Annotated in this window: 39 protein-coding genes and 4 pseudogenes; 17 read left to right on the top strand and 26 right to left on the bottom strand. The window is 62.0% G+C overall.

The features are described from left to right. Nucleotides 1–67 precede the first annotated feature (67 nt). The 4 genes from BZ163_RS11365 to BZ163_RS11350 form a co-directional block, all read right to left on the bottom strand. Nucleotides 68–865, bottom strand: a complete 798-nt coding sequence (locus tag BZ163_RS11365; protein ID WP_128870996.1) for an enoyl-CoA hydratase-related protein — start codon at nt 863–865, stop codon at nt 68–70. Next, nucleotides 862–2,019, bottom strand: a complete 1,158-nt coding sequence (gene atuD, locus BZ163_RS11360; protein ID WP_128870995.1) for a citronellyl-CoA dehydrogenase — start codon at nt 2,017–2,019, stop codon at nt 862–864. The genes BZ163_RS11365 and atuD overlap by 4 nt, the downstream gene beginning before the upstream one ends. A gap of 25 nt (nt 2,020–2,044) precedes the next feature. Further along, entirely contained in the window at nt 2,045–3,661 is a 1,617-nt protein-coding gene (gene atuC / locus BZ163_RS11355; RefSeq protein ID WP_128870994.1) for a geranyl-CoA carboxylase subunit beta, read from the bottom strand. Between the two features lie 83 nt (nt 3,662–3,744). Beyond that, nucleotides 3,745–5,547 (bottom strand): acyclic terpene utilization AtuA family protein, encoded by a 1,803-nt coding sequence (locus BZ163_RS11350; RefSeq protein WP_128870993.1) that lies wholly within the window; start codon nt 5,545–5,547, stop codon nt 3,745–3,747. Between the two features lie 271 nt (nt 5,548–5,818). Here BZ163_RS11350 and BZ163_RS11345 point away from each other — a divergent pair, with 271 nt between their 5' ends. The 3 genes from BZ163_RS11345 (at nt 5,819) to BZ163_RS11335 (ending at nt 8,446) form a co-directional block, all read left to right on the top strand. Next, complete coding sequence (locus tag BZ163_RS11345; protein WP_128870992.1) at nt 5,819–6,442, top strand: TetR/AcrR family transcriptional regulator; 624 nt, start codon at nt 5,819–5,821, stop codon at nt 6,440–6,442. Nucleotides 6,443–6,537: 95 nt separating this feature from the next. Beyond that, on the top strand, nt 6,538–7,332 hold the full coding sequence (locus tag BZ163_RS11340) for an ABC transporter substrate-binding protein (protein WP_178084679.1): 795 nt from the start codon (nt 6,538–6,540) through the stop codon (nt 7,330–7,332). A 100-nt stretch (nt 7,333–7,432) separates the two neighbouring features. Then, nucleotides 7,433–8,446 carry a GNAT family N-acetyltransferase gene (locus BZ163_RS11335; protein WP_128870990.1) on the top strand — a complete coding sequence of 338 codons (1,014 nt, stop codon included), beginning with the start codon at nt 7,433–7,435 and terminating at the stop codon, nt 8,444–8,446. Nucleotides 8,447–8,593: 147 nt separating this feature from the next. Here the strand turns inward: BZ163_RS11335 and BZ163_RS11330 are convergent, their stop codons facing one another. Beyond that, nucleotides 8,594–9,142, bottom strand: a complete 549-nt coding sequence (locus BZ163_RS11330; RefSeq protein ID WP_128870989.1) for an RNA polymerase factor sigma-70 — start codon at nt 9,140–9,142, stop codon at nt 8,594–8,596. Nucleotides 9,143–9,371: 229 nt separating this feature from the next. Here BZ163_RS11330 and BZ163_RS35550 point away from each other — a divergent pair. The 3 genes and pseudogenes from BZ163_RS35550 to BZ163_RS11320 form a co-directional block, all read left to right on the top strand. Further along, nucleotides 9,372–9,494 (top strand): annotated as a pseudogene (locus tag BZ163_RS35550) (outer membrane lipoprotein carrier protein LolA); the annotation flags it as partial. A gap of 26 nt (nt 9,495–9,520) precedes the next feature. Further along, on the top strand, nt 9,521–22,504 hold the full coding sequence (locus tag BZ163_RS11325; protein ID WP_128870988.1) for a non-ribosomal peptide synthetase: 12,984 nt from the start codon (nt 9,521–9,523) through the stop codon (nt 22,502–22,504). 220 nt (nt 22,505–22,724) lie between these two features. Next, a complete protein-coding gene (locus tag BZ163_RS11320; protein WP_128870987.1) occupies nt 22,725–23,549 on the top strand; it encodes an alpha/beta fold hydrolase in 825 nt (274 codons plus the stop codon). 113 nt (nt 23,550–23,662) lie between these two features. On the opposite strand, the pseudogene dsbG reads toward BZ163_RS11320, so the two are convergent. From dsbG to dsbD, 3 genes and pseudogenes are all read right to left on the bottom strand, one after another. Further along, nucleotides 23,663–24,432: pseudogene (dsbG, locus tag BZ163_RS11315) on the bottom strand (thiol:disulfide interchange protein DsbG). Next, a complete protein-coding gene (locus BZ163_RS11310) occupies nt 24,408–25,274 on the bottom strand; it encodes a TlpA disulfide reductase family protein (RefSeq protein ID WP_128870986.1) in 867 nt (288 codons plus the stop codon). Before BZ163_RS11310 ends, dsbG begins: the two are co-directional and overlap by 25 nt. Next, complete coding sequence (gene dsbD / locus BZ163_RS11305; RefSeq protein WP_128870985.1) at nt 25,274–27,010, bottom strand: protein-disulfide reductase DsbD; 1,737 nt, start codon at nt 27,008–27,010, stop codon at nt 25,274–25,276. The genes BZ163_RS11310 and dsbD overlap by 1 nt, the downstream gene beginning before the upstream one ends. 153 nt (nt 27,011–27,163) lie before the next feature. On the opposite strand from dsbD, the gene BZ163_RS11300 reads away from it, so the two are divergent. The 5 genes and pseudogenes from BZ163_RS11300 to BZ163_RS11280 all read left to right on the top strand — a co-directional run bounded on the left by BZ163_RS11300 (nt 27,164) and on the right by BZ163_RS11280 (nt 31,651). After that, entirely contained in the window at nt 27,164–27,844 is a 681-nt protein-coding gene (locus BZ163_RS11300; protein WP_128870984.1) for a response regulator, read from the top strand. After that, a complete protein-coding gene (locus BZ163_RS11295) occupies nt 27,841–29,166 on the top strand; it encodes an ATP-binding protein (RefSeq protein ID WP_128870983.1) in 1,326 nt (441 codons plus the stop codon). Before BZ163_RS11300 ends, BZ163_RS11295 begins: the two co-directional genes overlap by 4 nt. Before the next feature lie 202 nt (nt 29,167–29,368). Continuing rightward, nucleotides 29,369–29,853 (top strand): annotated as a pseudogene (locus tag BZ163_RS11290) (GNAT family N-acetyltransferase). 75 nt (nt 29,854–29,928) lie between these two features. Continuing rightward, nucleotides 29,929–31,341: an aspartate aminotransferase family protein gene (locus BZ163_RS11285; protein ID WP_128870982.1), complete on the top strand. Its 1,413-nt coding sequence runs from the start codon at nt 29,929–29,931 to the stop codon at nt 31,339–31,341. Nucleotides 31,342–31,423: 82 nt separating this feature from the next. Next, the gene (locus tag BZ163_RS11280) at nt 31,424–31,651 is read left to right on the top strand and encodes an MbtH family protein (RefSeq protein WP_128870981.1); all 228 of its coding nucleotides are present in this window, start codon (nt 31,424–31,426) and stop codon (nt 31,649–31,651) included. A gap of 200 nt (nt 31,652–31,851) precedes the next feature. Here the strand turns inward: BZ163_RS11280 and BZ163_RS11275 are convergent, their stop codons facing one another. The 11 genes from BZ163_RS11275 to soxR form a co-directional block, all read right to left on the bottom strand. Continuing rightward, nucleotides 31,852–32,754: a metal ABC transporter solute-binding protein, Zn/Mn family gene (locus BZ163_RS11275; protein ID WP_128870980.1), complete on the bottom strand. Its 903-nt coding sequence runs from the start codon at nt 32,752–32,754 to the stop codon at nt 31,852–31,854. Beyond that, nucleotides 32,755–33,654, bottom strand: a complete 900-nt coding sequence (locus tag BZ163_RS11270) for a metal ABC transporter permease (RefSeq protein ID WP_003226663.1) — start codon at nt 33,652–33,654, stop codon at nt 32,755–32,757. It abuts the gene before it with no gap. After that, nucleotides 33,654–34,517 (bottom strand): metal ABC transporter ATP-binding protein, encoded by an 864-nt coding sequence (locus BZ163_RS11265; RefSeq protein ID WP_128870979.1) that lies wholly within the window; start codon nt 34,515–34,517, stop codon nt 33,654–33,656. The genes BZ163_RS11270 and BZ163_RS11265 overlap by 1 nt, the downstream gene beginning before the upstream one ends. After that, entirely contained in the window at nt 34,514–35,440 is a 927-nt protein-coding gene (locus BZ163_RS11260) for a metal ABC transporter substrate-binding protein (RefSeq protein WP_128870978.1), read from the bottom strand. The genes BZ163_RS11265 and BZ163_RS11260 overlap by 4 nt, the downstream gene beginning before the upstream one ends. A 35-nt stretch (nt 35,441–35,475) precedes the next feature. Next, nucleotides 35,476–36,048, bottom strand: coding sequence for a DUF6162 family protein (locus BZ163_RS11255; RefSeq protein WP_128870977.1), 573 nt, complete (start codon nt 36,046–36,048; stop codon nt 35,476–35,478). Further along, nucleotides 36,045–36,374: a hypothetical protein gene (locus BZ163_RS11250; RefSeq protein WP_128870976.1), complete on the bottom strand. Its 330-nt coding sequence runs from the start codon at nt 36,372–36,374 to the stop codon at nt 36,045–36,047. The genes BZ163_RS11255 and BZ163_RS11250 overlap by 4 nt, the downstream gene beginning before the upstream one ends. Beyond that, the gene (locus BZ163_RS11245) at nt 36,371–36,913 is read right to left on the bottom strand and encodes a thiamine pyrophosphate-binding protein (protein WP_128870975.1); all 543 of its coding nucleotides are present in this window, start codon (nt 36,911–36,913) and stop codon (nt 36,371–36,373) included. The genes BZ163_RS11250 and BZ163_RS11245 overlap by 4 nt, the downstream gene beginning before the upstream one ends. Then, nucleotides 36,910–38,109 (bottom strand): PepSY domain-containing protein, encoded by a 1,200-nt coding sequence (locus tag BZ163_RS11240; protein WP_128870974.1) that lies wholly within the window; start codon nt 38,107–38,109, stop codon nt 36,910–36,912. The genes BZ163_RS11245 and BZ163_RS11240 overlap by 4 nt, the downstream gene beginning before the upstream one ends. Nucleotides 38,110–38,367: 258 nt before the next feature. Further along, a complete protein-coding gene (locus BZ163_RS11235) occupies nt 38,368–39,243 on the bottom strand; it encodes an alpha/beta fold hydrolase (RefSeq protein ID WP_128870973.1) in 876 nt (291 codons plus the stop codon). Nucleotides 39,244–39,498: 255 nt separating this feature from the next. Next, entirely contained in the window at nt 39,499–39,957 is a 459-nt protein-coding gene (locus tag BZ163_RS11230; RefSeq protein WP_128870972.1) for a VOC family protein, read from the bottom strand. A 181-nt stretch (nt 39,958–40,138) separates the two neighbouring features. Then, nucleotides 40,139–40,606, bottom strand: coding sequence for a redox-sensitive transcriptional activator SoxR (gene soxR, locus BZ163_RS11225; RefSeq protein WP_128870971.1), 468 nt, complete (start codon nt 40,604–40,606; stop codon nt 40,139–40,141). Between the two features lie 95 nt (nt 40,607–40,701). Here soxR and BZ163_RS11220 point away from each other — a divergent pair, with 95 nt between their 5' ends. From BZ163_RS11220 to BZ163_RS11200, 5 genes are all read left to right on the top strand, one after another. Further along, nucleotides 40,702–41,067: an antibiotic biosynthesis monooxygenase gene (locus tag BZ163_RS11220; RefSeq protein ID WP_128870970.1), complete on the top strand. Its 366-nt coding sequence runs from the start codon at nt 40,702–40,704 to the stop codon at nt 41,065–41,067. Between the two features lie 161 nt (nt 41,068–41,228). After that, a complete protein-coding gene (locus BZ163_RS11215) occupies nt 41,229–41,498 on the top strand; it encodes a hypothetical protein (RefSeq protein ID WP_128870969.1) in 270 nt (89 codons plus the stop codon). Nucleotides 41,499–41,596: 98 nt separating this feature from the next. Beyond that, nucleotides 41,597–42,211 carry a LysE family translocator gene (locus BZ163_RS11210; RefSeq protein ID WP_128870968.1) on the top strand — a complete coding sequence of 205 codons (615 nt, stop codon included), beginning with the start codon at nt 41,597–41,599 and terminating at the stop codon, nt 42,209–42,211. Between the two features lie 204 nt (nt 42,212–42,415). Further along, the gene (locus tag BZ163_RS11205) at nt 42,416–43,582 is read left to right on the top strand and encodes a cysteine desulfurase family protein (RefSeq protein WP_128870967.1); all 1,167 of its coding nucleotides are present in this window, start codon (nt 42,416–42,418) and stop codon (nt 43,580–43,582) included. Between the two features lie 57 nt (nt 43,583–43,639). Next, complete coding sequence (locus tag BZ163_RS11200) at nt 43,640–45,448, top strand: aminopeptidase P family protein (RefSeq protein ID WP_128870966.1); 1,809 nt, start codon at nt 43,640–43,642, stop codon at nt 45,446–45,448. On the opposite strand, the pseudogene BZ163_RS35545 reads toward BZ163_RS11200, so the two are convergent. The 5 genes and pseudogenes from BZ163_RS35545 to BZ163_RS11175 all read right to left on the bottom strand — a co-directional run. Continuing rightward, nucleotides 45,441–45,536 (bottom strand): annotated as a pseudogene (locus BZ163_RS35545) (LysR family transcriptional regulator); the annotation flags it as partial. The gene BZ163_RS11200 and the pseudogene BZ163_RS35545 sit on opposite strands and share 8 nt — an antisense overlap. Nucleotides 45,537–45,589: 53 nt before the next feature. Then, nucleotides 45,590–45,877 (bottom strand): hypothetical protein, encoded by a 288-nt coding sequence (locus BZ163_RS11195; protein ID WP_128870965.1) that lies wholly within the window; start codon nt 45,875–45,877, stop codon nt 45,590–45,592. Nucleotides 45,878–46,040: 163 nt separating this feature from the next. Further along, entirely contained in the window at nt 46,041–46,529 is a 489-nt protein-coding gene (locus tag BZ163_RS11185; protein WP_128870964.1) for a PAAR domain-containing protein, read from the bottom strand. Between the two features lie 248 nt (nt 46,530–46,777). After that, nucleotides 46,778–47,368 carry a 2-hydroxychromene-2-carboxylate isomerase gene (locus BZ163_RS11180; protein ID WP_128870963.1) on the bottom strand — a complete coding sequence of 197 codons (591 nt, stop codon included), beginning with the start codon at nt 47,366–47,368 and terminating at the stop codon, nt 46,778–46,780. Next, entirely contained in the window at nt 47,365–48,132 is a 768-nt protein-coding gene (locus BZ163_RS11175) for an SDR family NAD(P)-dependent oxidoreductase (RefSeq protein ID WP_256578985.1), read from the bottom strand. Before BZ163_RS11175 ends, BZ163_RS11180 begins: the two co-directional genes overlap by 4 nt. 92 nt (nt 48,133–48,224) lie before the next feature. On the opposite strand from BZ163_RS11175, the gene BZ163_RS11170 reads away from it, so the two are divergent. Further along, entirely contained in the window at nt 48,225–48,785 is a 561-nt protein-coding gene (locus tag BZ163_RS11170) for a TetR/AcrR family transcriptional regulator (protein WP_128870962.1), read from the top strand. Between the two features lie 9 nt (nt 48,786–48,794). On the opposite strand, the gene BZ163_RS11165 is transcribed toward BZ163_RS11170, so the two are convergent. Together BZ163_RS11165 and rhtA are read right to left on the bottom strand one after the other, a co-directional pair. Beyond that, nucleotides 48,795–49,076: a hypothetical protein gene (locus BZ163_RS11165; RefSeq protein WP_128870961.1), complete on the bottom strand. Its 282-nt coding sequence runs from the start codon at nt 49,074–49,076 to the stop codon at nt 48,795–48,797. A gap of 172 nt (nt 49,077–49,248) precedes the next feature. After that, the gene (gene rhtA, locus BZ163_RS11160) at nt 49,249–50,136 is read right to left on the bottom strand and encodes a threonine/homoserine exporter RhtA (protein ID WP_128870960.1); all 888 of its coding nucleotides are present in this window, start codon (nt 50,134–50,136) and stop codon (nt 49,249–49,251) included. Between the last annotated feature and the right edge of the window lie 281 nt (nt 50,137–50,417).

The following is a 50,417-nucleotide window of genomic DNA, read 5'->3' as shown; positions in this document are numbered from 1 at the left end:
GCCAGCTCCTACAGGGGGTTTGTGAGCGACACAGAACCGTGTAGGAGCTGGCTTGCCAGCGAAGCTCTTAAAGCGCCCACCCCGGCTTACGCTTCTGCACAAAAGCCATTGTCCCCTCGACCCCCTCAGCCCCGGTCACTGCCTCGCTGAACCACTCGGCCGCCTCATCGAGCAACGTATCCGCCGGCTGCCCCGCACTCGCCAGCAACAGCTGTTTAGTCCGCGCATTGGCCTCCGGTGCACAGCACAACACATGGGCCAACACCTCATCGAGACGCTCGGCCAGGGCTTGCGCGTCATGTTCGACAAAATGCACCAGGCCGATCCGCTTGGCCTGGGTGCCATCGAAACGCGCCGCCGTCAGGGCGAGTCGACGGGCCTGGGTCAGGCCGATGCGCTGGACCACGAAGGGCGCGATCTGCGCGGGCAGCACACCGAGACTGGTTTCCGGCAGACCGAATTGCGCCTGATGATCGGCCAGGGCGACGTCGCTGACGCAGGCCAGGCCCAAGCCACCGCCGAGTACGGCGCCTTGCAGCACGGTGATGACCACTTGCGGCGTGTGTTGCACCGCTTGCAGCAGCGTGCCGAACGCTCGGTTCAACTCGCGGCAGGCCGTCGAGTCTTGAGCGCGGGCGTTGGCCATGTCCTTGATGTCGCCACCGGCACAGAAATGCCCGACGGCGCCACCGATGACCAAGGCACGCACAGTTCGGTCATCATGTACCGCCGCCAGCACCGCGCTCAGTTCGGCGACCATCTGCAGGCTCATGGCGTTACGGCTGTCGGGGCGGTTGAGGGTGATGTGCAGGACGCCGTTGTGCAGTTCCAGCAGCAGGGTCTGGCAAACCGGCAAGGTGCTCATTGTTTTTTCCCCGGCAGGATGCCCATGAGTTTGCAGATGATCCCCAGCATGATCTCGTCGGCCCCGCCGCCGATCGACACCAGCCGCACATCGCGGTAGGCCCGGGCCACCGGGTTGTCCCACATGAAGCCCATGCCGCCCCAGTATTGCAGGCAACTGTCGCTGACTTCGCGGCCCAGGCGACCGGCCTTGAGTTTGGCCATCGACGCCAGGCGGGTGACGTCCTGGCCTTTGATGTATTGCTCGGTGGCCTGATAGACCAACGCGCGCAGGCATTCGATTTCGGTCTGCAGTTCGGCCAGGCGGAAGTGAATCACCTGGTTGTCGATCAGCGCATTGCCGAAGGTCTTGCGGTCCTTGCAGTACTCGATGGTGCTGTCGATGCAGTATTCCAGGCCCTTGATCATGTTGGCCGCGCCGAACAGGCGTTCCTCCTGGAACTGCAGCATCTGCATCATGAAGCCCGCGCCTTCGTGGCCGATGCGGTTGCGTTGCGGCACGCGCACGTTGTCGAAAAACACCTGGGCGGTTTCCGAACTGCGCATGCCGAGCTTGTCCAGATGCGAGCTCAGGCTGATGCCTGGCGTGTTCATCGGCACCATGATCAGCGACTTGTTGACGTGGGGTTTGTCGTCCGAGGTGTTGGCCAGCAGGCACATGAAATCGGCGCTCGGCGAGTTGGTGATCCACATCTTGCTGCCGTTGATCACGTAGTCGTCGCCGTCCTTGCGCGCGCTGGTTTTCAATCCCGCCACATCGGAACCGGCGGCGACTTCGGAAACGCCGATGCAGCCGACCTGCTCGCCGGTGATCGCCGGACGCAGGAACTCTTCGCGCAATTCATCGGAACCGAAGCGGGCGAGTGCCGGGGTGCACATGTCGGTCTGCACGCCGATGGACATTGGAATCCCGCCGCAATGAATGGTGCCGAACTCTTCGGCGGCGACGATCGAATAACTGTAGTCCAGGCCCATGCCGCCGAACTTCTCCGGCTTGGAAATCCCCAGTAAACCGAGGTCGCCGGCCTTGCGGAAAAGCTCATGGATCGGAAAGCGTCCGGCCTTTTCCCATTCATCAACGTGCGGGTTGATCTCGTGGTCGACGAATTGGCGGATGGTGCGGCGCAGTGCTTCGTGTTCCTGGGTGAAGATCATTTTTATTGTTCTCCTCTGATCGCCCTTAGAAGCGGGCTACACCAAAACTGTTGGCTTGCAGTGAGCGCACTTCGGCTTCATGACAAATATCCAGCAGGTACCCGAGCAAGGTCCGGGTATCCCGCGGGTCGATCAGCCCGTCGTCCCACAGACTGGCACTGCCATACAGCGCGGTCGACTGGTTGTCGAGCTTCTGCGCGGTGACCTGCTCCAGCTTATCGAGCATGGTCGGGTCGGGCACCTGCCCGTCCTTGAGCTGTTTGGCCTCGGTGACGATCCGCAGCACCTTGCCGGCCTGGGCGCCGCCCATCACCGCCGTGCGGCTGTTGGGCCAGGCGAAGATGAAGCGCGGGTCGAGGCCGCGGCCGCACATCGCGTAGTTGCCGGCGCCATAGGAGCCGCCGACAACGATGGTCAGTTTCGGCACCCGGGCATTGGCCACCGCCTGGATCATTTTGGCGCCGTGCTTGATCACGCCTTGCTGTTCCGCCTCGGTGCCGACCATGAACCCGGTGGTGTTGTGGAAAAACAGCAGCGGCGTCTGGCTCTGGTCGCAGAGCTGGATGAACTGCGCCGCCTTGCTCGCACCCTTGGGCGTGATCGGGCCGTTGTTGCCGATAAAGCCGCAGGCGCGACCCTGAATCTGCAGATGGCCGCAGACGGTTTGCTGATCGAACTCGCCCTTGAATTCGAGGAAGTTCGAACCGTCGGCCACTCGCGCGATGATTTCACGGACGTCGTAAGGTTTTTTCGGATCGTCGGGGATCAGCCCCAACAGTTCGTCGATGGGGTAGAGCGGTTCTTCCCACTGTCGCGCAGGGATTGCAGGCAACCGCGCATTCCACGGCAACAACCTGACAATCTCCCGCACCTGTCGCACGCCATCGGCATCGTTCTCGGCCAGGTATTCAGCAGTGCCAGCGATCTGCGCATGCATCTGGGCGCCACCCAGTTCTTCATCTGTGGCCACTTCGCCGGTGGCCGCCTTGAGCAGCGGCGGGCCGGCCAGAAACAGCTTGGCTTTACCGCGCACCACCACCACGTAGTCCGACAACCCCGGTTGATAAGCCCCGCCAGCGGTGGCCGAACCGTGGACCACGGTGATCTGCGGCAGCCCCATGGCCGACATCCGCGCCTGATTGGCAAAGCTGCGCGCGCCTTCGACGAAAATCTCCGCTGCGTAATTGAGGTTGGCGCCGCCGCTTTCGGCGAGCGTGATTACCGGCAGTTTGTTGTCCATGGCGATCTGTTGCAGGCGCAGGGATTTTTTCAGACCGCTGGGGGAAATGGTCCCGCCCTTGATCGCGCTGTTGTTTGCCACCACCAGCACCCGCACGCCGGACACGTACCCGATCCCGGCGATCAGGCCGCCGCCGGCCGAGCTGCCGTCCTTGTCGTCGTGCAACTTGTAACCGGCCAGGCTCGCCAGTTCGAGGAAGGGGGCGCCGGGGTCGAGCAGCAGGTTAAGGCGCTCGCGGGGCAGCAGTTGGCCGCGCTGGTCGAACCGGGCCTTGGCTTCGGCGGCCTTGTCCAACAGGTTCTGTTCGAGCTGGCGGACGTGCTCGATGCCCACCAGCATCGCCGCGCGATTGCGCGCGAACGGGTCGCTGAAGGGGTCCATTTGCGACTGGATCACCGGCATGGCTTATTCCTTGTCCTTGAACTCCTCGGGCCTGCAAACAGATCGGCGTTGCACATCGGATCGTAGGCCACGGCGCTTGTCCTCTAGTTGACCTGGTCGGCGATGCGCTGCGGCACCGGAATCTGGATTTCCAGCAGTTGTTGAGCAAAGGCCTTGCCTTGCGGATCGATGCGCAGGCTGGCCACACCGCCACCTCCCAGGGCGTTTTCCAACAGAAAATTCAGGCTGTGGCTGGCGGGCAGATACCAACGTTCGACTCGACCAAGAACCGGGTCGAGGACATGGCTCATCCAGTCGACGATCACCTCCGGGGTCAAGGCTTCGGCGATCCATGGCAAGTACTCGGGGTCGCGCGCCATGACCCCGATATTGCTGTGATTGCCCTTGTCGCCGGAGCGCGCCACCGCGAGCTTGATCAGGGCGACGCTGGCGTCGGCCAGGCCCGTGGGTTTGGGTGGGTCCAGGGGGATGGGCAAATCCGCGGTGTCGAGACGGTCGACGGCGGGCAGGGCACACGGATGGCGCTGGCCGGCGAGGTCGATCTGCAGGGTGCAGGCGCTTTTGTCGATGAGGAACGAGAACAGCCGGATCAGCGGATACACCGTCGGCCGCCCGCCGACGATCCCGGTCAGCCCCGGCGCCATGCCGGTAGCGGCCTGGGCGATTTCCCTGGAGAACAGGATCAGCGCCTGTTTGCTCGAATGGCGTACGGCGAGCTTGATCACCACTTCGCGGCTGTCCTGCCGCTGGCCATGGGGGCCATAGGTGGCCTCGCTACCCAGCAGTTCGATGTTCACTTCAGTGTAAGGCGCCCAGCCGCGCTGGCTGAACATCTGCGCGGTCTTGGCGATGATCGCCTGGCCGACCCGGCGTGCCTTGTCGACCGCATCGATCCCGGCGATCAGGCAACTGGCGGTGCAACGAAAGCCGTCCGGGTACGTGGCGCTGACCTTGTATTGATCGGTGGGCGGCAAGCCTTTGGCGCCGTGCACCTGAACCGCGTTCCTGCCTTGTTGCACCAGTTTTACCTGAGTGAAATCACAGACCACGTCGGGCAGCAGATAAGCCTGCGGGTCGCCGATTTCATACAACAGTTGTTCACCGACAGTCAGTGGCGTGACCAGGCCGCCGGAGCCTTCGGGTTTGCTGACGATGAACTGGCCGTCGGCGCTGACTTCCACGATGGGAAAGCCGATGTGTTCGTAGTCGGGAACGTCGCGCCAGTCAGTGAAGTTGCCACCGGTGCACTGCGCGCCGCATTCGATGATGTGGCCAGCCAACGCGGCCTGGGCGAGTTTGTCGTAGTCATGCCAGGACCAGCCGAATTCGTGCACCAGCGCGGCACTGACCACGGCGCTGTCGACCACGCGGCCGGTAATCACGATGTCCGCGCCCAGGCGCAGGGCCTCGACTATGCCCGGCGCGCCCAGGTAGGCGTTGGTCGAGACGCACATCGGCGGCAGCGGCGCGCCGCTGAACATTTCTTGCAGGCCAAGGCCGCTTAGTTGTTGGAATTGTGGTTGCAGGTCGTCACCCAGCAGCACGGCGATTTTCAGCGCCACCCCGGCCTGGTCGCAGGCAGCCTGCAGTGCAGCGGCACAAGCGTGTGGGTTGACCCCGCCGGCATTGCTGATCACGCGGATGTGCTGTTCGGCGAGCTGAGTGAGCAAGGGGCCGAGGACTTCGATGAAGTCGCTGGCGTAGCCGGCCCGGGGGTCTTTCATGCGTGCGCCGGCCATGATCGACAGGGTGATTTCGGCCAGGTAGTCGAACACCAGATAGTCCAGGCACCCGCCCGCCACCAGTTGCGCGGCGGCTGTCGAGGTGTCGCCCCAGAAGGCGCTGGCGCAACCGATGCGAATTGTCTTGGACCCCGTCAACGCCATAGCCACCTCCGCAGCAGAATATCGAGACTACCAAGCAAGCGCTTGGTTTGTAAACGACTAAACTATCTTCTTCCCGAGCGCTTGCTTGGTCGCCGCCTCCAGCTTAAATTGCCCGCGCAACCCCACGAAATTGTAGGAGCGAGCTTGCTCGCGAAGGACGTGAACGATAACGCTGGAAGCCTGATACCCCGCAGCGCTCTCAGGTTTTTCGCGAGCAAGCTCGCTCCTGCATGAGCGGCGTCTTGGATTGATCGACTGTAGGAGAGAATGGGTGGACGAGCAAAAAGCCCTGAGGGTGATGCGCGAATTGGTCGACAACGGCCAATTGACCGACCCGGACAGCGCCCGCGGCAAACTGCTGCAAGTGGCGGCCCACCTGTTTCGCAACAAAGGCTACGAGCGCACCACCGTGCGCGATCTGGCCAGTGCCGTCGGGATTCAGTCCGGCAGCATTTTTCATCACTTCAAAAGCAAGGACGAAATCCTGCGGGCGGTGATGGAGGAGACCATTCGCTATAACACGGCGTTGATGCGCGCAGCCCTGGCCGAGGCCGGCAGTGTGCGCGAACGGGTGTTGGCGCTGATTCGTTGCGAGTTGCAATCGATCATGGGCGGCAGCGGCGAGGCCATGGCGGTGCTGGTGTACGAATGGCGTTCGCTGTCCGAAGCAGGGCAGGCGCGGGTACTGGCCCTGCGCGACATCTACGAAGAGCTGTGGCTGCAGGTGCTGGGCGAGGCCAAGGATGCCGGGTTCATTCGCGGCGATGTGTTCATTACCCGACGGTTCCTGACCGGTGCACTGTCCTGGACCACCACCTGGTTTCGCGCCGGCGGCAGCCTGAGCCTCGATCAATTGGCCGATGAAGCGTTGATTCTGGTGCTGGCAGAGAATTAACAGGGGGTGTGCGAAACCCGTCTAGACTGGTGAAGTGGCTGAAACCACCTGGCTTGGATGCATTTAAGCGTTTTTTTTCGGGAGTGGGTTGTTTGATGTCTTCGCCAATTCGGACGGCCTCGGTGTTTTTACTGGTGGCGTTTTCGTCGATAGGGGCAATACCGGCCCAGGCTGCACAACTGGTGCGGATCAGTGCCGCGCATTTCCCGCCCTACACGGTTCGCCCGGAAACCGGTGCCGACACCGGCCTGTTGCCGCAATTGATCGAGGCGCTGAATGCCTTGCAGAGCGACTATCAATTTGTCCTGGTGCCGACTTCGATTCCCCGGCGCTTCGGTGACTTCAAGCAAGGCCGGGTGGACATGGCGATTTTCGAGAACCCGAACTGGGGCTGGAAGGACATCCCCCACACCACCGTCGACATGGGGCTGGAAGACGCCGAGATTTTTGTCGCGCAACGCGAGCCCGATCGTCAGCAAAGCTATTTTGCCAGCCTCACCGGCAAACGCCTGGCGCTGTTCAGCGGCTATCACTACGAGTTTTCCAATTTCAATGCCGACCCGAAGTTTCTCGCGCAGAACTACAACGCCACGCTGACCTATTCCCATGACAGCAACCTGTTGATGGTGCTGCGCGGGCGAGCGGACATTGCCCTGGTGACGCGCTCTTACCTGAGCGACTACTTGCTGCGCAACGAGCAGGTCGGCAATCAGCTGCTGGTGTCCGAGCGGGTCGATCAGATCTATCACCACTACGCCATCCTCCGCCCGACAGCGCCCATCAGTGGCGCTGCATTTGGCAAGTTGCTGCAAGACTTGCGCGAGAACGGCCAGATGCTGAAGATTTTTGATCCGTACAAGATTGCCGTGGTGCCGGTGCCCGGTCACTGAGATCGCGCCACAGGTCGCGTATTGACCGACTTCTGTTAAATTTCTCGGCTTGGCTCACGTCACTTCGTTGAACTGTCGACGATTAATGTGAGCCCGCCCCATGTCCAATCCGAATCACCTGACTGCCCTGGCGTTGCCCACAGGCAGCCGTCTTGTAGCTGATGAAACCGAAAGCCGGCTGAGCCTCGACCTGGATGGGCAGCCGCTGATCAAGTTGCGTCTGACCCGCGAACCTGAACTGCTGGTGCAGCTGGAGCAAGGTTTCGACCGTCCCGAAGGCGATGCACTGCGCACGGCCTGTTATTGGCTGTTTGCCCGCGACCCTGGCTGCCAGCGCCTGACCTGGCAGCTGGATGAGGTCCCGGTTGACGCCTTGCGCAACGGCTTGCTGGTCGCCACCGAAACCTCCGGCCAGTATCGCTGCGAGCGCACCCTGTTCTGGCAGTTGCCGCAGCCCTGGCTCGGTCAATCCCTGGCCAGCAGCTATCCGCAGCACATGGTCATCAGTGGCGGCAAACGTCATCCGTTGCGTGCGATGAAACCGCAGGGTGAAGTGTATCGACGTTTCGATGCCCGGTTGGGCGCGTGGATTTCCCTGCGCACGCTGGACATCGACCATGACCTTGCACGGTTCAATCGTTGGCAGAACAGTGCGCGGGTCGCGAGTTTCTGGCAGGAGCAGGGCAGTCTCGAACAGCATCGCGAGTACCTGGACAAGCTCGAGGCCGACCCCCACACCCTGACGCTGATCGGCTGTTTCGATGATCAGCCGTTTGCCTATTTCGAAGCCTATTGGGCCAAGGAAGATCGCATTGCGCCTTTCTATGAGGCGGACGATTACGACCGGGGTATTCACATGCTGGTCGGTGAAGAGCATCACCGCGGCCCGCACAAGGTAGCGAGCTGGTTATCGGCGCTGGTGCATTACCTGTTTCTCGATGATCCACGGACCCGGCGGGTGGTGGCCGAGCCTCGGGCCGACAACGGCAAGATGATCGGGTATATGCAGGGCCAGCGTTTCCATTGCGAGAAAGAGTTTGATTTTCCGCACAAGCGTGCGGCGTTGATGGTGTTGGGGCGGGAGCGGTTTTTTGAGCGGTGTGTGTTGGCTTGATGCGTAAGGCTCGAGATCTCTTCAGGTCTTCAGGCCGCCTTCGCGAGCAAGCTCGCTCCCACAGGTTTTGGGTGTTCTCTGATGTTATGCGCGACACAAACCTGTGTGCGAGCTTGCTCGCGATGGGGGCGAAGCAGGATTCGGATCCTAGCGGCGGGCAAAGGTATCCGCCCGACTCCCCGACACCTTCCGGCAGTGCACCAAAGCATCGCGAATCATGAAGTTCACCAGGGTCGGCGAGACCCCGAGTTCCTTGGCGATGTCCTTCTGCGGCACGCCATGCAGGCGGTACATCTCGAACGCGTAGCGGGTGCGGGTGGGCAACTCCGTCAGCGCGTCGGCAATGTGTTCCAGGGTCGAGAAATTGATGTGCGAGGTTTCCGGCGAGGCGCCTTGAATCACCACGTTCAGGCCTTCTTCTTCAGGGCCTGAATACTTCTGTTCCAGTGCCTGTTTACGGTAGTGATCGATCGCCAGGTTGCGCACGATCTGGAACAGGTAGCTGAGTTGAGCCTTGAACGAGGACGTGATTTGCGGCGCCGACTGCAGGCGGAAGAACGCATCCTGTACCACGTCTTCAGCCCGCGAGCGGCAGCCGGTAATACGGGCTGCAATCTTGACCAGAATCAGTCGATTGTCGACGAATGCCTGAAGTAGCGGTGAATCGCACCTGCTTGTGGACACTTGTTCCGTCATGGAAATCACCCTGCTGCAAATAGGTTAGTGGGACGGCTGGAAGACCGGTGCCGTCCTACACATCGAGCGACAAATTATGTTGAATGATAATGATTGTCAATTGAGAAAGAGAATTAATGCTCCCCAAAAGTGCAGAGTGAGAACTGCGACACGCTGACGCACTGCAGCGGGGTTGACGATCCGGCCCGCCGACTAATTATTTGCAGACGTCATCCGTTCCCATTGGTGAATAACACAGCGCAATCCTCATACCCCTGTAGGAGCGAGCTCGCTCGCGAAGGTCGTTAACGATGACGATGGGCACCTGACCCCCCGCGGCGTTCTCCGGTTTTTCGCGAGCAAGCTCGCTCCTGCAGCCGAATTCAGGCAGGAAACCCCATGACCGACGCGTTCGAACTCCCCAGCACACTGGTCCAAGCCCTTCAGCGCCGCGCGGCCCTGACGCCGGACCGGGTGGCCTTGCGTTTTCTCGCCGAAACCGAGGATCAGGCTGTGGTGCTCAGTTATCGCGAACTGGACCAGCGGGCACGCGTCATTGCCGGCGCGTTGCAGGCCGACGCCGATGTTGGCGATCGCGCAGTGCTGCTGTTCCCCAGTGGCCCGGATTACGTCGCGGCGTTCTTCGGTTGTCTGTATGCAGGTGTCATCGCGGTGCCGGCCTATCCACCGGAATCGACCCGTCGTCATCACCAGGAGCGCCTGCTGTCGATCATCAGCGATGCCGAACCGCGTCTGTTGCTGACCAGCGCCGGCCTGCGGGATTCGTTGTTGCACATCGAAGGCGCGCCGCCGTTGTTGTGCGTCGATACCCTCGACAGCGCCCTGGCCGAGCGTTGGGTCGAGCCGGACCTGCAAGACGCTCACATCGCCTTCCTGCAATACACCTCCGGCTCCACCGCCTTGCCTAAAGGTGTGCAGGTCAGCCACGCCAACCTGGTGGCGAACGAATTGCTGATTCGCCACGGCTTCGGCATCGACCTGAACCCTGACGATGTGATCGTCAGCTGGTTACCGCTGTACCACGACATGGGTCTGATCGGCGGTCTGCTGCAGCCGATTTTCAGCGGCGTGCCGTGCATCCTGATGTCGCCGGCCTACTTCCTCGGCCGGCCGTTGCGCTGGCTGGAAGCGATCAGCGAATACGGCGGCACCATCAGCGGCGGGCCGGATTTTGCCTATCGGTTGTGCAGCGAGCGGGTCAGCGAATCGGCCCTGGCGCGCCTCGACCTGAGCGGTTGGCGCGTGGCGTATTCCGGCTCCGAACCGATTCGCCTCGACACGCTGGAGCGCTTTGCCGAGAAGTTCGACGTTTGCGGGTTCACTCCAGACAGTTTCATGGCGTCCTATGGCCTGGCCGAAGCCACGCTGTTCGTTGCCGGCAGCCCTCGCAGTCAGGGTATCGGCAACCTGCGGGTAGACGATCGGGCCTTGGCGCAAAACCGAGTCGAGCCGGGCGAGGGCGGCGCAATCATGAGCTGCGGCCTCGGCCAACCGGATCACGCCATACTGATCGTCGATCCCTCGGCGCTCAACGAACTGGCTGACAATACCGTCGGCGAAGTCTGGGCCTGCGGTCCGAGCATCGCCCACGGCTACTGGCGCAACCCCGAGGCCAGCGCCAAGACTTTCGTGCCACACAACGGCCGTACCTGGCTGCGTACCGGCGACCTGGGCTTTATGCGTGACGGGGAACTGTTCATCACCGGGCGCCTGAAAGACCTGCTGATCGTGCGCGGGCACAACCTCTATCCGCAGGACATCGAACAGACTATCGAGCGCGAAGTGGAAGTGGTGCGCAAAGGTCGCGTCGCCGCGTTCGCCGTGAACATCGAAGGGCAGGAAGGCATCGGCATCGCGGCGGAAATCAGCCGCAGCGTGCAAAAAATCCTTGCGCCCGAGGCGTTGATCAAAGCCATTCGCCAAGCGGTGGCCGAGGCGTACCAGGAGGCGCCGGGTGTGGTGGTGCTGCTCAATCCGGGCGCGCTGCCCAAGACCTCCAGCGGCAAATTGCAACGCTCGGCGTGCCGCGATCGTCTGGCGGACGGCAGCCTCGACAGCTATGCGCTATTTCCGGCGGAGGCCAGCGAGCGTGACGCGCAAACCGAATCGGGCTCTGAGCTGCAAACCCTGATCGGCCAGATCTGGTGCGAGCAACTGCAGATCAAACAGGTCAACGCCGACGATCACTTTTTCCTGTTGGGCGGCAACTCCATCGCCGCCACGCAAGTGGTCGCGCGTCTGCGCGAAGAACTGGGCCTGGAACTGAACCTGCGCCTGTTGTTCGAAGCGCCAACCCTCGGGGCGTTTACCGCTGCAGTGGTGAAACAGCAACAGGACGCTGGCCCGGCCCAAGGCTCGATCACCCCTCTGTCGCGCAGCGAAGCCATGGTGCAATCCCTGGCGCAAAACCGTCTGTGGATCACCTGGCAACTGGACCCGCAGAGCAGCGCCTACAACATTCCCGGCGCCTTGCGCCTGCGCGGCGAGCTGGATCAAGAAGCGTTGCGCGCCAGTTTCCAGCACCTGATCGAGCGTCACGAATCCTTGCGCACACGCTTCTTCGAACGTGACGGCGTGGCACTGCAACAGGTCGATTCCGCCGCCGAATTCAATCTGCAATTGATCGACATCAGCGCCCTGCCAGCCGCCGAGCGTGAAGCCCGCGCGCTGCAAATCCGTGAGCACCAGGCCCGCACCCGGTTCGACCTGGAGAAGGGCCCGCTGCTGTGCGTGACGCTGGTGCGCCTCGATGATGAGGATCACCAGTTGCTGGTGACGCTGCACCACATCATCGCCGATGGCTGGTCGCTGAACGTGCTGATCGACGAGTTCTCGCGCCTGTACGCTGGCGCTTCCCAGGGACAACCAGCGACGCTTGCGGCATTGCCCACGCACTATGCCGACTACGGCAGCTGGCAGCGCCAATGGCTGGCGCAAGGGGAGGGCGAGCGGCAACTGGCCTACTGGAAAACACAGTTGGGTGGTGAGCAACCGACTCTGAGCCTGGCCACCGACCACCCGCGCTCGGCGCAGCACAGCCACAGTGCCGCCCGTCATTCCATCAAGCTTGGCGCAACGTTGAGCGATGCCATTCGCCAGACCGCCCAGGCTCACCAATCCACTTCATTCATGCTGTTGCTCGCGGCGTTCCAGAGCCTGCTGCACCGCTACAGTGGCCAGCGCGACATCCGCATCGGCGTGCCCAACGCCAACCGTCCGCGCCTGGAAACCCAAGGCTTGATCGGCTTCTTCATCAACACCCAGGTGCTGCGCGCCGAGGTCGATCCGCGACAGCCATTCGTTGCACTGCTGGCGCAGACCCGTCAGGCCGCGCTGGGCGCACAAGCGCATCAGGACCTGCCGTTCGAACAACTGCTCGAAGCCTTCCCGCAAGCTCGCGAACAAGGCTTGTTCCAGGTCATGTTCAACCACCAGCAACGCGACCTCGGCGCATTGAAACGCCTGCCCGGGCTGCTCGCCGAAGAGCTGCCATGGCACAGCCGCGAAGCCAAGTTCGATCTGCAACTGCACAGTGAAGAAGACCGCAACGGTCGCCTGAGCCTGTCCTTCGACTACGCCAGCGAACTGTTTGATGCCGCCACCATCGAGCGTCTGGCCGAGCATTTCAGCAACCTGCTGCGGGCCGTCTGCGCGCAACCGGACACCGCCATCGCCGACCTGCAACTGCTGGCGCCCAGTGAGCTCCACCAGCAAACGGCCTGGAGCGCGGCACCCTGTACGCCGGCCAGCCAATGGTTGCCGCAGCTGCTCCACGAACAGGCGCGCCTGACTCCCGAGCGCATCGCGTTGATGTGGGATGGCGGCCAACTGGACTTCGCCGAACTGCACGGCCAGGCCAATCGCCTGGCCCATTACCTGCGCGACAAAGGTGTCGGGCCGGATGTGTGCGTAGCGATTGCCGTCGAGCGTTCGCCGCAACTGCTGATCGGCCTGCTGGCGATTATCAAGGCCGGTGGCGCCTATGTGCCGCTGGACCCGGATTACCCGGCCGAACGCCTGGCCTACATGCTCAACGACAGCGGCGCCGAATTGCTGCTGACCCAGACCGGATTGCTCGAGCGTTTGCCGGCTGCCGACGGTGTCAGCGCAATTGCCATGGACGCTTTGCATCTGGATGGCTGGCCGAGCCACCCGCCGGGCCTGCATGTGCACGGCGACAACCTGGCGTACGTGATTTACACCTCAGGTTCTACCGGTCAACCCAAGGGCGTCGGCAACACTCACGCGGCCCTCGCCGAACGCCTGCAATGGATGCAGGACACCTATCGCCTGAACGACACCGACGTGCTGATGCAAAAAGCGCCGATCAGCTTCGACGTGTCGGTGTGGGAATGCTTCTGGCCGTTGATCACCGGTAGTCGCTTGCTGCTGGCCGGTCCCGGCGAACACCGTGATCCGCAGCGCATTGCGCAACTCGTTCAAACCTATGGCGTGACCACGCTGCACTTCGTGCCACCGTTGCTGGCGTTGTTCATCGACGAGCCGCTAAGTGCCGGATGCACCAGCCTGCGTCGGGTGTTTTCCGGTGGTGAAGCCTTGCCCGCAGAGCTGCGCAACCGGGTGCTGGCACACCTGCCGGCGGTGCAATTGCACAACCGCTATGGCCCGACGGAAACAGCGATCAACGTCACTCATTGGCCGTGCACAGCCGCCGATGGCGAACGCTCGCCGATCGGGCGCCCGCTGGGCAACGTGGTGTGCCGCGTGCTGGACGCTGATCTCAATCCGGTGCCGGCCGGTGTGCCGGGCGAACTGTGCATCAGCGGCATCGGTTTGGCCCGAGGCTATCTGGGCCGTCCGGGCCTGACCGCCGAACGCTTCGTGGTCGATCCGCTGGGCGAACCGGGTGCGCGTCTGTATCGCACCGGTGACCGTGCGCGCTGGACCTCCGATGGGGTGATCGACTACCTCGGTCGTCTCGACCAGCAGGTCAAACTGCGTGGCTTCCGGGTTGAACCGGAAGAAATCCAGGCGCGTTTGCTGGCACAGGACGGTGTCGCTCAGGCAGTCGTGGTGGTCCGCGAAACGGTGGCAGGCGCACAGTTGATCGGTTACTACACCACCACGGATTGCTCAGAAGACATTGATGCTCAAACCGCACGCCTGAAAACCGCGCTGGCCGCCGAGTTACCTGAGTACATGGTCCCGGCGCAGCTGATGCGCCTGGACGAAATGCCCCTGAGTCCAAGCGGCAAACTCGACCGTCGCGCCTTGCCGGAACCCCAGTGGCAAGCCAGCGAACACGTCGCCCCGGTCACCGCGCTGGAACAGCAAATCGCCGGCATCTGGCGCGAAGTCCTGGGCCTTGCGCAGATCGGTCTGCGCGACGATTTCTTCGCCCTCGGCGGCCACTCGCTGCTGGCCACGCAAATCATTTCCCGTACCCGTCAGGCCTGCGACGTCGAGTTGCCGCTGCGGGCGTTGTTCGAGCACAGTGAACTGGGGGCGTTTGCCGAACAGGTGCAGCTGATTCAAGCCAGCGGCAACACGAACAAGCAACCACCGATCGAGACAGTCGACCGCAGCCAACCGGTACCGTTGTCTTACTCCCAGCAGCGCATGTGGTTCCTCTGGCAGCTGGAACCGGACAGCCCGGCTTATAACGTCGGGGGCATGGCGCGGTTGCGCGGGGTACTCGACGTCGGACGTTTCGAGGCGGCATTGCAAGCGCTGATCATGCGCCACGAAACCCTGCGCACGACCTTCCCGAGCGTCGATGGCGTGGCCCGGCAACAGGTGCATGCCGACACCGGCCTGCGCATGGACTGCAAAGATTTCTCCGCGCTGGATGCCGACAGCCGTGAGCAACGGGTCCAGCAACTGGCCGACAGCGAAGCCCACACGCCATTCGATCTGGAAACCGGGCCGCTGCTGCGCGCCTGCCTGGTCAAGACCGCCGAGCAGGAACATTACCTGGTCCTGACCCTGCACCACATCGTCACCGAAGGCTGGGCGATGGACATCTTCGCCCGGGAGTTGAGCGCGCTGTACGAAGCCTTTGTCGAGGACCGCGAATCGCCGCTGGCACCGCTGCCGGTGCAGTACCTCGATTACAGCGTCTGGCAGCGCCAGTGGCTGGAGTCCGGTGAACGCCAGCGCCAGCTCGACTACTGGACCGCACAATTGGGTCGCGAACATCCGCTGCTGGAATTGCCCGCTGACCGTCCGCGGCCGCCGGTGCAAAGTCATCAGGGCGAACTGTATCGTTTCGACCTCAGCGATGAGCTTGCCGCCCGGGTTCGCGCCTTCAACGCACACCACGGCCTGACCCTGTTCATGACCATGACCGCCGCGCTGGCCGTGCTGCTTTACCGCTACAGCGGCCAGAACGACCTGCGTATCGGCGCCCCTGTCGCCAACCGGATCCGTCCGGAAAGCGAAGGGCTGATCGGTGCGTTCCTCAACACCCAGGTGCTGCGTTGCCAGCTCGACGGCCAGATGTCCGTCGGCGAGTTGTTCGAGCAGGTTCGCCACAGGGTGATCGAGGGCCAGTCCCATCAGGACCTGCCGTTTGACCATCTGGTGGAGGCCTTGCAACCACCGCGCAGCGCCGCGTACAACCCGCTGTTCCAGGTGATGTGCAACGTGCAACGCTGGGAGTTCCAGCAGAGCCGTACCCTGGCCGGCATGACCGTCGAGTACCTGGCCAACGATGCCCGGGCGACCAAGTTCGACCTCAACCTGGAAGTCACCGACCTCGATCACCGCCTGGGTTGCTGCCTGACCTACAGCACCGACCTGTTCGACGAACCGCGCATTGCGCGCATGGCCGGGCATTGGCGCAATCTGCTGGAAGCGCTGCTGGCCGATCCGCAACAGCGCCTCAGTGAGTTGCCGTTGCTGGACGCGAGCGAACAGCAACACCTGCTCGACAGCCTCGGCGTCGAACCGGGCGAGCATCGCCTGGATCAGTGCATCCATCATCTGTTCAGCGAGCAGGCGCTGGTGCGCAAGGATGCGCCGGCACTGACCTTTGCCGGTAAAACCCTGAGCTACGCCGAACTCGACAGCCGCGCCAATCGCCTGGCCTGGATGCTCCGTGAACGCGGGGTGGGCCCGCAGGTCCGGGTGGGCCTGGCACTTGAGCGTTCGCTGGAAATGGTCATCGGCTTGCTGGCGATCCTCAAGGCGGGCGGCGCCTACGTGCCGCTGGACCCGGAATACCCGCTGGATCGCCTGCACTACATGATCGAAGACAGCGGCATCGGTTTGTTGCTCAGCGATGCGGCGATGTTCGATGCGCTCGGTGAGTTGCCGTCCACTGTCGCCCGCTGGTGCCTGGAAGAGGACGCCGCCGAGCTGGCCGATTACCCGGCTACCGAGCTGCCGTTTATCAGCCTGCCGCAACATCAGGCCTACTTGATCTATACCTCCGGCTCCACCGGCAAACCCAAAGGGGTGGTGGTGTCCCACGGCGAAATCGCCATGCACTGTCGCGCCGTGATCGAACGTTTCGGCATGCGCCCCGACGATTGCGAGCTGCATTTCTATTCGATCAACTTTGACGCGGCCACCGAGCGTTTGCTGGTGCCGCTGTTGAGCGGTGCTCAGGTCGTCCTGCGTGCTCAAGGCCAGTGGGATGCGGAAGAAATCTGCGGTCTGATTCGCCGCCACCGCATCAACATCCTCGGCTTCACGCCGAGCTACGGCAGCCAGTTGGCGCAATGGCTGGCGACTCGAAACGAGACGCTCCCGGTGCGCATGTGCATCACCGGCGGCGAAGCCCTGACCGGCGAACACCTGCAGCGAATCCGCGCGGCGTTCAAGCCGAGCCTGTTCTTCAACGCCTACGGCCCGACCGAAACCGTGGTCATGCCGCTGGCCAGCCTGGCGCCGGAACAGTTGGCAGAGGGCCTGGGCAGCGTACCGATCGGCAGTGTGATCGGCGCTCGCGTGGCCTACATCCTCGACGCCGATCTGGCGTTGGTGCCGCAAGGCGCGACGGGCGAGTTGTATGTCGGCGGCGCCGGTCTGGCGCAGGGTTATCACCAGCGTCCGGGCATGACCGCCGAGCGTTTTGTCGCCGATCCGTTCGCCGCCCATGGTGGGCGTCTGTACCGCACCGGCGACCTGGTGCGTCAGCGCGCCGATGGCCTGGTGGAGTACCTGGGGCGGATTGACCATCAAGTGAAAATTCGCGGCTTCCGCATCGAGCTGGGCGAAATCGAAACCCGTCTGTTGGAACACGAATCGGTCCGTGAAGCGGTGGTGTTGGCGCTCGACGCGCCGAGCGGCAAGCAACTGGTCGGCTACGTTGTCACCGAGTTCGCCGAGCAGCACGAAAGGCAACAAGCCGAACTGCGCGAATCCCTCAAGGCGCACCTCAAAGCGCAACTGCCGGATTACATGGTGCCCGCGCACCTGACCTTGCTGGCTCAATGGCCGCTGACCGCCAACGGCAAACTCGACCGCCGCGCACTGCCGGCACCGGATCCGGAACAGAACCGCCAACAGTACGTGGCACCGGGCAACGCGCTTGAACTGACCCTGGCCGACATCTGGTGCGAAGTGCTGAACGTCGGGCAGGTGGGGCTCAACGACAACTTCTTCGAACTGGGCGGCGACTCGATTCTGTCGATCCAGGTGGTCAGCCGCGCGCGGCAACAGGGCATTCACTTCAGCCCGCGGGACTTGTTCCAGCACCAGACCGTGCAGACCCTGGCGGCCGTGGCGACCCATGCCGAACAGCTCAGCGCCGAACAAGGCCTGATCACCGGTGAGTCGCAGCTGACGCCGATCCAGCACTGGTTCTTCGACACTGAAATCCCCCAGCGTCAGCACTGGAACCAGGCGTTGCTGCTGGAACCCGCTGTGGCGCTGGAACCCCATCGCCTCGAAGCGGCGCTGCTGGCAGTGATCGAGCAGCACGACGCCTTGCGTTTGCGGTTCTCTGAAAAGGCAGGCCAATGGCAGGCCGGGCACCAGGCGATTTCCGACGCGCCGGTGCTGTGGCAAGTGCGCGTTGCGTCCATGGACAAATGCGCGGTACTCTTCGCCGATGCCCAGCGCAGCCTCGACCTTGCGCAAGGGCCGCTGATGCGCGCGCTGCTGGTCGATGGTCCCGAGGCGCAACAGCGGCTGTTCATCGCCATTCACCACTTGGTGGTGGACGGGGTTTCGTGGCGGGTGTTGCTGGACGATCTGCAAACGGTGTATCGCCAACTGGATGCTCGACAGTCCGTCAAACTGCCGGCAAAAACCAGTGCATTCAAGGATTGGGCAGCACGTTTGCAAGCGTATGCCGGCAGTGAATCCCTGCGCGAGGAATTGAGCTGGTGGCAGTCGCAACTGGCCGGTAACCGTGCTGAATTGCCGTGCGACCGACCGGCGGGTGGCCGGCAGAATCGTCATGCGCAAACCGTCAGCGTGCGCCTCGATGTCGAGCGCACTCGGCAACTGCTGCAACAGGCACCGAGCGCCTATCGCACCCAGGTCAACGACTTGCTGCTGACTGCATTGGCCCGCGTGCTGTGCCGCTGGAGTGGTCACGAATCGGCGCTGATTCAACTCGAAGGCCACGGCCGCGAGACCCTGTTCGACGAGATCGACCTGACCCGCACCGTTGGCTGGTTCACCAGCGCTTTTCCATTGCGCCTGCTGCCAATGGAAGAGCAGGGCGCCTCGATCAAGGCGATCAAGGAACAACTGCGCGCGGTGCCACACAAAGGCCTGGGTTACGGCGTATTGCGCTACCTGGCCGATGAGCCCTGCCGCCAGGCCATGGCTGCACTGCCGGTGGCGCCTGTCACCTTCAACTACCTTGGCCAGTTCGATCAGAGTTTCGGCGACGCTGCACTGTTCCGTCCGCTGGATGAACCGCTCGGTGCCGCGCACGACCCGAAAGCGCCGCTGCCCAACGAGCTGAGCATCGACAGTCAGGTGTACGGCGGTGAGCTGCTGCTGCGCTGGACCTTCAGCGGCGAACGTCATGATCCGCAGACCATCGGTGCGCTGGCGGATGCCTACCTCGGTGAATTGCAGAGCCTGATCGAGCATTGCCTGCAGGACGACGCGGGCGGCCTGACGCCGTCGGATTTCCCGCTGGCCAGGCTGACCCAGCCGCAACTCGATGCGCTGCCGGTGCCGGCTGCGGTCATTGAAGACGTCTACCCGCTGACGCCGATGCAGGAAGGCATGTTGCTGCACACCCTGCTGGAGCCGGGCACCGGCCTCTACTACATGCAGGATCGCTACCGCATCAACAGCGAGCTCGACCCGCAGCGTTTTGCCCAGGCCTGGCAAGCGGTGATCGCCCGTCATGAAGCCTTGCGTGCGTCGTTCTGCTGGAACGTCGGCGAAGACATGCTGCAAGTGATCCACAAGCCGGGCAGCACGCCGATCGAGTACCTGGACTGGAGCGCTATCGCCGAGGCCGAGCAAGAGCCGAGGTTGCAGGCGCTGCTCAAAAGCGAGCGCGAGGCCGGTTTCGATCTGCTCAACCAGGCACCGTTCCACCTGCGTCTGATCCGGGTGGGCGCGGCGCGCTACTGGTTCATGATGAGCAACCACCACATCCTGATCGATGCCTGGTGCCGTTCGCTGCTGATGAACGACTTCTTCGACATCTACAGCGCCCTTGGCGAAGGCCGGCAAGCGCAGCTGGCGGTGCCGCCGCGTTATCGCGATTACATCGGCTGGCTGCAACGCCAGAGCCTGGCCGAGGCTCGGCAGTGGTGGAAGCACAACCTGCAAGGTTTCGAACGCACCACGCCGATCCCGAGTGACCGGCCGTTCCTGCGCGAACATGCCGGTGACAGCGGCGGCATGCTCGTCGGCGACCGCTACACCCGGCTCGATGCCCGTGACGGTGCGCGACTGCGCGAACTGGCCCAGGCGCATCAACTGACCATCAACACCTTTGCCCAGGCGGCGTGGGCCCTGGTATTGCGGCGCTTGAGCGGTGATCGCGACGTGCTGTTCGGCGTCACGGTGGCCGGGCGTCCGGTGGACATGCCCGAGATGCAGCGCACGGTCGGGCTGTTTATCAACAGCATCGCGCTGCGGGTGCCGATGCCGCAAGACGACCAGCGTTGCAGCGTGCGCCAGTGGCTGAGCGGCTTGCTCGACAGCAACATGCAGTTGCGCGAGTACGAGTACTTGCCGCTGGTGAACATTCAGGAACACAGCGAGCTGCCCAAGGGCCAGCCGTTGTTCGACAGCCTGTTCGTGTTCGAAAACGCCCCGGTGGAAGTCTCGGTGCTGGACCGTGCGCAAAGCCTCAATGCCACGTCGGATTCGGGCCGTACCCACACCAATTTCCCGCTGACCGCGGTGTGCTATCCGGGCGACGACCTGGGCTTGCACCTGTCTTACGACCAGCGTTACTTCGACGAGTCGACCATCGAGCGCATGCTCGGCGAGTTCAAGCGTTTGCTGTTGGCGCTGGTCGAAGGCTTCCATGGCGACATGGCTGATCTGCCGCTGTTGGGTGCCGAGGAACAGGACTTCCTGCTCCATGGCTGCAACCAGAGCGAGCACGATTACCCGCTGGAGCAGAGTTACGTCGAGTTGTTCGAAGTGCAGGTGGCCCGGCATCCACAACGGATTGCCGCCAGTTGCCTGGATCGGCAGCACAGTTACCTTGAGCTGAACCACCGCAGCAATCGTCTCGGCCATGCGCTGCTTGCCGCCGGTGTCGGGCCGGATCAGCCGGTGGCGTTGCTGGCCGAACGCAACCTCGAGTTGCTGGGCATGATCATCGGCAGCTTCAAGGCAGGCGCCGGTTACCTGCCGCTGGATCCGGGACTGCCAAGCCAGCGTTTGAGCCGGACCATCGACTTGAGCCGTACCCCGTTGCTGGTCTGCACTGAGGCCTGCCGCGAGCAGGCGCTGGCATTGCTGGATGAGTTCGGTTGTGCCGATCGACCTCGATTGCTGGTCTGGGAAGACGTTCAGGCGAGCGCTGCGTCGATTGCCAATCCGGGCGTCTGCAGCGGGCCGGACAACCTTGCCTACGTGATCTACACCTCCGGCTCCACCGGACTGCCGAAGGGGGTGATGGTCGAGCAGCGCGGCATGCTGAATAACCAGTTGAGCAAGGTGCCGTATCTGAACCTGAGCGATGCCGATGTGATCGCACAAACCGCTTCGCAAAGCTTCGACATTTCGGTCTGGCAGTTCCTTGCCGCACCGTTGTTCGGGGCGCGGGTGGACATCGTGCCAAACACCATCGCCCATGACCCGCAAGGTTTGCTGGCCCATGTCCAGAGCCAGGGCATCACCGTGCTGGAAAGCGTGCCGTCGCTGATCCAGGGCATGCTCGCCCAGGAACGCATGAGCCTCGACGGTCTGCGCTGGATGCTGCCGACGGGTGAAGCGATGCCACCGGAACTGGCGCACCAATGGCTGCTGCGCTACCCGGACATCGGACTGGTGAATGCCTATGGCCCGGCGGAGTGCTCGGATGACGTGGCCTTCTTCCGTGTGGACCTGGCGTCGACGCGCGGCAGTTACTTGCCGATCGGTACGCCAACCGACAACAACCGTTTGTACCTGCTCGATGGCGCGCTGGAATTGGTGCCCTTGGGTGCGGTGGGCGAGTTGTGCGTCGCGGGTACCGGGGTGGGTCGCGGTTATGTCGGCGACCCGTTGCGCACCGCGCAGGTGTTTGTGCCAAACCCGTTTGGTGCGCCGGGCGATCGCCTGTATCGCACCGGTGACCTGGCCCGGCGTCGCAGTGATGGCGTGCTGGAGTACGTCGGGCGCATCGACCATCAAGTGAAGATTCGCGGTTACCGCATCGAACTGGGTGAAATCGAAGCCCGTTTGCATGAGCAACCGCAAGTCCGTGAAGCGGCGGTCGGCGTGCAGGAAGGGGTGAACGGCAAGCATCTGGTGGGCTACCTGGTAGCGGCTGACTCGGCGCTGGATCCGAGCGAAAACCTGGAGCGCATCAAGCAACGCCTGCGCGCCGAGCTGCCGGAATACATGGTGCCGCTGCACTGGTTGTGGCTCGAGCGGATGCCGCTCAACGCCAACGGCAAACTAGACCGCAAGGCCCTGCCGGCGCTGGAGATCGGTCAGTTGCAGAGCCAGGACTACCAGGCACCGCGTAACGAGTTGGAGCAGACGTTGGCGGGTATCTGGGCCGAAGTCCTGAAAGTCGAGAAGGTCGGCATTCGCGACAACTTCTTCGAACTGGGTGGGCATTCGCTGCTGGCGACGCAGATTGCTTCGCGGGTGCAGAAAACTTTGCAACGCGATGTGCCGCTGCGGGCGATGTTCGAGTGCAGCACGGTGGAGGAATTGGCCGAGCACATCGATGGGTTGGCAGCGAGTGACATCACCGAGGAGAAGGTGGATCGCCTCAATGATCTGATGGCGGAACTGGAAGGGTTGTAGTTCTCCCGCGTCTGTAATGCCCCCTTCGCGGGCAAGCCCGCTCCCACAGGGATCGATAGTGTGCGCAATATATGTGTACGCCATCGCCCCTTGTGGGAGCGGGCTTGCTCGCGAAGGGGCCGGCACATTTTGCGAATATTCGCGCGTTGACTGCTGTTTCCGGCCAGCTCACGCTGCCTCGGCTCTTTCAGTGAACCGCACTTCACCAAGGAATCAGTCAATGCCCTTCGTCACAATAGATGGACAACCGCTTCACTACATCGATCAAGGCACTGGCCCGGCAGTGCTGCTGGCCGGCAGCTATCTGTGGGACCAGGCCATGTGGGCGCCGCAGATTGCCGCCCTGTCGCCACACTACCGGGTGATCGCCCCGGACCTGTGGGGCCATGGCCAGTCCGGGCCGATACCGCAAACAACCACTTCACTGGATGACATCGCTCGTCAGGGCCTGGCCTTGCTCGATCATCTGGACATCGAGCGCGTCACGCTGGTGGGGCTTTCGGTGGGTGGCATGTGGGGCGCGCGCCTGGCCTTGTCGGCGCCCGGGCGAATCAACGGCCTGGTGCTGATGGACAGCTATCTCGGTAACGAGCCGGATCCGACCCGTGAATATTATTTCTCATTGTTGAAGCAGATCGAAGAGACCGGCGTGATCACGCCACAGCTGCTGGATATCATTGTGCCGATCTTCTTCCATCCCGATATCGACCGGGAGTCGGCGCTTTATCAGGATTTCCGTGCGTCGTTGGCGGCGCTGCCGTCGGAGCGTCTGCGCCAAAGCATCGTGCCGATGGGGCGGATCACGTTTGGCCGGGATGACCTGCTGCCGCGCCTGGGCGAGCTGGACGCTGAGACCACGCTGCTGATGTGTGGGGACCAGGATCAACCGCGGCCGCCGGCGGAAACCCGGGAAATGGCCGAGTTGATCGGATGCCCTTACGTGCTGGTGCCGGAGGCGGGGCATATCTCCAATCTGGAGAATCCGCAGTTCGTCACAGATGAACTGCTGACGTTTTTGGCCCAGAGCAATTCAGCGGAGCATTGAAAAAAAATCGCAGCCCCCTGTAGGCGCGAGCTTGCTCGCGAAAAACGCAAGTACAACGCATGCATCCTGAAAGAACGCGTTATCGTTGACGACCATCGCGAGCAAGCTCGCTCCTACTTGGGCCCGAGAATCTTCACCAATTTGTCCGGCGACGGCGCACCTTGCTGCTGTTGCAGCTCACCCTTGTCATCCATATAGAAAATCGCCGGGGTCGCAGACAACTCCAGCTCTTCCATCATCTGCATGTTCGCTGCAAGTTTCGCCTGAATCGCCGGCGGCACTTCTTTCAAGGCCTTGAGCGAGCTGCCCTTGCCGGCACCTTCATGGTCCTGCAAGGCTTTCTGCGGGTCCTTGGCAGCCAGCAGCGCCGCCGATTTGCCCGGGCTGTCTTCACGGATGATGCCGACCATGATGTGGCGCAGCTGCACCTTGCCGGCCTTCACCCACGGCCGGGCCTGTTCCCAGAACATATTGCAGTAAGGGCAGTTCGGGTCGCTGAACATATAGACGACCCGCGGTGCGTCTTTATTGCCGTCAGCGATCCAGTTGCTGGTTTCCAGTTTGGCCCAGACTTCTTTCGCCATCGGTGCATAAACCAGCTTCTGCAATGGCTCGCTGCTCAGGTCATTGCCCTGGGCGTCATACAGATTGCCCAGCAGAACATGCTTGCCATCCGGCGTCAGGTACAGTGCCATGCCCCGGTTCTGGTACTGCGCCGCATAGCCGCGCAAACCGTCGGGAGCATCGAATTGGCCGACGATTTTCGCACCTTTGGCTTCGATCTTCTTGATCGCTTCGGGCAGTTCTTCGGCAGCTGCACCGACGGCAGGTGCAGCAGGGTGGCACCCAGGGTCAGCATTAACAGGTGGCGGAGGCGGGGCATGGCAGTTTCCTTGAAGAAGTGGCGGGTGTGGCAGGATTAGAGGTGTCGAAGCTTTCCAGGGCGCGGGCCAGGCTGGCATCCGACAGTTCTCCCAGGTGGCTGCCCAGCAAGCGACCTTCGGGGCTATAGAACAGCGTAGTCGGCAATGCCATGGAGCCGACGGCCTGGCCCAATCGGCCGCCGCCATCGAACAGGACGTTGGACAGGCTCAGGCCCTGGGTTTCCAGATAGGTGCTGACGCTTTGCATGCTTTCGGCCTGGTTGACGAACAGGAAGGTCAGGTCCGGGCGTTGTTGCTGGGCGTTTTCCAGCACCGGCATTTCCCGGCGACAGGGCGGGCACCAGGTGGCCCAGAGATTGATGACCAGCGGGCCGCCCTTGTAGTCGGCCAGTTGCACGGTTTCCCCCGCGGCATTGCGCAGGGTGATGTCCGGCAGGCGTGTGCCTTGCTCGTAAATCGTCAGGGAGTACGTCGCCAGCAGCCAGAACGCCAGACCGCCGGCCACGCCAAATCCCAGGGGGCGGCGCAAGCCGGGGCGACGCCAGCCTCGGTACAAGGCGGCGAGCAGCAGCACGATCACCCCCGGCCAGGCCAGGAAACCGCCGTCACGCAGGTCGATCATCTGCCACGGATCGTCCCGATAATGGGTCCAGTAACGGGCGACAAACCCCACCCGCGCCGCCAGCATGCCCAGCAGGAACAGACTGAACAGCGCCGACTCGGGATTCTCGCCCCCGCGCTTGGCCACCCGCCAGCCGACAAAAGTCGCCAGCGCCAAGGCGCTGATCAACAGCAGGTGGTTCAGCGCAATGGCAAAGGTGCCGAGGGTAAAAGTCAGCATTAATGCGCGTCTCGGGTGGTGGTCCAACGTTGCAGGAGGGTGTCGGCATTGACCTCGCCGGTGATGCGCTGGCTGCGGCGTTCGAGGCCGTCGGCGCCGATCCACAGCAGGCTCGGTGGCCCCGGCACTTTATACCGCGTGAGCAATTCGCGGCTGGCGGCATTGTCGGCGGTGACGTCCAGCCGTAGCAAACGCACGTCGCTCAAGGCTTGCAGCACATGGGCTTTGCCGAACACCTGTTTTTCCATGACCTTGCACGACACACACCAGTCGGCGTAGTAGTCCAGCAGCACCCATTGGCCTTGAGCCTGCGCCGCATCGAGCTCCCGTTGCAGGGCGGCGGGGTCCTTGACTGTGGTGAAGGCGTCGTGACCGACAGGGCTCGCGACGCTGCCCGGGTTGCTCGCGCTATAGACCTGCAACGGCTTGTAAATATCATCACTGCCGCCCGCGGCACCGATCATCAACAGACTGCCCCACAAGCCCAGCAACAGCGAACTGGCGCCGAACAGGTGAGCGACGCGCCCGAACCCATCCGACTGTTTCCAGGCGCTGTAGGCGGCGATCAACAACAAAGCACCCCACAGCCCGACCCACAGGGATTCGGCCAGCACCGGACGCAGCATCAGCAGCGCAGTGGCGAGGAACAGGAAACCGAACACGCCTTTGAGCAGGTTCATCCACGCGCCGGGTTTCGGCAGAAAGCGATTGCCGACCGTCACCAGCAACAGCAGCGGGATGCCGATGCCGATGCCCATGGCGAACAGAATCAGCCCGCCATGCAGCGCATTGCCGCTTTGCGCGATGTAGAGCAGGGCGCCGGCCAGCGGAGCGGTCATGCAGGGGCCCACCAGCAAACCGGAGACGGCCCCCAGGACACCCGCGCCGATGAGGCTGCCGCCGCGCTGGTTGCGAGAGACATTTTCCAGGCGATCGCGCACGGCTACCGGCAATTGCAACTCGAAGAAGCCGAACATCGGCAACGCCAGCAGCACAAACACCGCAGCGAAAGTGCCCAGCAACCAGGGGTTCTGCAGCAATGCCTGCAGATTTGCGCCAAGCAGCGCCGCCAGCACACCCATCGCCGCATACACCAGCGCCATGCAGATCACATAGCTGCTGGCCAAGGCGAATCCGCGTCGGGGCGTGGCGCCACTGCCGACAATCAAACCGGCGAGGATCGGCAACATGGGGAGCGTGCAAGGGGTGAAAGCCAACAGCAGTCCCAGACCGAAGAACACCAGCAGGCTCCAGCCCAGTGCCCGCTGTTGCAGGCCGCTGGCCAAGGCTTGATCGGGTGCTTCGTCAACGGCCGATGTGGCAGCGCTTCCACCCAGATCCACCATCTGGGTTTGCGGCGGATAACACAGGCCGGCATCGGCACAGCCCTGGAAACCCACCTTGATCTGGCCCGTGGCCCCCGCTGGAATCTTCAGCTCCAGGCCCTGGCGATAGACCTGCTGCTCGCCGAAAAACTCATCGCTGTGCGACTCGCCCTCGGGCAACGCAGGTTTGAACTCCGGGGATAATCCGTCGAATTTCAGGCGCTGTTGATAGAGGTAGTAATTGTCGGCGATCTGCCAATAAAGCTGGGTTTCACCGCTTTCGAGACGTTCAGAGGTGAAAACGAACGCTTTGCCGACGGGAAGAAAGTCCGGTTTGGTCGCGAACGGATCAGTCCCTGCCTGGGCCAGGCCCGAGATCAAGAGAGCAAAAAATACAAACAGTCGAAGCATGGGTAGGCCTTGTCCCTGTGCAAGTGATGTGCACAGTGGCGAATGGCGATTAACCGATGATTAACCGCGATGGTCTTGTCGCCGTGGCACTTGCGGCATAATGTCCGCTTAATCGGGCGCCGGCCTAATCACCTTTTATCCACAGGGTTGAGCATGCACGTACTGGTTTGCGAAGACGATGAGCTGATCGCCAGCGGCATTGTCGCCGGCCTCACCGCCCAGGGGCTGACGGTAGAGCACGTCGCCACGGCCTCTGCTGCCCGGGCGATGCTCAAGGTCGCCGAGTTCGACGTGATGGTGCTCGATCTTGGCCTGCCCGATGAGGACGGGCTGAAACTGCTGCAGCAGTTGCGCCATCATGGCCTGGAGATTCCGGTGCTGATCCTCACCGCGCGGGACTCGGTCACCGACCGGGTCGACGGTTTGCAGGCCGGTGCCGACGATTACCTGCTCAAGCCGTTCGACTTGCGTGAGCTCGCGGCGCGCCTGCACACCTTGTTGCGCCGGGTGGCCGGGCGCAGCGTCAACCTGATCGAACACGGTGCGCTGACGTACGATCCGAGCAGTCGCGAAACCATGCTCGGCGGCCAGCCGGTGGACCTGTCGCGTCGCGAGCAGGCACTGTTGCAGGCCTTGTTGCATAACCGCGGCCGGGTGCTGTCCACCGAGCAACTGAAGGACAGTGTCTACGGCTTCAACGACGAACTGGAAAGCAACGCCCTCAACGTGCACATCCATCACCTGCGGCGCAAACTCGGTAATGGCATCGTCGAAACGGTGCGCGGCCTGGGTTATCGCCTGGGGCCGGCGGACGGCGGAGATCAATCGAAGTGATGAGCCTGCGTTTGCGCCTGAGCCTCACGCTGGGCGCCGCTTTTGCGCTGATCTGGGCGCTGGCGGCGGCCTGGATGCTCAGCGACCTGCGTATTCAGATGATGTTTTCCCTCGACCAGCGGCTGGTGGCGTCGGCGCGCATGGTCGCCGGCCTGATGGAGCAATTGCCGGCGTTGCCGAGCAAGGGCGAAGGCACCCATTTCAGCGCCGAGCAACTGACTATCCCCGGCGGCATGGCGTGTCAGGTCAGCTCGTTGCGCGGCGAAATCCTCGCCCGCAGTCACACCGACCCGCAACAAACCCTGGAAGCCGAGAAGATGGGCTTTCACGATCAGATGATCGACGGCACGCCGTGGCGCAGTTTCACCCTGGCCCGCGGCGATCTGCGCATCACCACCGCCGACCGGCAAATCGAGCGCGAAGCCCTGAACATGTCGATCCTGCTGGCCGCCTCGGTGCCGGTAGGCGTGGCGTTGCTTGGCTGCCTGTGCCTGCTCTGGCTGGGCATCGGCCAGGGGCTGGCGCCGCTCAATCGCATGCGCGATGCGTTGAAACGGCGCAATGCCGATTCCCTGGAGCCGTTGCAGATCCAGCCGTTGCCCAGTGAACTGCAACCCTTGCTCGACACCCAGAACCAGCTGTTGCAGCGGATCGGCAAGACCATCGAACGCGAGCGCCGCCTGACCGGTGACGCGGCCCACGAGTTGCGCAGCCCGCTGACAGCGATCAAGACGCACCTGCAAGTGGCGCGCATGACCGAAGGCGCCGCCCGGGATCAGTCCCTGGCCCGGGCCGAAGAAGGCGCCGATCGCCTGCACCGGACCCTTGAACAATTGCTGCTGCTGGCGCGGGTCGAGGGCAGTCTGTCGTTCGACGATGGTGCGCAATGCAGCGCCGAGCAAGTGGCTAAACTGGCGATTCAGGACGCCGCCAGCGGTGACCGCCAGCGCATCAGATTCCAGGTCCCGCCGAAGATTTCCCATGCCCCGGTGCAAATGCCGGCCGTATTGTCCATCGCGGCACTGCGCAACCTGCTGGACAACGCCCTGCGTCACACCCCCGGTGACGGGCCGGTGGAGCTGAGTCTGGAAACCACCGGTAATAGCGTGCAGTTTGTGGTGCGCGACCATGGCCCGGGCATTGCCGAAGAGGATCTGCAACACCTGACCCAGCGTTTCTGGCGCAACGGCCAGAGCACCGGCTGTGGCCTGGGACTGGCGATTGTCCAGGCCATCGTCCAGCGCTGCGGTTGTACCCTGCATTTCGACAGCCGGCCGGACGGGTTGCGGGTCAAGTTGACCATGCCGCTGCAACCGATCTAACCAACACCACACCCCCCTGTAGGAGCTGGCTTGCCAGCGAAGGCGTCCTTTCAGTCACCTTAATGTTGGATGTGCCGCCGCCTTCGCCAGCAAGCCGGCTCCCCCAGCTCATCAAATGTAACGCCTCTCCATTGGCATTCGAGCCCCCACCGGCGCTATCGTCTTCGCCAGTTTTGACTCAATGGATTGAGGTGACAACGCCATGGAAGCATCGATACTCATCTGCAAGGCAACCCCCGCCGATGCCGGCATCATCAGCCGCATCGTCGAGCGCTCCATCCGTGTCGGTTGTGCGCTCGATCACCGCAACAATGCGCGAACGGTCGCCAACTGGACCCACAACAAGACCATCGCCCACGTGTTGCCGTGGCTGACCGACCAACGGTTGTATCTGAACATCGCCCTGTTGCAGGACAAGCCGGTCGGCGTCGCCATGGCGGCGATCAGCGGCAGGGTCGCCTTCTGTTACGTGCAACCGGAATGGTTTCGCCGAGGAGCCGGCGCGCGCTGGTGCGCGACCTCGAGGGCTGGTTGATCGGCCGGGGCTTGCGCCAGGCCCGGCTCAACAGTACTCGAACCAGCGAAGCCTTTTATCGCCACCTGGGTTATCGGCCTTGCGCCAGAACCTTCGCGGTGGCAGGGCTGCGGGCCATTCCCATGCACAAGGGACTGTCGTCACCTTCATGAAAGCGGGTCTGGGGGCTAAATCCCCGAGGCGCCGATGCGTTTCCACAACAGGAAAACCTTTTTAGGGGTCGAGAGATGTCAGTCGCTACCAGCCTTGTGGAAGATCAGCCGGCCCGGATCACTCCGGCGCCGACCGAGGTGCTTTATCACTTCAACGAATCGCCGTTGCTGGCCCGTCAGAGCCAGCAGGAATCGAATGCCCGCAGCTACCCGCGACGCATTCCACTGGCACTCAAACGCGCCAGAGGCCTCTACGTCGAGGACGTCGAGGGTCGTACGTTCATCGACTGCCTGGCCGGCGCTGGCACGCTGGCGCTGGGGCATAACCACCCGGTAGTGATCGAAGCGATCCAGCAAGTGCTGAGCGATGAACTGCCGTTGCACACCCTTGACCTGACCACCCCGGTCAAGGATCAGTTTGTCCAGGATCTGTTCGGCCTGCTACCACCTGCCTTGGCCGCTGAAGCGAAAATCCAGTTCTGCGGCCCCACCGGCACCGACGCTGTGGAAGCTGCATTGAAACTGGTGCGCACCGCCACCGGCCGCAGCACGGTGCTGTCGTTCCAGGGCGGTTACCACGGCATGAGCCAGGGCGCGCTGAGCCTGATGGGCAGTCTGGGGCCGAAAAAACCCTTGGGTGCCTTGCTGAGTAACGGCGTGCAGTTCATGCCGTACCCCTACGATTACCGCTGCCCGTTCGGTCTCGGTGGCGCGCAAGGGGTACAGGTCAATCTCAATTACCTGGAGAACCTGCTCAATGACCCGGAAGCCGGCGTGCAGTTGCCGGCGGCGGTAATCGTCGAAGTGGTGCAGGGCGAGGGCGGGGTGATCCCGGCCGATCTCGACTGGCTGCGCGGTCTGCGGCGGATTACCGAACAGGCGGGCGTGGCGCTGATCGTCGATGAGATCCAGAGCGGATTTGCCCGCACCGGCAAGATGTTTGCTTTCGAGCATGCCGGGATCATTCCTGATGTGGTGGTGCTGTCCAAAGCCATCGGTGGCAGCCTGCCGCTGGCGGTGGTGGTCTATCGCGACTGGCTCGACACCTGGCTGCCGGGCGCCCATGCCGGGACGTTCCGCGGCAATCAGCTGGCGATGGCGGCGGGCTCCGCGGTGATGCGTTACCTGACCGAACACCGCATCTGCGAGCACGCTGCCGCCATGGGCGAACGCTTGAGCGAACACCTGCGCATCCTGCAGCGGGACTTCCCGCAACTGGGTGATATTCGCGGGCGCGGCTTGATGCTTGGCGTGGAACTGGTCGATCCGACCGGCGCGCCGGATGTCCAGGGGCACCCGCCGATTTTTGCTCGCCTGGCGCCGCTGGTGCAGCGCGAATGCCTCAAGCGCGGGCTGATCCTCGAACTTGGTGGCCGTCACGGCGGTGTGGTGCGCTTCCTGCCACCACTGGTGATTACCGCCGCGGAAATCGATCGGGTCGCCGAGATTTTCGGCCGGGCCATGGCTGCGGCGACCGCCAGCCTGTAAATTTTCCCGCTCCTCGAACGTTCCTTCTACAGACCGGCTGCGCACGCAGTGCAGCCCACCCCTACAGCGATGGAGACACACCATGACGTCAGTATTCGACCGCGAGGACATCCTCTTTCAGGTCGTGGTCAACCACGAAGAGCAATACTCGATCTGGCCCGATTACAAGGCCGTGCCTGCCGGCTGGCGCACCGTGGGCAAGAGCGGTCTGAAAAAGGAATGCCTGGCCTACATCGAGGAAACCTGGACCGACATGCGTCCGCTGAGCTTGCGGCAGAAGATGGAAGAGCAGGCGGCTGTGACGCACTGAGTCAGTCATGCAAAAAAAGCCCGCTGAAGATGACAGTCAGCGGGCTTTTTCAGGTCTGGGATTTGTGTTGCCTATCAAGCCGCCTTCGCGAGCAAGCCCGCTCCCACATTGGATCTCTGGCGAACTCAGAATTTGTGATCGCTAGAGATCCAATGTGGGAGCGGGCTTGCTCGCGAAGAACGATGACGCGAATTAACTGACTATCCCCCGCTCAATCCCTTGATCACCAAATCCACATTCCCCTCCAGCTCCGCCACCGGATCCGCCGCATCCACGCTCAACACCACCAACCGACTCCCAGCCTCGGCAATCACCGCTTTCACCGCCTCTGACGGCTGTCGATGATGCAACACCACCGCCACGTCATTGTCTTTCAGCGTCGCGCCCAATGCCTTGAGCGCTTCAGGTGTCCACTCGGCATCCGGCCGCGCATCGACGCCGATCAGCTCCAGGTTGAGGCCACCGGTCAGGTAGCCGAAGTGATCACTGAGGCTCATCACACTGAGGTTGTCGGCATTGGCCAGCCGCGCTTCACTGTCTGCGCTGAACTTGAGCAGGCGCTGTTTCAGCGCCGCCAGGTTGGCCTCGATCTGCGGCCTGGCCTCCGGCGCCAGGCGTACCAGATCCGCCGCCATCACGTCCGCCATCCGCCCCATGTTATTACTGGAAAACCACGGCTGACTGTTCAACCCGTCGACCTTGTTGTCCGGCTGCACGGCGATGCCGGGCAGGGCGCCGTCCACCGGGCGGGCGGCATCGACTTCGACGATACGGATATTGCTGCGGCGGGAGATCGGGTACAGCGGATCATCCGCCCACAGCGAACGCAGACCAATCACCGCATCGGCATCGCTCGCCAATTTGGCCAGCGCCGGCGCCCCACGTCCGGTGAAGTAGGCAGTCTGACGGCTGCCAGGCAGGTTCGCCGGCGCCGCCCGTTCAAGGCTGATGTCAGTACCCTTGAGCAAGACTTCGCCCAGACCGTAAGTGATCGGCAAGGACGCCAGCACGCGCAACGGTTTGGCACCATCCGCCGCAAAGGATGTATGGACCAGCCCGCACAGGGCTATGGCCAGGCTCAATTGACGCAGAGAAAAACACATTTATCCAAGGTTCCCTTTCAGACTGGGGACAACACCACGGGCAATGGCGGCCAGGGCGAAGGCGATGCCGGCTACCAGGATGATCGCGGCGCCGGACGGAATAGGCAGGTCGAAGACAATCGGCGCGAGAATCCCGCACAGCGTGCTGACCGTGGCGATCAATACCGAACACCAGAAGAAACCCTTGAGCGACTGGCTCAGCAAGCGTGCCGCCGCCGCTGGAATCACCAGCAGGGCGCCGACCAGAATCGCGCCGATGACTTTAACCGCGGCTACGGTAATCAGGGTCACCAGAATCACGAACAGGTAATCCAGGGTTTTCACCGCCACACCGCGCACCGCCGCCAGTTGCGGGTTGAAACTGGCGAGCATGATGCGGTTGTACAACGGCAAGGCCAGCGCCATGACCAATGAACCGACGATGGCCAGCACCAGCAGGTCATTGCCGTTGACCGTCAACACCGAGCCGAACAATACGTTTTCCAGAATGTGCACGTTGATTTTGCCCGCCAGTATCAGCAGCAGACTCGCCCCCAGCGCCAGGGACACCGAGAGAAACACGCCGATCAAGGTATCCGGCGCCAGGCCGGTGCGGTTGCGCAGGTAGTTGAGCAAGATGCCGAACAACAGGCAGTAGCCGAACAGGCTGCCGTAAGGTCCGGTGTAGGGTTCTCCGAGCAGGATGCCGATGGCCACGCCGGTCAATGCCGCGTGACCCACCGCTTCGGAGAAAAACGCGAAGCGCTTGACCACCACCAGCGTGCCCAGGCCGCCCAGTACCGGGCCGATCAGCAAACCGGCGAGCAGCGCGTTGACCACAAACCCATAGGCCAGCGCCTCGGGCAGATAACCCGACGAGGCCCACCCCTGGACCATCAAGCGAAAGGCTTCGTAACTCATCAGACAGCGCTCCGTGGATGGGTGGAGAACAGGGTCAGCAAACGTTCCGGCGTCAGTGCCTGTTTCGGCGTGGCATCGAACAGCACCCGGCGATTGAGCCCGGTGACGCGATCCGCCAGGCGTCCGACCGCTTCCAGGTCATGCTCGATCCACAGCACGGTGATGCCGCTCCGGCGCCAGTCGCCGAGCAACCGTTCGAACACCTGGATGCCCGCCTCATCGAGGGCCGACATCGGTTCATCGAGTACCAGCAATTGCGGCGCCGGAATCAGCCCCTGCGCCAGCAACACGCGCTGGCGTTCGCCGCCGGACAAGGCGCCCATGCGTCGTTTGCGCTTGTTCTGCATGCCGACCCGTTCCAGTGCTTCACCGATCGCTGCCGAGTAATGCTTGCTCAAACCGAGGAACGCCGGACGCCGCTGACACATCGCCGCCATGAAGTCGTCAACGGTCATCGGCAGGCCGCGGTCAAATTCCAGTGCTTGCGGCACATAGCCGATGGTTCCGGGCGTGCCCGGCCATTGCAGGCTCAAGCGACCCTGATGCGGCATCTGCCCGAGCAGGGTCTTGATCAGCGAACTCTTGCCGCCCCCGTTGGGGCCGACCAGCGCATGCACGCTGCCGGGCTGGACCTGGAAAGTCACCTGGTCGAGGATCGTCGTGCGGCCCAGCGTCAGACTGACCTCCGCAAAATCCAGGGTCGGACCCAAACCCTGTGGGAGCGGGCTTGCTCGCGATTGCGGTGTGTCATTGGGCAATGATGTTGACTGACCCACCGCCTTCGCGAGCAAGCTCGCTCCCACAGGGGATTCGGTGTCAGTTGGTCCGGAGGGTTGTGTACTGATGGTTTCTTTAGCCGTCATGCGCCGGACTCCTGAATGGCCCGGACCACGGTATCGAGGTTGCCGGTCATTTCCTTTTCATACTTGTCAGCCGTGTATTCGCCATAGGAGATGTGCGACAGCGGGTACAACTTCACCCCGGACTCACGCTGGATGGTCTCGACGTATGTGGATGGGAAATCCATCTCCGAGAAGATCACTTTCACATCCAGCTCGCGCAACTGGTCGATGGTCTTTTTCAGCTGGCTCGGGCTCGGCTCGATGCCATGGGCCGGCTCGACCACGGCGGTCACTTCGAGGCCGAATTCGCGCAGCAGGTAGTCATACGCCGCGTGCACCGTAGCCACCCGCAGTTCGGCGTTTGGCGCCTGGGTCAGTTTGGCCAGGGCGTCGGCGCGCATCTGCCGCAGGCGTTTACCGTAGGCGCGTGCGTTCTGCGTGTAAGTCTTGGCGTTGGCCGGATCGAGCTTGCCCAGTTCCCGGGCGATGTTGTTGACCTGGGCAATCGAGGCGCTGATCGACAGGAAGGTGTGCGGGTTCACGACCTTGCCGGCGCCGCGGGCGGCGACGCCGGTGGCGGCCAGCAAAGGCACGTTTTCATTGGCTTCGATCACCGGGACGTTCGGCGTTTCGCTGGCGGCGATCATGCGGTCGGCGAAGTCGTCATGGCCGACGCCATTGAGCACGACCACGTCCAGGCCGCTGATGCGCTTGATGTCTTCGGCACGGGGCTCGTAGGCATGCGGGTTGAAACCGGCCGGAATCAGCGGCACGACTTCGGCCTTGTCGCCGACGATATTGGCGACGTAGCTGTAATAAGGGTGCAGGGTGATGCCGATGCGCAGGCGCTTGGCCTCGTCGGCACTGGCCAGGGGTGTCAGCAGGCAGGCGAGCAGGCCGACCAGCAGCAGGCGCAGCAATGAGCGTGGAGATGAACTAGGCATGGGAAAGCGGTCTTCTCTCGGGTAAAGGCGAGGGTTCAGTGCCGGTGCTGGCGCGTCACGCCGGCATCGAATTGCGCGACGATCTGCTGCCAGCCGGCGCTTTCGAGTGCGGCGTCGGAGAGGTCAGTCGGGGCCGCCAGGGTTTGGCCGGGGTTGAGCCAGATGTCCGGCGCATCGTCGTCAGCGCTCAGGCGCATCAGAAACGAACCGGCCACCGTGGGCACCTGGCTCTGACCGAAGTAGGCCTTGGCTTCAAGCAATTGCCAGGCATGACCGCCACGGCTGACGGAACTGGCATCCTGCGCAAACGGCGCGAAACCTTCATCGGCGAGGACTTCAGGGGTCGGCAGGGTTTGCTGTTCCTGGCGCAGCAGATGAATTTCGTCCAGCGTCACCCGCAGGTCGGCGTAAATGCCTTGCTCGGACGCGCTCAGGTCGCGACGGGCATCCAGTTGATGGCTGTCGACGTTACTCACTTCCTGGGATTCATGGCGCCAGGCGACCACCGAGCCGGCCACCGCCAGGATCAGCAGGCACAACAGCAATACATAAAGGGTTTCATGACCGGCTCCGGCCGGGCGGACGACGTGGGTGGTTGGCGTGCTCATGGGGCCTCGATGTCCGCTTGGTCGATCTCGACGACGTGACCGGGGCCGGCGTCGAACAGCACGTAGAACTCGGCGCCGGGCTTCTTGAAGGTCAGGGTCGAATCGGCACCGAGTTTTCCCGGCACCAGGATGGTTTCGTCATAGCCGATCACGTCCAGGGTCACGCCCGGCGCGCCGCTGCCATCGGAAAAGCCGCCGGTGCACTGGATCTGCTCGGCGTCGATGGCCTTGCACTCGCACATCGGGTTGTGGGCCAGGGCGCTGGCGCTGAAACCGGCGCAAAGCACCAGCAACGCGGCGCTCAGAGGACGGATAACAGTAATCATGGTTTGCCTCCTTGTTGGTTCAGCCAGGCGAGGGTGGCCGGGGAGGCCTGGCTCAGCGGAATGGATGCCTGATGCATGCTGCCGTCCCAGCCTTCCATGGTGATCCACAGCTCGGCGTCGGCCTTGGTCTTTTCGGGGATCGGCAGCATCGCCCCCATGCGGTACGGCGTGCCGAAGAAAATCACCCCGGCGGCGCGCAGGCTGCGTGGCTTGCCGATGCGCAGGTAAGTCGCCTTGACCTGATCGCGGCAGCTGTCGCACAACGCAGCGTTGAAGTTCTTCATGTAGCCGGCCGGGCCATCGAGTCTCGGTGCTTCATTGCGCAGCTCGGCCAGGCGCAGGCTCCAGGGCCCGACCTGAACCTCACCGATTTCCCGCTCACCCAGGCCCGTATCACCGCGAAACAGTGCGGCATCGGCGAAGTACTTGGGCATGAATCCCAGTGGCACCAGCAACAGCAGGACGTTGATGTGAAAACGCCATTTGTGCCAGAAACGGCTCAGTTTCGAGCCTGGTTTTTCTGCGGCGAACAGGCTCATTGGCTGACCTCCGTGGTTTCACGGCTGGCGGCCGCAGCAGTCTGGTTGCGCGGGGTTTTGTTGCTGCGCTTGAGGGCGTTGGCCGTGGCCAGGGCGGTGCGCTTGGTCCAGATCAGCAGGCCGCTGAGGACCATCATGCTCAGGATCAGGCCGAAGAAGAACCAGATCAGTTTGATCCAGAGGCCGCCGAAATCGCCGGTGTGCAGCGGCCGCATGGATTCGGTGACCAGCTCCAGGCCCGAGCGGTCCGACAGCAGGCGGGTCGCGCCGACGTCGCCGGTGTACGGGTTGATTTCGGCGGTCTGGAACATCAGCGGGTACCAACTGCGGCCCCCCACCGACAGGTAGCTGTAGGCATTGGCGGGCAGGCTGACGAAACTGTCTTCCAGTCCGGGAATGCTGGCCTTGGCCTGCGCAATCGCGGCTTCCAGGCTGATCATCGGCGCCGGCGCGCCATCGGCGGTCATCGGCACGCTTTCGCGCGGGACCACCAGCGCTACCGGCGCGGTGGAAATCGAAACCTGGTTATCGAACAGGAAGGCTTCGATCAGGAACCAGGTGCTGGTGACGGAAATCACCGCGATGAACCAGATCGACCAGATGCCGCTGAGGCGGTGAAAGTCGCCCCAGAAAATCCGGGCGCCTTGACGAATGCGCAGGGTCGGTCGGAAAAAGCCTTTCCAGAAACGCTTGTAGACCACCAGCCCGGTGACCAGGGACGCGAGCAACGGCAGGCTGAGGAACGACACCAGGTACCAGCCCCAGCTGTAACCGTTGGTGAACGGCACCAGCCACCAGCCATGCAGGGCGCGGGTAAAGGCCTTGAAATTGAATTGCGGGGCCGTGCCCTGGATCACGCCGCTGTACGGGTTGACGTACACCGTCACCGAGCGACCGTCGGGATAGCTGACGTCCACGTCGAGGGCGAAGTGCGATTCGTCGGGCCGACTGATGGACTCGACCAGGGTGTTGGGTTCGGCCTTCTTGATGGCGGCGATGATCTGGTCATAGCTGAGCAGCGGCGCATCGTCCGAAGGCTGGCTGGCGCGCATCTGCGGGTTGGCCAGCCAGACGATTTCCTGGCTGACCACCGCCAGGGTGCCGGTCACGCAGACGATCAGCACGAAAAACCAGATCGGCAAGGCCAGCCAGCTATGCACCAGAAACCAGAGTTTTGAGCGGGATTTCTTCGACATGATTAAAGGTCTTGTTTCGATGAGAGGGCCTCTGCTGCGGGCTTCCCAGCGTTGAGGTCGATGAAGGCCCGGCCGTGGCTTTTGTCTGCACGGCCTGACTGCATCTATATAAGACGAATGAGCATCGGAAATCCCGAAGGGGGATATGAAAGAAAATGTTTCGTGTTTCGCGAAAACTGATTTTCTTTGGAAGGGACGCCCCCGCGCCGGTGGATGATCGCCAGTGCGGGGAAGATTCAGGTCAGGGTAGTACCGAGGTCAGAGCAGGAAACCCAGCGCTTCGCTGAGCAGCAATGCAGGGGCTTCTTCAGCGAGGTAATGGCCGGCGGGCAGCGCCTTGCCGCGGACATCGGTGGCCACCTGTTGCCATTCCTTGAGCGGTTCGAAGCAGCGCCCGACCGTGCCTTCGGCGCCCCACAGCACCAGCAATGGCAGGTCCAGGTGATGGCCAGCCGCGATGTCCGCGCGGTCATGCTCGAGGTCGATGCTGGCGCTGGCGCGGTAGTCCTCGCAGATGCCGCGGGCGGCGCCCGGCAATTTCAGGCAGCGCAAATATTCGCCAAAGGCCTCGGCGGTGAAGGGTTTGAGGCCGGCGCTGCGACTGCCCATCACGCTGCGCAGATACGCGTCGGGGTCGGCTTCGATCAAGGTTTCCGGCAATGGCGCGGGGCGGATCAGGAAGAACCAGTGCCAGTAGGCGCGGGCAAAGGCTTCGTTGGTTTGAGTGTACATCGCCAGGGTGGGCGCGATGTCGAGCAGCACCATGCGGTGCACGGCGGCGGGATGATCCAGCGCCAGGCGATGGGCCACCCGGGCGCCACGGTCGTGGGCCAGGACCGAGAACTGCTCGAAGCCCAGGGACTTCATCAGCTCCACATTGTCCTTGGCCATTTCGCGTTTGCAATAGTGGCTGTGTCCGTCAACGGCCGGTGGTTTGCTGCTGTCGCCATAACCGCGCAGGTCGGCGGCGATCACCGTGAAGTGCTCGGCCAGTTGTTCGGCGACCTTGTGCCAGATGACGTGGGTCTGCGGGTGGCCATGCAACAGCAGCAGGCCCGGCCCGCTGCCGCCGATGCGGTAGGCAATGTCCACACCGTTGACGTGGCGCTGGTCTTTCAGGAATCCGGCAAACATGGGATGGCTCCTTGTTGTAGTGGCCTGCATCCTGAAATTGTTGGTGCGCCAGGACAAGGCGCAAAGTGTGGTGCGATTGTTCATGAAGTGTGTTCAAGGGGATATGCAGTGTTGGTGATGGCCCCATCGCGGGCAAGCCACGCTCCCACAGGTTTTTTGTCGTTCTTGATAATTGCGAACGACACAAAACCTGTGGGAGCGACGGTGCGACGATTCGACTTGCTCGCGAAGAGGCCCGCCCAGTCACCGAAGATTTCAGCCCTGCTGGAACATCTCCTTGGCCCGCTGCTCAATCTGCTCCTGAGTCAGGTCCTCCTTGTGCGTAGCCAGGAACCACAAATGCCCATAGGGATCCTTCAAGGTTCCCGAACGGTCGCCGTAAAACTGATCCTTGACCTCGGACACCACCGTGCCGCCTGCCGCAATCGCTTGTTTAAAGGACGCATCCACATCGTTCACGTACAGATGCAGCCCCACGGAAGGCGAGGTGTCCGGATTGCTCAGCGGCCCCTGATCGCAAGGCGTGCCCAGCATGATCGGGCAATCGCCAATACGCAGTTCGGCGTGGCCGATGCCACCATCCGGCATGGACAGGCGCATGACTTCGGTGGCGCCAAAGGCTTTCTCGTAGAACTCGATGGCTTCGGCAGCTTTTTGAATGCCCAGATACGGGGTAATGCTGTGATAGCCCTCTGGGATGGGTTTGACGCTCATGACGGTTCTCCCTTTTTGTTGTGAGTTGACGAGGTTTCGTCGGTCTGCAGCCGAACCAGTGTAGGAGATGTCGAAGATTCGGGCCGCGTTCGGACGATCTCTTGATTTTGATCTTCAACCGTCGTCAAGTTCCCAAAAAATCGCAGCTGCGGCGGCGCCCAAGCCCGCGATGGCCGCACCGCTATTTGGAACCTGGCCCCGACTCCAGGAGCTGCGCCCCAGGACCCTGTTCCCCCAACACATCACCGAAATTACGCAACGGACACGCCTCCATCGACAAACACCCACACCCTATGCAGCCGTTCAGCTTGTCCCGCAGCAAGGTCAGTTGATTGATCCGCTCATCCAGATCCCGACTCCATTGTGCCGACAATTGCTTCCAGTCCGCCGCCGTCGGCGCCCGGCTGTCCGGCAGGGACTTCAAGGCCTGGCCGATCTCCGTCAACGGAATCCCCAGCCGCTGCGCCACTTTGATCAACGCCACTCGCCGCAATACTTCCCGTGGAAAACGCCGCTGGTTGCCCTGATTGCGATTGCTTTTGATCAACCCCCTGGATTCATAAAAGTGCAGGGCGGTGACGGCCACGCCGCTGCGCGCCGCCACTTGGCCAACTGTGAGTTCTTTATGCAGGTTTTCCGAGCTGATCATTTAAAAAATGCCCCTTGACCTCTAGTTAACTAGAGGTTTTACCCTGCAGGCCTTCGGATCGCAAGATCCGTCTTACAGGTGAGTGGGGACTATTCATGCAGGCGCCAGAGAAAAATCGCAGCTTTACCCAACTGATCGAATTCGAGATCGAACCCCATCAGCAACCGGCACTGGTCTCGGCGCTGTCGGCCCAAACCGAGCGCCTGGCCCAGTGTTACTCAGGGTTTCTGAGCGCCAGTATCCAGGCCAGCGACGACGGTCGGCGGGTGCTCAATTATCTGCAATGGCAATCCCGCGAGGCCGGGGAAGCCGCGTTTCAGGGGTTTGAAAGCGGCGAACAGGATTTCTGGCAGCTGATACGTGCCCATCAGGCAAAAGCCGTGACGTTCGGCTCGTTCCAGGTTCTGCACAGCCTGGAGCGCAGCCACGACAATGCGCTGCACTGCAATCTGGTGGGTTAGATCGAGCGCAAATTTCCGAATGTCGACGGATATGTCGACGGACCCGTACAGCTGCGTTAGCCAAATTCAATACCCACTATCGAGAGCGTTGATTTCTGTCCATCCAACGGCGCGAGTAGCCTGGGTTCATTGCCCGAACCCAGTTGTCAGGACGCCAGACCATGAAACATCTACTCGCCACTTTTCTGCTGCTCGCCGCCACCGTTCTCGCCGGATGTGCCAGTCACGGTTCCCCGGAACTGCGGCCCTACACCGCTGAAGAAAGCAAGGAACTGGCGCTGGAAGCATTGAATCGTCGAGGCTTGTCCTTCGATGAATACCACGCAAAAAAAGCCGAACTGCTCGGTGAGCCGCAGAAGTCGTTCAGCTTCGACAAACAAGGCGTAATGAGCGCAGAGCGTGCAGTACAACTTCACGGTCGACCAAGTTGAGCGACTGTACTGCTCGAAGTTTCACCCAACTGTCCGTGGGTTTCGCGCAAGGGGTGCGATAGGGTCAATACCTGACTGACGCTGATGGACTGCCACCGATGACGCTCTCGCTCGATCTGCTGCTGGGTTTCGCCCTGTTTGCCTTGGTTACATCGATCACCCCAGGCCCGAACAACACCATGTTGCTGGCATCGGGCGTGAACTTCGGCTTTAACCGGACCATCCCCCATATGCTTGGCATCACCTGCGGTTTCTTCGTATTGGTCGTGGCCGTGGGGTTCGGCCTGGGCGCGGTGTTTCAAACCTATCCATTGCTCTACACCGTGTTGCGCTACATCGGGGCAGCGTATTTGCTGTACCTGGCGTGGAAAATCGCGCATTCCGGACCCGTCTCGGACGCCGGGCAGAGCGACGCCAAGCCGATCAGCTACCTGGGTGCGGCGGCGTTTCAATGGGTCAACCCCAAGGCCTGGATCATGGCGATCGGTGCCATCAGCACGTACACACCCCTGCAGGGCTATTTCACCAATGTAATCGTGATTGCCGCGGTCTTTGCCCTGATCAACTTGCCGAGCGTCGGTGTCTGGGCCGCTTGCGGCACGCTATTGCGCAACGTGCTGAAGGATCGCCGCTGGTTGCGCCTGTTCAATTGGGGCATGGCCGCGCTGCTGGTGGCTTCGCTGTATCCGATATTGCTCGAAAGCTTTCACTGACGCATTGCTTCAACCGGTTGCCCGATGCCTGTTAAGCTCGACTTCAGGAGCGTTCCAACGCACTTTTAAATGAAGTTGTTCTTCTTTAACGGCCTCCGATCAGGTATTTCTAAGGTTCCGGACGATCGGCGCAGCTCACGAGGCTGCGCCTTGACCCGTCGGTAACGAGCTTCCTGATCCCGGAACACGCTCTGCGAGTCTTCTATGAATAAACGTCCACTGTATTTCGACTACGCCGCCACCACGCCGGTGGATGAGCGGGTCATCCAGGTCATGATCGAATGTCTGGGTTTCAACGGCAATTTCGGCAACCCGGCCTCCAGCTCCCATGCGTTCGGCCAGCAGGCCCGGCAATCGGTCGAGCAGGCACGGCATCAGGTGGCGGAGCTGGTCGGTGCCCAAGCGGCGCAGATCGTCTGGACCTCCGGCGCCACCGAATCGAACAATCTTGCCCTCAAGGGCGTGGCCCAGGCGCGCGGCGTTGGCGGTGGCCACATCATTACCAGCCAGATCGAACACAAGGCGATCCTCGATACGGCGAAACAATTGCAGGACGCCGGTGTTGCCGTGACGTATCTGGTGCCTGACGCCGAAGGCCTGATTACCCCGCAAGCCGTCAGCGAAGCGATGCGCGAGGACACCTTCCTGGTCTCGCTGATGCTGGTCAACAATGAACTGGGCACCGTCACTGACATACCGGCCATTGGCCGTGTAGTGCGCGATCGCGATGCGTTGTTCCATGTCGACGCGGCTCAGGGCGCGGGCAAGGTGGCAATCGACCTGGCCGAATGGCCGGTGGACCTGATGTCGTTTTCCGCCCACAAGATTTATGGCCCCAAGGGCATCGGCGCATTGTACGTCGGCCCGCGCGCGCAGCCGCGCTTGCAGGCGCAGATCCACGGCGGCGGTCACGAAGGTGGCTTGCGTTCCGGAACGCTGGCGACTCACCAGATAGCGGCCATGGGCGCAGCCTTCGCGTTGGCGGGGCAATTGTTCGAGGATGAGAAAGCCGTGATCGAGCATCTGCATGAACGCCTGCTCGAGCCGCTGCTGGGCATTCCTGGCGTTCGCCTCAATGGCAGCCCGACCCGGCGCATTCCCCATACCCTGAGCCTGACCTTCAACGAAGGCGAGTTCAGCGCTGCGGCGTTGAGCGCCTCGATCGCCTTTTCCGCGACCTCGGCCTGTAACTCCGCCAGCAACGCGCCCTCCCATGTGCTGCTGGCCGTGGGACACGACGCCCGCTCGGCGAGCCGTACCATTCGCTTGAGCCTGGGACGTTTCACCACCGAGCAGGATGTCGATCAAGCGGTACACCTGATCAAATCGGCCTGCACCAGTGCTCCGGCATTCTGGGCGACAGGGCCATAAAGCGCCGGCTTCGATCGGCACTCAACAATAATGATGCAGTGGTTAGCAGGAGACACGATGAGTACGCAGCCTTCGATCAATGGATCGGTGCCCGAGCGCCTGGCGCACACCCGCGAGCTGATGAGCCGGGAGGGCATTCACGCTCTGCTGGTGCCGTCGGCCGACCCGCACCTGTCGGAATACCTGCCGGGCTATTGGCAAGGGCGGCAATGGCTGTCGGGCTTTCATGGCTCGGTCGGCACGCTGATCGTGACCCGGGACTTTGCCGGCGTCTGGGCTGACAGCCGTTACTGGGAGCAAGCGGGCAAGGAACTCCAGGGCAGCGGGATCGAACTGGTCAAGCTGCAACCGGGGCAACCCGGCCCATTGGACTGGCTGGCCGAGCAAACCCCTGAAGGCGGCGTCGTTGCGGTGGATGGTGCCGTGATGGCCCTGGCTTCGGCGCGTACCCTGGGCGGCAAGCTCGAAGAGCGCGGCGCACGCCTGCGGACCGACATCGACCTGTTGAGCGAAGTCTGGAGCGACCGCCCGAGCCTGCCGAACGAGCCGATCTATCAACACTTGCCGCCGCAGGCGACTGTCAGCCGCGGCGAGAAGCTCGCCAAGCTGCGCGAAGTATTGAAGGCGCGCGGTGCCGACTGGCATTTCATCGCCACCCTCGATGACATCGCCTGGCTGTTCAACCTGCGCGGCGGCGACGTGTCGTTCAACCCGGTGTTCGTCTCCTTCGCCTTGATCAGCCAGCAGCAGGCCACTTTGTTCATTGCCCTGAGCAAGGTCGATAGCGAATTGCGCGCAGTCCTCGAACAGGACGGCGTGACCCTGCGCGATTACAGCGAAGTGGCCGACGCCTTGCGTGCCGTGCCGAGCGGCGCCAGCCTGCAAGTTGATCCGGCGCGGGTGACGGCGGGTCTGCTGGAAAACCTGAACAGCGGCGTGAAGCTGGTCGAGGGCCTGAACCCGACGACATTGGCCAAGTCGCAGAAAAGCCTGGCCGATGCCGGGCACATTCGTCAGGCCATGGAGCAGGACGGCGCGGCATTGTGCGAATTCTTCGCCTGGCTGGAGTCGGCATGGGGCCGTGAGCGCATCACCGAACTGACCATCGACGAACACCTGACGGCCGCGCGTACCCGACGCCCGGGTTATGTGTCCCTGAGCTTCAACACCATTGCCGCGTTCAACGCCAATGGCGCGATGCCGCATTACCACGCCACCGAAGAAGAGCACGCGGTGATCGAGGGCGACGGCCTGTTGCTGATCGACTCCGGCGGCCAATACCTGGGCGGCACCACCGACATCACGCGGATGGTCCCGGTCGGTACGCCGACGGATGAGCAGAAACGCGATTGCACGCGGGTACTCAAAGGCGTGATTGCCTTGTCCCGGGCCCAATTCCCGAAAGGCATCCTGTCGCCCTTGCTGGATGCCATCGCTCGCGCGCCGATCTGGGCCGACAGCGTCGACTACGGTCACGGCACCGGTCATGGCGTCGGCTACTTTCTCAACGTGCACGAGGGACCGCAGGTCATCGCCTATCAAGCGGCAGCCGCGCCGCAAACGGCCATGCAGCCAGGCATGATCACGTCCATCGAACCGGGCACTTACCGTCCGGGCCGCTGGGGCGTACGGATCGAGAACCTGGTATTGAACCGCGAGGCGGGCAAGAGCGAATTCGGCGAATTCCTCAAATTCGAAACCCTGACCCTGTGCCCGATCGACACTCGCTGCCTGGAGCCGTCGCTGCTGACCGAAGATGAAAAACAGTGGTTCAACGCTTACCACGCCGAGGTGCGCGAACGCCTGAGCCCGCTGCTCGACGGCGCAGCCCTGGCGTGGTTGAACTCCCGAACCGCGGCTATCTGATCGGCATGAGTTCAGGCGCTGTCGCCAGCGCCTGGCTCATATAGTCGATTAAGGCTTTGACCCTGGCGGATTGGCGACGATTCGCCAGTGGAACGCTCCATATCAGATAAGGCTGACAGTGCTTCTGATGCTCGACAGAACTTACCGTTGTTTGCAAACCTCCAGCTCGTCCTGAGTTTTCAAGTCAGTAGTGACACCCAGGCGGTATTTGCAGTAGTTGATCACCGCTTGCCGCTCTTGATTGCTTAATTGGCTAAGCGGCTTATCGTCCGCATCGTTGGCGAAAAGATGTCGAAACTTAACTTGAAAGGTTGGTGATTGTTTGATGAAGACGACACTGCGCGTCTCAGCATCCTCCAGCACCTCGTAATACCCGACGAAGAGTGCAGTCAGTAGGGTTAGTGCAATGATGAAGAGCGACTTTTTCATGCCCGAGGATTTGGAGGGGCAAGTAGGTCGGTCCGGGTACGAATGGCTTTGACCAGATCCATACCGATATTTCCAGGGCATATCTTGCCCTCAGCCGTCTGGCCAGGGTATTCACGATGCCCGCCAAAGTTCTTGATGAAGAAAACGCTCTTGAGGGCCTCAATCAAGTTGAGCAATCCTTCGTTTCACGTCCATCCACTACAGCGATGAATTTGCGATTGGCTAACGGCTGACCGGTTTCACTGTCTGTTATGGCAAAAGCTTGGGCAAACCTTTTCACGAAATGATGGGAGGCCGTATGCGTGGAGGTGGCGGGAGCCAGATCGACAACCGATGAACTGCTTGAACTAAAGCTGGTATCGGACCGCTTCGCGACAGGTGCAATCAGACGGTTGCTGCCCGGGGGGCAGTCGCAGCGGACTACCGCACCGTCCAATACGGTCGGAACACCATGCCATTTCATGGCGGGTAGGCTGTCGATGATGACGCCGGTTTTTCCGCATTTTTTACAAGGAGAAGTTGTATCCCCGAGGCGCAATACCCCTCGTCCCCCTTGTGCCGCATTGTGCAAGCTGCTGACGCATACCGCTCCAGTGGTCGTCAGGTCACCATGCAACCCTTGTCCTAATCCGTTTACAGTTCCACGTCCCATTGTTCAGCCCTCCATAGGCGGCAGGAAATCCTCCGCTATTCAATGACTCGTATCGACTCGCTAGTGAGCTGGAATCGAGCGAAGTAACCGACCAAAGTTTCAGGACAGGGGCGCTGAGAGTAAATAGGACGTTTCTGAATATGGTGTCAGAAGTGTTCGTCCTCGAGTACGGATCACAAGTACCGGATTGAGGCCGCCCATAAGCCGCTGGGTTCTGGTGCTGCTCAAGGGCGGTTGGTCGCGGAAATTTAACTCAGGGCTTCAAGCACGAACTCCAGCCGATCCTGGCCAAAGAACAACTCGTCACCGACAAACATGCTCGGTGCGCCGAATACACCCCGTTGCACCGCTTTCTCGGTGTTGGCCTTGAGTGCGGCTTTGACTTGCTCATCGCCGGTCAGGGCCAGCACTTCCTCCGGATCGAAGCCGTGCTGTGTCAGCACCGACGCGACCGTCGCCAGGTCATCGAGGCTGCGGCCTTCGACCCAGAGGGCGTGGAACAGGCAGTCGATGAACGCCTGAAAGCGTTCCGGTTGGCGCAACTGCATGCCCGTGACGGCGCGCATGAGCATCAGGGTATTGATGGGAAAGTGCGGGTTGAACTTCAGTGGCACACCGTAGCGCCGGGCATAGCGGTCCAGGTCTTGAAACATGTAGCGGCCCTTGGCCGGGATGGTCGCCGGGGAGGCGTTGCCGGTGGCTTTGAACACGCCACCCAGCAGGATCGGAATGTAGATCAGGCGACTGTCGGTCTGCGCGCAGATCTTTGGCAGTTGGGTATAAGCCAGGTAGGTCGCGGGGCTGCCGAGGTCGAAAAAGAACTCCAGGGTTTTGCTCATGGTCGATGCGCTCTGCTTATTGTTATAGGGGAGGGCTTACCAACGTTCATTCCACGGACGCAGGTCCAGTTCGAAGGTCCAGGCGTCCCGGGGCTGGCTGTGCAGGTACCAATAGTTCTCGGCGATGTGCTCGGGGTTGAGGATGCCATCCTGCGCCTTGGTCGCGTACTTCTCCGGAAAGCTGTCACGGATGAAGTCCGTATCGATGGCGCCTCGGCGACGACATGGGCTACGTGAATATTCATCGGGCCCAGCTCCCGGGCCATGCTTTGGGCCAGCGCGCGAATCCCGTGTTTGGCGCCGGCAAAGGCCGCAAACCCCGCCGCACCGCGCAAGCCGGCGGTGGCGCCGGTGAACAGGATGGTGCCGCGTTGACGCTTGGCCATGCGCTTGGCCACTTCACGGCCATTGAGAAATCCTGAGAAGCAGGCCATTTCCCAGATTTTGAAATACTTGCGGGCGGTTTCTTCGAGAATGCTGCACGGCACATTGGCGCCGATGTTGAAGACGAACGCTTCGATAGGCCCGATCTCGGATTCGATCTGTTCGACCAGCGCAATCACCTCTTCTTCCTTGCGCGCATCGCAGGCGAATCCGTGGGCTTGTGCGCCGCTGGCCTGGATGGCCTCCACCAGTGGCTGGAGTTTGTCCGCGCTGCGCCGAGTAACGCAGGCCACAAAACCTTCCCGGGCAAAACGCTTGGCGATGGCGCCGCCGGTGGCATCCCCTGCGCCGACCACCAGTACGACCTTCTTATTGTTCATGGGCAGATCCCTTTTGGTAAACGATCGTTAACTAAACGAACGTTATGCTACGATTCGGCAGGCGTCAAGGCGATCAACTCTGAGGGCAGGCAATGCGTTACTCGGTCAGTCACAAGCAGGAAACCAAGGAGAAGCTGCTGCAAAGCAGTGCGGAGTCGGCCAAGCAATCCGGTTTTGCAACGGTAGGAGTCGACGGCTTGATGAAAGCGATCGGCTTGAGTGGCGGGGCTTTTTACAGCCACTTTTCGTCCAAGGATGAACTGTTCGCGTCAATCGTCGAGCGCGAGTTGAGCCAAAGTCTGGCTCGGCTGGGGGCTGATCAGGACCTGGCCAAGCTTGAGCGTTGCCTCAAGCTTTACCTGACCATGGCCCATGTCGAGCATCCGGGATCCGGCTGTGCGTTGCCGGCCCTGGGCGCGGAGATTGCCCGTTCGGACATCATGATTCGCCAGCAGGCGGAGCATTGGATTTGTCGGCTGCAGGAGAGTTGGGCGCAGGTCCTGGAGAGTGACAGCCTGGCCTGGGCGATACTGGCGCAATGCATCGGTGCGTTGGTCGTGGCGCGGATGTTGGCCACTCCAGACCTGCAGCGCAAGGTGCTGAAGTCCAGTCATGAAGAGATCTGCCGCCAGATCGCAGGCCCGCGAACCTGACCAGGCGGCCTATTTGCAGATGACGATCATGCTGCGGCTGGTGTAGCCGGCAGGATTGAGACCAAATGGATAGTCGCCAGGTTCTTCCACCGAGTCCCCCGACTTGGCGATAACCTTGTAACCCTTGGGCGCACATGAGTTGGCAGCGCTGGTGTAGCACTTGTCCCAGGAGGACGACAGTCCGGAACAGTTTATATGCAGTCCTTTCTTGCCATGTTTGATCGTGGGTTTCGACGTCGCCGCGCAGCCCGCAACCGCCAGCACGGCGATCAGTATCAAAATTCGTTTCATTACTGTCCTTATAGCGTCCCCGGATCTTGATGCCCGGGTCTTGCCGTATTCGCTTTCGCTGGAAGCGTCTCCGATGTCCCTATCTATGAATATCCATGTCTGGCACCGCGTTGCGGGTCTAAACATGGCCTAATTGCGCGATAAATACCAGACCCTCTTAAAAAAACTGATGTCAATCCGCCACGATGGCGGGCTTGGCGGCGTTGCCCATGGTCATGGTCGCACCGACGGACGCCAGAATGATGCACAGGATAGCCATCCATTGTGACAGCGAGAGGTATTCCTGGAGGAACAACAGGCCGGACAATGCGCCGAACGCAGGTTCAATGCTCATCAGCGTGCCAAAGGTCCGGGCCGGCATGCGGGTGAGGGCGACCATCTCCAATGTGTAGGGCACTGCGGTGGACAGCAGGGCGACACCAATGGCGATGGGGATCAGCGACGGAGTCAGCAGGGCGGCGCCCGCGTGGACGATGCCGATCGGGGCGACGAACAATGCGGCAATCATCACCCCCAGTGCTGCGGTCTGCACGCCATTGTCGTTACCGGCTTTTTGCCCGAACAGGATATACACCGCCCAGCAGACACCCGCCCCCAAGGCATATCCGGCACCTGCCAGGTCGATACTGGCGGAGGCGGCGCCAGTCGGTATCAACAGCATCAGGCCGACGGCAGCCAGGGCGATCCACACGAAATCGATGGCCCGTCGCGAGGCATAGATGGCAACCGCCAGGGGGCCGGTGAACTCCAGTGCCACTGCTATGCCCAGGGGCACGGTGCGCAAGGACATATAGAAGAGGAGGTTCATGCCGCCCAGCGCCATCCCGTAGACAATCACTGTGCGCAGGGATTTCGCCGTGAGCGTTGCCCGCCATGGGCGCAGTATCAGCAGCATGATCACGCTGGCAAAAACCAGGCGCAGGGCAGTGGTCCCTTGAGCGCCCACAACGGGAAACATGCTTTTGGCCAGGGAGGCTCCAGACTGGATCGATGCCATGGCTATTAATAGCAGGCCCACCGAGTACAGGGTCGAGGCAAGGCTGCGGGGCTGGTCATTCATGGTGTGGCATCGTCCGAAGTAGGAAACGAGAGTGTAGTGCTGATTGTTGGGCAATATACTGCGCATTCATTGCCGGCGCGTCTATATATAAGCGGTGTTTTTGCAGATCTTGATAGAAAAGCGTAATCAGGGCTTGACGGCAGATTCTGTAAGCCTATAATTCGCCCCACTTCCGGCGCAGTCGAAACGGAAAACTCCTTGGTAAACAAAGAGTTACGCAGTTTTCGACAGTGAGTTGCTTCAGTTCATCGAAGCCCAGAAGGAGTTGATCAGGCAGTGTG

Source organism: Pseudomonas sp. VI4.1 (assembly GCF_002029345.1).
Classification (GTDB): Bacteria; Pseudomonadota; Gammaproteobacteria; order Pseudomonadales; family Pseudomonadaceae; genus Aquipseudomonas.
The sequence above is the reverse complement of the archived record's forward strand: the minus strand, read 5'-3'. Positions and strand labels throughout refer to the sequence as shown.

What these genes read in the sequence shown, in the direction of transcription:
- BZ163_RS11195 (WP_128870965.1), bottom strand. Translation starts at nt 45,877, where the DNA reads ATGAAAAAGTCGCTCTTCATCATTGCACTAACCCTACTGACTGCACTC.
- BZ163_RS11340 (WP_178084679.1), top strand. Translation starts at nt 6,538, where the DNA reads ATGTCTTCGCCAATTCGGACGGCCTCGGTGTTTTTACTGGTGGCGTTT.
- BZ163_RS11255 (WP_128870977.1), bottom strand. Translation starts at nt 36,048, where the DNA reads ATGAGCACGCCAACCACCCACGTCGTCCGCCCGGCCGGAGCCGGTCAT.
- BZ163_RS11220 (WP_128870970.1), top strand. Translation starts at nt 40,702, where the DNA reads ATGCAGGCGCCAGAGAAAAATCGCAGCTTTACCCAACTGATCGAATTC.
- BZ163_RS11245 (WP_128870975.1), bottom strand. Translation starts at nt 36,913, where the DNA reads ATGAGCCTGTTCGCCGCAGAAAAACCAGGCTCGAAACTGAGCCGTTTC.
- BZ163_RS11185 (WP_128870964.1), bottom strand. Translation starts at nt 46,529, where the DNA reads ATGGGACGTGGAACTGTAAACGGATTAGGACAAGGGTTGCATGGTGAC.
- BZ163_RS11260 (WP_128870978.1), bottom strand. Translation starts at nt 35,440, where the DNA reads ATGCCTAGTTCATCTCCACGCTCATTGCTGCGCCTGCTGCTGGTCGGC.
- BZ163_RS11210 (WP_128870968.1), top strand. Translation starts at nt 41,597, where the DNA reads ATGACGCTCTCGCTCGATCTGCTGCTGGGTTTCGCCCTGTTTGCCTTG.
- BZ163_RS11330 (WP_128870989.1), bottom strand. Translation starts at nt 9,142, where the DNA reads ATGACGGAACAAGTGTCCACAAGCAGGTGCGATTCACCGCTACTTCAG.
- atuC (WP_128870994.1), bottom strand. Translation starts at nt 3,661, where the DNA reads ATGCCGGTGATCCAGTCGCAAATGGACCCCTTCAGCGACCCGTTCGCG.
- BZ163_RS11200 (WP_128870966.1), top strand. Translation starts at nt 43,640, where the DNA reads ATGAGTACGCAGCCTTCGATCAATGGATCGGTGCCCGAGCGCCTGGCG.
- BZ163_RS11175 (WP_256578985.1), bottom strand. Translation starts at nt 48,132, where the DNA reads ATGAACAATAAGAAGGTCGTACTGGTGGTCGGCGCAGGGGATGCCACC.
- rhtA (WP_128870960.1), bottom strand. Translation starts at nt 50,136, where the DNA reads ATGAATGACCAGCCCCGCAGCCTTGCCTCGACCCTGTACTCGGTGGGC.
- BZ163_RS11320 (WP_128870987.1), top strand. Translation starts at nt 22,725, where the DNA reads ATGCCCTTCGTCACAATAGATGGACAACCGCTTCACTACATCGATCAA.
- BZ163_RS11310 (WP_128870986.1), bottom strand. Translation starts at nt 25,274, where the DNA reads ATGCTGACTTTTACCCTCGGCACCTTTGCCATTGCGCTGAACCACCTG.
- BZ163_RS11215 (WP_128870969.1), top strand. Translation starts at nt 41,229, where the DNA reads ATGAAACATCTACTCGCCACTTTTCTGCTGCTCGCCGCCACCGTTCTC.
- BZ163_RS11235 (WP_128870973.1), bottom strand. Translation starts at nt 39,243, where the DNA reads ATGTTTGCCGGATTCCTGAAAGACCAGCGCCACGTCAACGGTGTGGAC.
- atuD (WP_128870995.1), bottom strand. Translation starts at nt 2,019, where the DNA reads ATGATCTTCACCCAGGAACACGAAGCACTGCGCCGCACCATCCGCCAA.
- BZ163_RS11350 (WP_128870993.1), bottom strand. Translation starts at nt 5,547, where the DNA reads ATGGCGTTGACGGGGTCCAAGACAATTCGCATCGGTTGCGCCAGCGCC.
- BZ163_RS11300 (WP_128870984.1), top strand. Translation starts at nt 27,164, where the DNA reads ATGCACGTACTGGTTTGCGAAGACGATGAGCTGATCGCCAGCGGCATT.
- BZ163_RS11265 (WP_128870979.1), bottom strand. Translation starts at nt 34,517, where the DNA reads ATGACGGCTAAAGAAACCATCAGTACACAACCCTCCGGACCAACTGAC.
- soxR (WP_128870971.1), bottom strand. Translation starts at nt 40,606, where the DNA reads ATGATCAGCTCGGAAAACCTGCATAAAGAACTCACAGTTGGCCAAGTG.
- BZ163_RS11250 (WP_128870976.1), bottom strand. Translation starts at nt 36,374, where the DNA reads ATGATTACTGTTATCCGTCCTCTGAGCGCCGCGTTGCTGGTGCTTTGC.
- BZ163_RS11230 (WP_128870972.1), bottom strand. Translation starts at nt 39,957, where the DNA reads ATGAGCGTCAAACCCATCCCAGAGGGCTATCACAGCATTACCCCGTAT.
- BZ163_RS11180 (WP_128870963.1), bottom strand. Translation starts at nt 47,368, where the DNA reads ATGAGCAAAACCCTGGAGTTCTTTTTCGACCTCGGCAGCCCCGCGACC.
- BZ163_RS11270 (WP_003226663.1), bottom strand. Translation starts at nt 33,654, where the DNA reads ATGAGTTACGAAGCCTTTCGCTTGATGGTCCAGGGGTGGGCCTCGTCG.
- BZ163_RS11325 (WP_128870988.1), top strand. Translation starts at nt 9,521, where the DNA reads ATGACCGACGCGTTCGAACTCCCCAGCACACTGGTCCAAGCCCTTCAG.
- BZ163_RS11170 (WP_128870962.1), top strand. Translation starts at nt 48,225, where the DNA reads ATGCGTTACTCGGTCAGTCACAAGCAGGAAACCAAGGAGAAGCTGCTG.
- BZ163_RS11365 (WP_128870996.1), bottom strand. Translation starts at nt 865, where the DNA reads ATGAGCACCTTGCCGGTTTGCCAGACCCTGCTGCTGGAACTGCACAAC.
- dsbD (WP_128870985.1), bottom strand. Translation starts at nt 27,010, where the DNA reads ATGCTTCGACTGTTTGTATTTTTTGCTCTCTTGATCTCGGGCCTGGCC.
- BZ163_RS11275 (WP_128870980.1), bottom strand. Translation starts at nt 32,754, where the DNA reads ATGTGTTTTTCTCTGCGTCAATTGAGCCTGGCCATAGCCCTGTGCGGG.
- BZ163_RS11285 (WP_128870982.1), top strand. Translation starts at nt 29,929, where the DNA reads ATGTCAGTCGCTACCAGCCTTGTGGAAGATCAGCCGGCCCGGATCACT.
- BZ163_RS11240 (WP_128870974.1), bottom strand. Translation starts at nt 38,109, where the DNA reads ATGTCGAAGAAATCCCGCTCAAAACTCTGGTTTCTGGTGCATAGCTGG.
- BZ163_RS11280 (WP_128870981.1), top strand. Translation starts at nt 31,424, where the DNA reads ATGACGTCAGTATTCGACCGCGAGGACATCCTCTTTCAGGTCGTGGTC.
- BZ163_RS11335 (WP_128870990.1), top strand. Translation starts at nt 7,433, where the DNA reads ATGTCCAATCCGAATCACCTGACTGCCCTGGCGTTGCCCACAGGCAGC.
- BZ163_RS11165 (WP_128870961.1), bottom strand. Translation starts at nt 49,076, where the DNA reads ATGAAACGAATTTTGATACTGATCGCCGTGCTGGCGGTTGCGGGCTGC.
- BZ163_RS11205 (WP_128870967.1), top strand. Translation starts at nt 42,416, where the DNA reads ATGAATAAACGTCCACTGTATTTCGACTACGCCGCCACCACGCCGGTG.